At 72.4% G+C, this 57,671-nt stretch carries 42 protein-coding genes and 1 riboswitch (2 of these 43 cut by a window edge); of the genes, 11 read left to right on the forward strand and 31 right to left on the reverse strand.

What is annotated here, in order from left to right:
• From IF88_RS0110380 to IF88_RS0110390, 3 genes are all read right to left on the reverse strand, one after another.
• Positions 1–15, reverse strand: partial view of a M23 family metallopeptidase gene (locus IF88_RS0110380; RefSeq protein ID WP_030709563.1) — the 5' end (the start) only. The gene continues 786 nt to the left of window position 1, outside the view; only the first 15 of its 801 coding nucleotides appear in the window; its start codon is at positions 13–15; its stop codon lies off the left edge, out of view.
• A gap of 12 nt (positions 16–27) precedes the next feature.
• Positions 28–187, reverse strand: a riboswitch (cyclic di-AMP (ydaO/yuaA leader).
• 217 nt (positions 188–404) lie between these two features.
• Positions 405–1,772, reverse strand: a complete 1,368-nt coding sequence (locus IF88_RS0110385) for a M16 family metallopeptidase (RefSeq protein ID WP_030709565.1) — start codon at positions 1,770–1,772, stop codon at positions 405–407.
• A 20-nt stretch (positions 1,773–1,792) separates the two neighbouring features.
• Positions 1,793–3,142: a M16 family metallopeptidase gene (locus tag IF88_RS0110390; protein ID WP_030709571.1), complete on the reverse strand. Its 1,350-nt coding sequence runs from the start codon at positions 3,140–3,142 to the stop codon at positions 1,793–1,795.
• 254 nt (positions 3,143–3,396) lie between these two features.
• Between IF88_RS0110390 and IF88_RS0110395 the strand changes: the two genes are divergently transcribed.
• From IF88_RS0110395 to IF88_RS0110405, 3 genes are all read left to right on the forward strand, one after another.
• A complete protein-coding gene (locus tag IF88_RS0110395; RefSeq protein ID WP_030709574.1) occupies positions 3,397–5,853 on the forward strand; it encodes a DNA gyrase/topoisomerase IV subunit A in 2,457 nt (818 codons plus the stop codon).
• Between the two features lie 100 nt (positions 5,854–5,953).
• Entirely contained in the window at positions 5,954–8,029 is a 2,076-nt protein-coding gene (locus tag IF88_RS0110400; protein WP_234323477.1) for a restriction endonuclease, read from the forward strand.
• A gap of 64 nt (positions 8,030–8,093) precedes the next feature.
• On the forward strand, positions 8,094–8,858 hold the full coding sequence (locus tag IF88_RS0110405) for an alpha/beta fold hydrolase (RefSeq protein ID WP_030709578.1): 765 nt from the start codon (positions 8,094–8,096) through the stop codon (positions 8,856–8,858).
• 45 nt (positions 8,859–8,903) lie between these two features.
• Here the strand turns inward: IF88_RS0110405 and IF88_RS0110410 are convergent, their stop codons facing one another.
• Together IF88_RS0110410 and IF88_RS0110415 are read right to left on the reverse strand one after the other, a co-directional pair.
• Positions 8,904–10,049, reverse strand: a complete 1,146-nt coding sequence (locus IF88_RS0110410; RefSeq protein WP_030709580.1) for a CobW family GTP-binding protein — start codon at positions 10,047–10,049, stop codon at positions 8,904–8,906.
• Between the two features lie 64 nt (positions 10,050–10,113).
• Positions 10,114–11,274 carry a citrate synthase/methylcitrate synthase gene (locus tag IF88_RS0110415; protein ID WP_030709582.1) on the reverse strand — a complete coding sequence of 387 codons (1,161 nt, stop codon included), beginning with the start codon at positions 11,272–11,274 and terminating at the stop codon, positions 10,114–10,116.
• Between the two features lie 80 nt (positions 11,275–11,354).
• Between IF88_RS0110415 and IF88_RS0110420 the strand changes: the two genes are divergently transcribed.
• The 3 genes from IF88_RS0110420 to IF88_RS0110430 all read left to right on the forward strand — a co-directional run bounded on the left by IF88_RS0110420 (position 11,355) and on the right by IF88_RS0110430 (position 15,070).
• A complete protein-coding gene (locus tag IF88_RS0110420; protein ID WP_030709584.1) occupies positions 11,355–12,590 on the forward strand; it encodes a citrate synthase in 1,236 nt (411 codons plus the stop codon).
• A 132-nt stretch (positions 12,591–12,722) separates the two neighbouring features.
• Positions 12,723–14,324 carry a sensor histidine kinase gene (locus IF88_RS0110425; RefSeq protein WP_234323478.1) on the forward strand — a complete coding sequence of 534 codons (1,602 nt, stop codon included), beginning with the start codon at positions 12,723–12,725 and terminating at the stop codon, positions 14,322–14,324.
• A complete protein-coding gene (locus IF88_RS0110430; protein WP_078892816.1) occupies positions 14,321–15,070 on the forward strand; it encodes a response regulator in 750 nt (249 codons plus the stop codon). The genes IF88_RS0110425 and IF88_RS0110430 overlap by 4 nt, the downstream gene beginning before the upstream one ends.
• 6 nt (positions 15,071–15,076) lie before the next feature.
• Here IF88_RS0110430 and IF88_RS0110435 read toward each other — a convergent pair whose 3' ends face one another.
• The 3 genes from IF88_RS0110435 to IF88_RS0110445 all read right to left on the reverse strand — a co-directional run bounded on the left by IF88_RS0110435 (position 15,077) and on the right by IF88_RS0110445 (position 19,457).
• Positions 15,077–16,669 carry a cation acetate symporter gene (locus IF88_RS0110435; protein WP_030709588.1) on the reverse strand — a complete coding sequence of 531 codons (1,593 nt, stop codon included), beginning with the start codon at positions 16,667–16,669 and terminating at the stop codon, positions 15,077–15,079.
• On the reverse strand, positions 16,666–17,151 hold the full coding sequence (locus IF88_RS0110440) for a DUF485 domain-containing protein (protein WP_030709589.1): 486 nt from the start codon (positions 17,149–17,151) through the stop codon (positions 16,666–16,668). Before IF88_RS0110440 ends, IF88_RS0110435 begins: the two co-directional genes overlap by 4 nt.
• A gap of 185 nt (positions 17,152–17,336) precedes the next feature.
• Positions 17,337–19,457, reverse strand: a complete 2,121-nt coding sequence (locus IF88_RS0110445) for a DNA gyrase/topoisomerase IV subunit B (RefSeq protein ID WP_030709590.1) — start codon at positions 19,455–19,457, stop codon at positions 17,337–17,339.
• Between the two features lie 448 nt (positions 19,458–19,905).
• On the opposite strand from IF88_RS0110445, the gene IF88_RS0110450 reads away from it, so the two are divergent.
• Positions 19,906–20,139, forward strand: coding sequence for a DUF7455 domain-containing protein (locus IF88_RS0110450; protein ID WP_030016583.1), 234 nt, complete (start codon positions 19,906–19,908; stop codon positions 20,137–20,139).
• A 137-nt stretch (positions 20,140–20,276) separates the two neighbouring features.
• Here IF88_RS0110450 and IF88_RS0110455 read toward each other — a convergent pair whose 3' ends face one another.
• From IF88_RS0110455 to IF88_RS0110485, 7 genes are all read right to left on the reverse strand, one after another.
• Complete coding sequence (locus IF88_RS0110455; RefSeq protein WP_078892817.1) at positions 20,277–21,203, reverse strand: serine protease; 927 nt, start codon at positions 21,201–21,203, stop codon at positions 20,277–20,279.
• A 98-nt stretch (positions 21,204–21,301) separates the two neighbouring features.
• On the reverse strand, positions 21,302–22,894 hold the full coding sequence (locus IF88_RS0110460) for an RNA polymerase sigma factor (protein WP_030709594.1): 1,593 nt from the start codon (positions 22,892–22,894) through the stop codon (positions 21,302–21,304).
• A 374-nt stretch (positions 22,895–23,268) separates the two neighbouring features.
• Positions 23,269–24,210, reverse strand: coding sequence for a FadR/GntR family transcriptional regulator (locus IF88_RS0110465; RefSeq protein ID WP_324617191.1), 942 nt, complete (start codon positions 24,208–24,210; stop codon positions 23,269–23,271).
• Between the two features lie 137 nt (positions 24,211–24,347).
• A complete protein-coding gene (locus tag IF88_RS0110470) occupies positions 24,348–26,144 on the reverse strand; it encodes an ABC transporter ATP-binding protein (protein WP_030709598.1) in 1,797 nt (598 codons plus the stop codon).
• A gap of 188 nt (positions 26,145–26,332) precedes the next feature.
• Positions 26,333–27,079: an NUDIX hydrolase gene (locus IF88_RS0110475; protein WP_030709600.1), complete on the reverse strand. Its 747-nt coding sequence runs from the start codon at positions 27,077–27,079 to the stop codon at positions 26,333–26,335.
• Positions 27,080–27,196: 117 nt separating this feature from the next.
• On the reverse strand, positions 27,197–29,185 hold the full coding sequence (locus IF88_RS0110480) for a glycogen debranching N-terminal domain-containing protein (protein ID WP_051836713.1): 1,989 nt from the start codon (positions 29,183–29,185) through the stop codon (positions 27,197–27,199).
• A gap of 275 nt (positions 29,186–29,460) precedes the next feature.
• On the reverse strand, positions 29,461–30,726 hold the full coding sequence (locus tag IF88_RS0110485) for a DUF4192 domain-containing protein (protein ID WP_063754779.1): 1,266 nt from the start codon (positions 30,724–30,726) through the stop codon (positions 29,461–29,463).
• 123 nt (positions 30,727–30,849) lie between these two features.
• Between IF88_RS0110485 and IF88_RS0110490 the strand changes: the two genes are divergently transcribed.
• Together IF88_RS0110490 and IF88_RS0110495 are read left to right on the forward strand one after the other, a co-directional pair.
• Positions 30,850–33,009 (forward strand): RecQ family ATP-dependent DNA helicase, encoded by a 2,160-nt coding sequence (locus IF88_RS0110490; protein WP_030709605.1) that lies wholly within the window; start codon positions 30,850–30,852, stop codon positions 33,007–33,009.
• A gap of 215 nt (positions 33,010–33,224) precedes the next feature.
• The gene (locus tag IF88_RS0110495) at positions 33,225–33,854 is read left to right on the forward strand and encodes a hypothetical protein (RefSeq protein ID WP_030709607.1); all 630 of its coding nucleotides are present in this window, start codon (positions 33,225–33,227) and stop codon (positions 33,852–33,854) included.
• Positions 33,855–34,150: 296 nt separating this feature from the next.
• Here IF88_RS0110495 and IF88_RS0110500 read toward each other — a convergent pair whose 3' ends face one another.
• The 3 genes from IF88_RS0110500 to IF88_RS0110510 form a co-directional block, all read right to left on the reverse strand.
• The gene (locus tag IF88_RS0110500; protein ID WP_030709609.1) at positions 34,151–34,795 is read right to left on the reverse strand and encodes a hypothetical protein; all 645 of its coding nucleotides are present in this window, start codon (positions 34,793–34,795) and stop codon (positions 34,151–34,153) included.
• Positions 34,796–34,854: 59 nt separating this feature from the next.
• A complete protein-coding gene (locus IF88_RS0110505; protein WP_030709611.1) occupies positions 34,855–35,565 on the reverse strand; it encodes a ribonuclease HII in 711 nt (236 codons plus the stop codon).
• A gap of 115 nt (positions 35,566–35,680) precedes the next feature.
• Positions 35,681–36,283 carry a TetR/AcrR family transcriptional regulator gene (locus IF88_RS0110510; RefSeq protein WP_030709613.1) on the reverse strand — a complete coding sequence of 201 codons (603 nt, stop codon included), beginning with the start codon at positions 36,281–36,283 and terminating at the stop codon, positions 35,681–35,683.
• A 141-nt stretch (positions 36,284–36,424) separates the two neighbouring features.
• Here IF88_RS0110510 and IF88_RS0110515 point away from each other — a divergent pair, with 141 nt between their 5' ends.
• Positions 36,425–37,978 carry an MFS transporter gene (locus IF88_RS0110515; RefSeq protein ID WP_030709615.1) on the forward strand — a complete coding sequence of 518 codons (1,554 nt, stop codon included), beginning with the start codon at positions 36,425–36,427 and terminating at the stop codon, positions 37,976–37,978.
• 77 nt (positions 37,979–38,055) lie between these two features.
• Here the strand turns inward: IF88_RS0110515 and IF88_RS0110520 are convergent, their stop codons facing one another.
• From IF88_RS0110520 to nrdR, 8 genes are all read right to left on the reverse strand, one after another.
• Complete coding sequence (locus tag IF88_RS0110520; RefSeq protein ID WP_078892819.1) at positions 38,056–39,918, reverse strand: DUF4153 domain-containing protein; 1,863 nt, start codon at positions 39,916–39,918, stop codon at positions 38,056–38,058.
• Positions 39,919–40,083: 165 nt separating this feature from the next.
• A complete protein-coding gene (locus tag IF88_RS0110525) occupies positions 40,084–41,001 on the reverse strand; it encodes an ADP-ribosylglycohydrolase family protein (RefSeq protein ID WP_030709619.1) in 918 nt (305 codons plus the stop codon).
• An 11-nt stretch (positions 41,002–41,012) separates the two neighbouring features.
• Positions 41,013–41,672, reverse strand: a complete 660-nt coding sequence (locus tag IF88_RS0110530) for a histidine phosphatase family protein (RefSeq protein ID WP_030709621.1) — start codon at positions 41,670–41,672, stop codon at positions 41,013–41,015.
• Positions 41,673–41,745: 73 nt separating this feature from the next.
• Complete coding sequence (locus IF88_RS0110535; RefSeq protein ID WP_030709623.1) at positions 41,746–42,351, reverse strand: YdbC family protein; 606 nt, start codon at positions 42,349–42,351, stop codon at positions 41,746–41,748.
• Between the two features lie 32 nt (positions 42,352–42,383).
• Positions 42,384–43,223: an arylamine N-acetyltransferase family protein gene (locus IF88_RS0110540; protein ID WP_030709625.1), complete on the reverse strand. Its 840-nt coding sequence runs from the start codon at positions 43,221–43,223 to the stop codon at positions 42,384–42,386.
• 383 nt (positions 43,224–43,606) lie between these two features.
• The gene (locus IF88_RS0110545) at positions 43,607–44,347 is read right to left on the reverse strand and encodes a class I SAM-dependent methyltransferase (protein ID WP_030709630.1); all 741 of its coding nucleotides are present in this window, start codon (positions 44,345–44,347) and stop codon (positions 43,607–43,609) included.
• 296 nt (positions 44,348–44,643) lie between these two features.
• Positions 44,644–47,532 carry a vitamin B12-dependent ribonucleotide reductase gene (locus tag IF88_RS0110550; RefSeq protein WP_030709632.1) on the reverse strand — a complete coding sequence of 963 codons (2,889 nt, stop codon included), beginning with the start codon at positions 47,530–47,532 and terminating at the stop codon, positions 44,644–44,646.
• A gap of 144 nt (positions 47,533–47,676) precedes the next feature.
• Positions 47,677–48,189 carry a transcriptional regulator NrdR gene (nrdR, locus tag IF88_RS0110555; RefSeq protein WP_030709634.1) on the reverse strand — a complete coding sequence of 171 codons (513 nt, stop codon included), beginning with the start codon at positions 48,187–48,189 and terminating at the stop codon, positions 47,677–47,679.
• A gap of 468 nt (positions 48,190–48,657) precedes the next feature.
• Between nrdR and lexA the strand changes: the two genes are divergently transcribed.
• Positions 48,658–49,452 (forward strand): transcriptional repressor LexA, encoded by a 795-nt coding sequence (lexA, locus tag IF88_RS0110560; protein ID WP_030709636.1) that lies wholly within the window; start codon positions 48,658–48,660, stop codon positions 49,450–49,452.
• Positions 49,453–49,512: 60 nt separating this feature from the next.
• Here lexA and IF88_RS0110565 read toward each other — a convergent pair whose 3' ends face one another.
• The 5 genes from IF88_RS0110565 to IF88_RS0110585 form a co-directional block, all read right to left on the reverse strand.
• Positions 49,513–51,483: an ATP-dependent DNA helicase gene (locus tag IF88_RS0110565; protein ID WP_030709638.1), complete on the reverse strand. Its 1,971-nt coding sequence runs from the start codon at positions 51,481–51,483 to the stop codon at positions 49,513–49,515.
• A gap of 52 nt (positions 51,484–51,535) precedes the next feature.
• Positions 51,536–53,410: an IucA/IucC family protein gene (locus IF88_RS0110570; RefSeq protein WP_030709640.1), complete on the reverse strand. Its 1,875-nt coding sequence runs from the start codon at positions 53,408–53,410 to the stop codon at positions 51,536–51,538.
• Positions 53,411–53,508: 98 nt separating this feature from the next.
• Positions 53,509–54,204 (reverse strand): GNAT family N-acetyltransferase, encoded by a 696-nt coding sequence (locus IF88_RS0110575; RefSeq protein WP_030709642.1) that lies wholly within the window; start codon positions 54,202–54,204, stop codon positions 53,509–53,511.
• A 32-nt stretch (positions 54,205–54,236) separates the two neighbouring features.
• Entirely contained in the window at positions 54,237–56,363 is a 2,127-nt protein-coding gene (locus IF88_RS0110580) for an IucA/IucC family protein (RefSeq protein ID WP_420710935.1), read from the reverse strand.
• A 732-nt stretch (positions 56,364–57,095) separates the two neighbouring features.
• Positions 57,096–57,671, reverse strand: the 3' portion of a protein-coding gene (locus tag IF88_RS0110585; RefSeq protein ID WP_051836697.1) for a diaminobutyrate--2-oxoglutarate transaminase family protein. It continues 768 nt past the right edge of the window; 576 of the gene's 1,344 nt are visible here — the last part of the coding sequence; its start codon lies beyond the right edge, outside the window; its stop codon occupies positions 57,096–57,098.

Raw genomic sequence — 57,671 nt, forward strand, 5'->3', positions numbered from 1 at the left:
ACTGCCAAACGCCATGAAGGGTTTGATCCTTTCCTTCCTTCTCGCCTACCGGGTTAGCTGACGGGTTCGGAGCAGGAAGGTCTCCTACGGGCCTCCTCTTGCGAGGGGGTCCGATTCACCCCAGGGACTCATGTGGGTCCCCGGCTCCCCAGGCTCGCGCCTGACGGGGACTCGGCGATCGCTGTCCGGTGCCGCGGTTGCGGCGGGCACAACTGACGGACAGCACGGCCGACGCTAGGCGGATCATCAGTCAATCGCCAAACAGACGCGCCTTTTTGTTGCGTACGCCACACCCCATACGAGCAACCTAGCCGCCAAACGGACAAAAGGGGCTCCGGCGGATAAGCCCGCCAGAGCCCCTGCGCGATCCGTCGGTCGACCGTCAGCCGGCCGTCACCGACAGGTCAGTTGGTGACGACCGAGACGTCCCCGATCCCGAGGGCGCGCACCGGCTCCTCGATCACTGCGGCGTCGCCCACCAGGACCGTGACCAGGCGGTCCGCCGGGAAGGCCTTCACGACCGCCGAAGTCGCCTCCACGGTGCCCGTTTCGGCCAGCCGGGCGTACAACTGCGCCTGGTAGTCGTCCGGCAGCTCCTGCTCGACCTGGTCGGCGAGGGTGCCGGCGACCGAGGCCGCCGTCTCGAACTTCAGCGGGGCCACGCCCACCAAGTTCTGTACCGCCACATCGCGTTCGGCGTCGGTCAGACCGCCCTCCGCGAGGGTGCGCAGCACCTTCCAGAGGTCCTCCAGCGCAGGACCGGTGTTCGGGGTGTCCACCGAGCCGCTGATGGCCAGCATCGAGGCGCCCTTGCCGTCCGCGGTGGAGCGCAGCACCTGGCCGAAGGCGCGCACGCCGTAGGTGTACCCCTTCTCCTCGCGCAGCACCTTGTCCAGGCGGGAGGTGAGGGTGCCGCCCAGGCAGTAGGTGCCCAGCACCTGGGCCGCCCAGACCTGGTCGTGGCGGTCCGGGCCGATCCGGCCGATCAGCAGCTGCGTCTGGACCGCGCCGGGCCGGTCCACGATGACCACGCGGCCGGTGTCGTCGGCGGTCACCGGCGGCACCGGAAGGGCCGCGGCGGTGTTGCCCGTCCACGCGCCCAGGGTGTCCGCCAGCACGGCGTCCAGGTCGATGCCGGTCAGGTCGCCGACGACCACCGCGGTGGCGGTGGCGGGGCGTACGTGGGCCTCGTAGAAGGCGCGTACGGCGGCGGAGTCGATCCGGGCGACGGTCTCCTCGGTGCCCTGGCGCGGCCGGGACATCCGCAGGGAGGCCGGGAACAGCTCCTTGGAGAGCTCCTTGGCGGCACGGCGCTGGGGGTTGGCCAGCTCGTGCGGGATCTCGTCGAGCCGGTTGCGGACCAGGCGGTCCACCTCGGCGTCGGCGAAGGCGGGGGCGCGCAGCGCCTCGGCGAGCAGGCCCAGCGCCTTGGCCAGCCGGGAGGCCGGGACCTCCAGGGAGACCCGGATGCCCGGGTGGTCGGCGTGCGCGTCGAGGGTGGCGCCGCAGCGCTCCAGCTCGGCCGCGAACTCCTCGGCGGAGTGCTTGTCGGTGCCCTCGGAGAGCGCCCGCGCCATGATGGTCGCCACGCCGTCCAGGCCCTCGGGCTCGGCGTCGAGCGGGGCGGCGAGATTGACCTCGACCGCGATCACCTGCTGGCCCGGCCGGTGGCAGCGCAGCAGGGTCAGCCCGTTGGACAGCTCCCCGCGGTCGGGGGCCGGGAAGGCCCACGGCTGCGGCTCGCCGGCCTGCGGGCGCGGGTGGAAGGTCATCGTGACGGCTGCGGTGTCGCTCACTGCTCCGCCCCCTCGTTCTCGTCGGACTCGTCGTTCTCGTCGTCGTCTGCCGCGATCGGCTCGTAGACGAGCACCGCGCGGTTGTCCGGGCGCAGTCGGGCCGCGGCCACGGCCTGCACCTCCTCGGCGGTGATGTCGAGGACGCGCTGGACGGCGGTCAGCGCCAGCTGCGGGTCGCCGAAGAGCACCGCGAAGCGGCACAGTTCGTCGGCGCGGCCGGCCACCGTGCTCAGCCGGTCCAGCCACTCGCGCTCCAGCTGCGCCTGGGCCCGCTCCATCTCCTCGGCCGTCGGGCCCTCGGCGGCGAACCGCGCGAGCTCCTCGTCCACGGCCGCCTCGATGGCGGGGATCTCCACGCCGCTGGAGGTCTTGACGTCCAGCCAGCCCAGCGAGGGCGCGCCGGCCAGGCGCAGCATGCCGAAGCCGGCCGCGACGGCCGTCTGGTCACGGCGTACCAGCCGGTTGTGCAGCAGGGAGGACTCCCCGCCGCCGAGGATCGTCAGCGCCACGTCGGCGGCGTCGCACTCGCGGGTGCCGTCGTGCGGCAGCCGGTAGGCGGCCATGAGCGCCCGCGCCGGCACCTCCTCGACGATCTCCTCGCGCAGCTGCTCCCCGATGATGTCGGGCAGCGAGCCGTCGCGGGGCGGCTGCTTGCCGTCGTGCGCGGGGATGGTGCCGAAGTACTTCTCGACCCAGGCGAGCGTCTGCTCGGGGTCGATGTCACCGACGACCGAGAGCACCGCGTTGTTGGGCGCGTAGTACGTACGGAAGAAGGTGCGCGCGTCCTCCAGGGAGGCGGCGTCCAGGTCGGCCATGGAGCCGATGGGGGTGTGGTGGTACGGGTGGCCCTCGGGGTACGCCAGGGCCGTCAGCTTCTCGAAGGCCGTGCCGTACGGGACGTTGTCGTACCGCTGGCGGCGCTCGTTCTTGACGACGTCACGCTGGTTCTCCATGGACTCGTCGTCCAGGGCGGCCAGCAGGGACCCCATCCGGTCCGCCTCCAGCCAGAGCGCGAGCTCCAGCTGGTGGGTCGGCATCGTCTCGAAGTAGTTGGTGCGCTCGAAGCTGGTGGTGCCGTTGAGGGAGCCGCCGGCTCCCTGGACCAGCTCGAAGTGGCCGTTGCCCGGGACGCTCGCCGAACCCTGGAACATCAGGTGCTCGAAGAGGTGAGCAAGGCCGGTACGCCCCTTGACTTCGTGGCGCGAACCGACGTCGTACCAGAGGCAGACCGCGGCGACCGGGGTCAGGTGGTCCTCCGAGAGCACCACGCGCAGGCCGTTGGCCAGCCGGTGCTCGGTCGCTGTCAGGCCGCCGGAGCCGGCCTGGGCTGTGGCCGTGTGACCCATGGGCATGTGGTCCCTTCGATCGCGATGCAGAGATTTCTGTCAGACCTGCCACTGTATGCAAGCGCGTCGGCCGCCGGATAAGTTCCCGGGTCACTCCCCCGGGGTCGGAGTCGGCGTTGTCGGTGCCTCGGGCCACAATGGTCCGCGTCGTACCCCGTCCGGACACCCGCCCACCCCGGCAAGACCGGCCAGACCCCAGCAGTCCCGCCAGACACCCCAGCACAACCCATTCTTGGTTAAGGAGCCGCGCAGCGATGGCCCGCCGCAGCACGAAGACCCCGCCGCCGGAGGATTTCGAGGAGAAGATCCTCGACATCGACGTCGTCGACGAAATGCAGGGCTCCTTCCTCGAGTACGCGTACTCGGTGATCTACTCCCGCGCCCTGCCCGACGCCCGGGACGGCATGAAGCCGGTGCACCGCCGCATCGTCTACCAGATGAACGAGATGGGGCTGCGGCCCGACCGCGGCTACGTGAAGTGCGCCCGTGTCGTGGGCGAGGTCATGGGCAAGCTCCACCCGCACGGTGACGCCTCGATCTACGACGCGCTCGTCCGCATGGCCCAGCCCTTCTCCATGCGGCTGCCGCTGGTCGACGGCCACGGCAACTTCGGCTCGCTCGGCAACGACGACCCGCCGGCCGCCATGCGGTACACCGAGTGCAAGATGGCCGACGCCACGTCGCTGATGACGGAGTCGATCGACGAGGACACCGTCGACTTCACCGCCAACTACGACGGGCAGGAGCGGGAGCCGGTCGCGCTTCCCGCCGCCTACCCGAACCTGCTGGTCAACGGCGCGTCCGGGATCGCGGTCGGCATGGCCACCAACATGCCGCCGCACAACCTCGGCGAGGTCATCGCGGCCGCCCGGCACCTGATCCGCCACCCGCAGGCGGACCTGGAGGCGCTGATGCGCTTCGTGCCGGGTCCCGACCTGCCCACCGGCGGCCGGATCGTCGGCCTGTCCGGGATCAAGGACGCCTACGAGAACGGCCGCGGCACCTTCAAGATCCGCGCGACGGTGGCCGTGGAGAACGTGACGGCGCGCCGCAAGGGCCTGGTCGTCACGGAACTGCCCTTCACGGTCGGCCCCGAGAAGGTCATCGCGAAGATCAAGGACCTGGTCGGCTCGAAGAAGCTCCAGGGCATCGCCGACGTCAAGGACCTCACCGACCGCGCGCACGGTCTGCGCCTGGTCATCGAGATCAAGAACGGCTTCCACCCGGAGGCCGTGCTGGAGCAGCTCTACAAGCTGACGCCGATGGAGGAGTCCTTCGGCATCAACAACGTGGCGCTGGTGGACGGCCAGCCGCTGACACTGGGCCTCAAGGAGCTGCTGGAGGTCTACCTCGACCACCGCTTCGAGGTCGTCCGGCGGCGCAGCGAGTTCCGCCGCACCAAGCGCCGGGACCGGCTGCACCTGGTCGAGGGCCTGCTGGTGGCGCTCATCGACATCGACGAGGTCATCCGGCTCATCCGGGACAGCGAGAACTCCGCGCAGGCCAAGGCCCGGCTGATCGAGCGGTTCTCGCTGAGCGAGATCCAGACGCAGTACATCCTGGACACCCCGCTGCGCCGGCTCACCAAGTTCGACCGGCTGGAGCTGGAGTCCGAGCGCGACCGGCTGACCGGCGAGATCGACGAGCTCACCGGGATCCTGGACTCCGACACGGAGCTGCGCAAGCTCGTGTCCACGGAGCTGGCGGCGGTCGCGAAGAAGTTCGGCACCGAGCGCCGTACGGTGCTGCTGGAGTCGGCGGGCACCGCCGTGGCGGCCGTTCCGCTGGAGGTCGCCGACGACCCGTGCCGCGTGCTGCTGTCCTCGACGGGCCTGCTGGCGCGCACGGCGAACGGCGAGCCCCTGCCCGAGGAGGAGGGCGGCGCCCGCGCCAAGCACGACCTGATCGTCTCGCAGGTCGCGGCCACCGCCCGGGCCGACGTCGGCGCGGTCACCTCGTACGGGCGCCTGCTGCGGCTGTCGGTGATCGACCTGCCGCAGCTGCCGGACACGCACGCGGCGCCGAACCTGGCGGGCGGCGCCCCCGTCTCGGAGTTCCTTTCCGGGCTGGAGGCGGACGAGAAGGTGATCTGCCTGACCTCGCTGGACGAGTCCTCGCAGGGCCTGGCGCTGGGCACCGAGCAGGGCGTGGTCAAGCGCGTCGTGCCGGACTACCCGGCCAACAAGGACGAGCTGGAGGTCATCACCCTCAAGGACGGTGACCAGATCATCGGCGCGGTGGAACTGCGTACGGGCGAGGAGGACCTGGTCTTCATCACCGACGACGCCCAGCTGCTGCGCTACCCGGCGGGCCAGGTGCGCCCGCAGGGCCGTCCGGCGGGCGGCATGGCGGGCATCAAGCTCGCCGAGAACGCCAAGGTGATCCACTTCTCGGCCGTCGACCCCGGCCGGGACGCCGTGGTCTTCACGGTGGCGGGCTCGCACGGCACGCTGGACGACTCGGTGACGTCCGGGAAGCTGACCCCCTTCGACCAGTACCCGCGCAAGGGCCGGGCCACCGGTGGTGTGCGCTGCCAGCGGTTCCTGAAGGGCGAGGACGTGCTCGTGCTGGCCTGGGCGGGCGGCTCCCCCGTCCGCGCGGCGACGGCGAACGGCACTCCGGCGGAGCTGCCGGCCGTGGACCCGCGCCGGGACGGCTCGGGCGCGGCGCTGCCCGCGTCGGTCGCGGCGCTGGCGGGTGCCGCGCTGTAGGAAGTACGCGGTATTCGGGTGGTACGTCCGGGGGACGTACCACCCGAATGGCGACTAGTGTTTTCCCGTTGGTGCTTGTGGTGGGGGCGGGGGAAAACTGATGAGCCGTCAGTCGAGCGGGATGATCGGAGACTGGGCTGAGGCTCAGCGCAGGCAGCAGCGGACGCAGGTGATCCAGCAGCGCGAGGCGGAGCGCCGCCGACGCGCATGGGACCGGGACGTGGCCCGGGGCGAGCGCGAGCAGCAGGCCGCGTACCGACAGCATCGCGAGGTCGAGGCGCGGCGTCGCACGGAGGGCATCGAGGCCGAGGTCTCGGCACTGCGGAACCTCTTGGTCACGGGCTGCCGGGCGACGGCCTTCCGGATGGCCTCGCTGGTGCAGGGCGAGGAGCTCGAACCGTTCCGTCCGGGGCCCTTGGCGCATCCGGTGGCGATACCCCTCATCGAGCAGTTCCAACAGCAGAGCAGCGGCATAGCGCTGGGTTCCTACCGGCGGGCCCAGGCGGAGCGCGAGGCGCACGCCCAGTACACCCGGGCCTTCCAGAAGGCACAAGCCGCAGAGACCCGGCGTCGGCAACAGCTCGCCGAAAACCGGCAGCAGTACGACCGGTGGGCGGCCGAAAAGCTCGCCGCGATCCGTGCGCACAACCGCGGACTGCGCGAACTGGCCGGAAGGCTGCGCGCGGGTGAGGCAGAGGCCGTCGTCGAGTACTTCTCCGCGGCCCTGTACGCCTCGACGGCCTGGCCCGAGGAACTGCCGAGGCAGGTGTCGGCCGCGTACGACCAGGCGGCACGCCAGTTGGTGCTCGACTGGGAGCTGCCCCGCTACGGAGTCGTTCCGGAGACCAAGTCGGTGCGGTACATGCCGAGTACGGACCAGGACAAGGAGACGGCCCGCCCGGCGGCGCAGCGACGGGCGCTTTACCGGGACCTGCTGGCCCAGTGCGTGCTGCTGGTGGTGCGGGACCTGTACGCCGCGGACGAGTTCGGCGCCCTGGACACGGTGGTGGTCAACGGCTTCGTGGACGACCACGATCCGGTGACGGGCCGAGAGGCACAGATCGTGCTCGCCACTGTCTCGGCGGAGCGGACCGCCTTCGCGGGACTGCGACTGGAACAAGTCAGCGCAGTGGACTGCCTGGTGGAGGGGCTGCGCGGGCAGCTGTCGGCGCGACCAGACCAGCGGACCGGGGTCCGTGCAGGCCGCAGACCTGGTGAGGTCGGCGGCGTCGTCAGCCACGGCGGGCAATCCGGCAACGGGGAGGACGAGCCGGACCTCTTCGAGATGGACCCGATCGCCTTCGAGAACCTGGTGGCGGAGCTCTTCCGGGCGATGGGCATGGAGGCGGTGACCACTCAGCGGTCGGGCGACGGCGGGGTGGACGTCGAGGCGCTGGACCCGGCCCCGATCCGGGGTGGACGGATCGTGGTGCAGGTCAAGCGCTACCGGAACACGGTGCCGCCGACGGCGGTGCGGGACCTGTACGGCACGGTCCAGGACGCGGGGGCGAACAAGGGGGTGCTCGTCACCACCTCGTCCTTCGGGCCGACGTCGTACACCTTTGCCAACGGCAAGCCGCTGGAGTTGGTTCCCGGGACCGAACTTGTGGAGCTGCTGCACCAGTACGGTCTGCGCGGCCGCCTCGGCGGTGGTCAGGCGTCGCAGCGCACGGCCGAGCCCGCCCCTTCGGCGGATCACAACGTGCTCGGCATGTCCTGGTCGGGCCGGATCGCGCTGGACGTGTGCGCGCTCGTCTGCACGGGCAACCGGGTACTGAGCGAGGACCACTTCGTGTTCTTCAACAACCCGCGGACCCCGGACGGTTCGGTACGGGCCCGCGCGCACGCGGAGCCCGACAAGGCGGCCCTGGAGGTCGCCTTCGACTCCCTGCCGCGCGAGGCCGACCGGCTGGTCCTGGTGGCCGCCGTCGACCCGGAGGTCGACCCGCACGCCGACCTGGCCGGCTTCACCGATGCCCGGATCCGGCTCCTCGAGCCGTCCGGCGCGGAGGCCGGCCGGCTGGAGGTCTCCGACGGACGGGCCGGCGAGACCGCGCTGGTGCTCGGCTCGTTCCGGCGCCGGGCCAACGGCGACTGGGACTTCGTGATCGGCGGCAAGGGCTACCGGGGCGGCCTGGAGGACCTGCTGCGCGAGTACGGCGTCGAGGTCGCCTAGGGGTGTCTTGTCGATGGGACCGCGAGCCCGGCACGATCGGCAAGACACCCCCTAAGGTCGACGCATGACTCTTGCCTACGACGCAGCCGGAGACGGCCCTGCGGTGGTGCTGCTGCACTCCGCCGTTTGTGACCGAAGGATGTGGGACCCGCAGTGGCCGGCCCTGGTCGATGCCGGATACCGGGTGGTGCGTTGCGACTTCCGGGGCTTCGGCCAGAGCCTCTTGCCGGACCGGCGTCACAACGACGCGGAGGACGTACTGGACCTGCTGGACTCCCTCGGCGTCGAGCAGGCGGCGCTCATCGCCTCCTCGTACGGCGGACGTGTTGCCTTGGAGATCGCCGCACGACGTCCGGACCGGGTGTCCGCCATGGCGCTGTTGTGCTCCGGGCTGCCCGGGCACGAACCGAGCGATGAGCTGCGCGCGTTCGGCGAGCGGGAGGACGCGCTGATCGAGGCGGGTGACATCGCGGGGGCCGTGGAGCTGAACGTGGACACCTTCCTGGGGCCGGACGCCGGGGAAGCGGTCCGGGACGAGGTGCGCACGATGCAGCGACGTGCCTTCGAGGTGCAACTGGCCGCTCCCGAGGGGGCCGGGCGGAAGAACGTGGACATCGACCTGTCGGCGGTCAAGGCCCCCGGTCTGGCGCTTTCGGGCGGCCTCGACCTTGCGGACTTCCGGCAGATCGCGGCCCGGCTGCCGGGCCTGCTCGGCGACACCCGGCACGTCGAACTGCCCTGGGCCGGCCATCTCCCCAGCCTGGAGCGGCCCGCCGCGGTGACGGACCTGCTGATCGGCTTCCTGGGCGAGACGGTTCCCGCGGGCTGAGCGGGACGGGCCCGGCGACCCGGTGCCCCCACTGTCCCGGTCAGGTCACCAGGTGGCCCGGGCCTCGGCGCCGCGTCCGGACTCCGGCTCTGCTTCGACGTCGGCTTCGGCCTCGGCCTCGGCGTCGGCCTCGGCTTCCGGACCGGCCGCGGGCCGGGGCTCGGCGACGTACCGCAGCACGCCCCACATGCTTTCGGGCGACGCGTCCTGAGGGGCCTCCTCCCGGCAGGCCTCCAACTCCCGTACCAGTGTCGGGCGGTCGGTGCCGGCGCCGATCAGGACCAGCTGCGTCAGCCTGGCTTCGCCCCGCCCCCAGGGCTGCGGGGCGAAGCGGAGGAACCGGCCGACCGCGTGGACCTCGTACTTCTCCTCGTGGCCGGGGATCCCGAACCACACGAAGCCCTTGATCCGGTAGAGCCCGGCCGGCCGCCGGTCGAGGAAGTCGATGAACCGGCGCGGGGAGAGCGCCTGGTCGGAGGTGAACTCCGTGCTCTCGTAGGCGGCGTGCGCGTGGGCGCAGTGGTCGTGGCCCTCGGCCTCCGCGAGGAGGTCCTCGAAGGAGAGCTGGCCCCGCGTCTCGGTCCAGGGGCGCCGGTCGAAGAGCAGTTCCGGGTCGATCCGCCCGTGGTCGGCGCCCACGACCGGGGTGCCTGGGGCGCAGAGCGCGTCGAGTTCCCTCTCGATCCGGGCCCGTTCGCCGACGTCGACGCGGTCGGTCTTGTTGAGCACCACCAGGTCCGCGACGGCGAGGTGGCGGTCGGTCTCCGGGTGCGTGTCCCGCGTCGCGTCGAATTCGGCCGCGTCCACGACCTGTACCAGCCCGCCGTAGCGGATGGCGGGGTTCTCGCTGGCCATGAGCATCCGGATCATCTCCTGGGGCTCGGCCAGCCCGCTCGCCTCGATGACGATGACGTCGATGCGGTGGACGGGGGCGGAGAGCTTCTCCAGGTACGCGTCCAGCTCGCTGCCGTCGACGGCGCAGCACAGGCAGCCGCCGCCGAGGGAGACCATCGAGTCCCCGACCTGTCCGGCCACCGACATCGCGTCGATCTCGATCGATCCGAAGTCGTTGACGACGACCCCGATCCGGGTGCCCCCGCGGCCGGCGAGGAGGTGGTTCAGCACGGTGGTCTTACCGGATCCGAGGAAACCGGCGAGGACGATGACGGGGATGGGCTGCCTGCTGTTCACCCTGTCGATCGTAGCCAGGCTCCGTCGGGCGATCGGTCGATCGGTCGATCGGTCGATCAGGCGATCAGGCGATCAGCGGCACCGGCTGGGGCGGGGTGGGGCCGCTGTACCGGGCGGCAGGGCGGATGATCTTCGAATCGGCGGCCTGTTCCAGGATGTTCGCACTCCAGCCGACCACGCGGGCCGCGCAGAAGGTAGGAGTGAACATCTCGCGCGGCAGCCCGCACAGCTCCATGACCACGCCCGCGTAGAACTCCACGTTGGTGTGCAGCTCCCGGCCCGGCTTGAGCTCGGCGAGGATCTCCTCGACCTGACGCTCGACCTCGACGGCGAAGTCCACGAGGGGCCCGCCGAACTGGAGGGCGATCTCGCGCAGCATGCGCGAGCGGGGGTCCTCGGTGCGGTAGACGGGGTGACCGAAGCCCATGATCCGGTCGCCCGCCAGGACCCGTTCGCGGATCCACGGCCCGATCCGGTCCACGGTGCCGATGGCGTCGAGGGTGTCGAGGGCGCGGCTGGGTGCGCCGCCGTGCAGCGGGCCGGAGAGCGCGCCGATCGCCCCGGTGAGGCAGGCGGCGACGTCGGCTCCGGTCGAGGCGATGACGCGGGCGGTGAAGGTCGAGGCGTTGAAGCCGTGGTCGACGGTGGATATCAGGTACCGCTCGACCGCGCGGGTCTCGACCGGGCCGGGCTCCCGTCCGGTCAGCATGTAGAGGTAGTTGGCGGCGTACGGGAGGTCCTCGCGCGGCTCGACGGGCTCCAGCCCCTGCCCGAGCCGGTGCAGGGCGGTCAGCAGGGTCGGCACGGCGGCGCAGGCGACCAGCGCGTCGGCGGCCCGGCGGGCGGGGTCGAGGTCGTACACCGGGCGGAAGCCGGCCGAGGCGCCGAGCAATGAGAGGGCGGTGCGCAGTCCGGCGAGCGGGCCGGAGAGCCGGGTGGCCCGGGCCAGACCGGGCAGGGCGTCCCGTACCTCCTCGGGCAGCCGGCGCAGTGCGGCGGTCTCGGCGGCGAAGGCGGCCCGCTCAGCGGCGTCGACGGGCAGGGTGCCGCGGAACATCAGGTGCCAGACGTCCTCGAAGCCGCGGTGGGCGGCGAGCTCGACGGCCGAGTACTGGCGGTAGTGGTAGAAGCCCTCGCGGCCCCGCACGTCGCCCAGCTCGGTTTCGGTGACCACGACCCCGGCGAGGCCGCGCGGTCCTTCGATGGTGCTGTCGGTGGTGTTCATGGATCGACCATCCATGATGGATTGAATCCTTGTCAATATTGATTGAATCAATGTACCCATCCATCTGTAGGGTGTCCGTCATGAGCGACGAGAGAGACGGCGGGCGCAGGCTCAGCACGCAGGAGGCGGCGCGGGTACTCGGCGTGAAACCGGCGACGGTGTACGCGTACGTCAGCCGGGGCCAGCTCAGCAGCCGCCGCGACCCGGCCGGGCGGGGCAGCAGCTTCGACGCGGCCGAGGTGGAGGCGCTGGCCCGGCGGAGCCGGCGCGAGGCGGCGGCTCCCGCCGGGGAGCTCTCCGTCCGTACGGCACTCACCCTCATCGAGCCGGACCGGTACTACTTCCGAGGCGTGGACGCCGTGGCGCTGGCCTCGGAGTACCGCTACGAGGAGGTCGCCGAGTGGCTCTGGACCGGGACCGTCGCGCGGGGGGCACGGTTCACGGCTCCCCCGGAGGCACTGGCGGCGGCCCGGCGTGCCGTGGCCGCGCTGCCGGCCCATGGCGGCCCCATCGACCGGTTGCGGGTGGCGGTGGCCGCCGCGGCGGTGGCGGACCCGCTGCGCTTCGACCTGTCCGAGGAGGCGGTACTCGGCTCCGCTCGCTGCCTGATTCCCACACTGGTCGGCGCGCTCCCCGCGGTGGGCGCGGCCCCGTGGGCCGGTGACGGCCGGATCGCCCGGCAGCTGTGGTCCCGGCTGACGGCCGAGGAGCCGGACCCGGACGCCCTGGCCGTGCTCGATCTGGCGCTCGCGCTGCTGGTCGACCACGACCTGGCCGCCTCGACCCTGGCCGTACGGGTGGCCGCCTCGGCGCGGGCCCATCCGTACGCGGCGGTGTCCGCCGGGCTCGGCGCGCTCGAAGGGCCCCTGCACGGCGCGGCCGGGCGGCTCGCCCACCGGATGCTGGTGGAGGTGCTGGAACAGGGCGGGGCGGCGCCGGTGGTGGCGGAGTACCTGAGGGCCGGGCGCCGGGTCCCCGGGCTCGGACACCGCCTGTACCGGGGCGAGGACCCCCGCGCGCGGGCGTTGTTCGCCCGGCTGGAGGGGCTGGAACAGGCCGCTCCCGCGCTGGGCGCGGCGCGCGAGGTGGCCGCGGTGATGGCCCGGCAGGGGGGGCTGCACGCCAATGTGGACCTGGCGCTGGCGGTGCTGACCGTGTCGTGCGGGATGCCCGCGGAGGCCGGGGAGACGGTCTTCGCCGTGGCCCGTACGGCGGGCTGGATGGCACACGCGCTGGAGGAGTACCAGGAGCGGCCGCTGCGGATGCGGCCGAGCGGGCAGTACCACGGGCCCCGCCCGCCCCAGCCGATGCCGTGAGGCCACCTCACCCGCAGTGAGCCGCGCACCACGGCCCGAACATGACAGAAGTGGCGAACCCGACAAGCTCGGCGCAGGCGTTCCGCTCCTGCCGGGCCGGACCTACCGTTGCTGCCCATGCGGTTCCCCCTCATGAGCGCTCGGCGCCTCGGGCTGCCCAGACGGGCCGTCTCCCAGATCCTGCTGACCCAGCTGGCCATCGCCGCCGGGGTCGCCGTCCTGGCGACCGGACTCTTCCTGGCGCCGCTGAGCGCTCAGCTCGACGACCAGGCCATGCGGCGCGCCCTGGCGATCGCGCAGAGCGCCGCGGCCGACCCCTCGCTGGCCGCCGACCTCCTGGACTCCGGAGCCTCGCCGGACAGCCCCGTGCAGGCCTCGGCCGAGCGGATCCGCCGGGCCACCGGGGCCGAGTACGTGGTCGTCCTCGACCTGGACGGCATCCGCCGCTCGCACCCGAGCGCCGACCGGATCGGGCTGCCCGTCTCCACCGACCCGAGCGACGCGCTGGCGGGCCGCGAGGTCATGGAGATCGACGACGGCACCCTGGGGCGTTCCGCGCGCGGCAAGGTCCCGCTGGTCGCCGCCGACGGCGAGATCGTCGGCGCCGTCTCGGTGGGCATCGCCTACGACAGCGTCCGGAACCGGCTGCTCGGCGCCATCCCGGGCCTGCTCGCCTACGCGGGCGGCGCACTGGCCGCGGGCGCCCTGGCCGCCTATCTGCTTTCCCGCCGGATCCAGCGCCAGACCCGGGACCTGGCCTTCTCCGACATCTCCGGCCTGCTCGCCGAGCGCGAGGCGATGCTGCACTCCATCCGTGAGGGCGTCATCGCCCTCGACCGCGAGGGCCGGGTCCGGCTCGTGAACGACGAGGCCGCCCGGCTGCTGGGCCTCGCCCCGGACTCCGCCGGCACCCTGGCGGGTCGTCCACTGGACGACGTACTCGGCGGCGGCCGCACCGCCGACGTGCTGTCGGGCCGCGTCACCGGCCGGGACCTGCTCACCGTCCAGGGCCCCCGAGTGCTGGTCGCCAACCGCATGCCCACCGAGGACGGCGGCGCCGTCGCCACCCTGCGCGACCGCACCGAGCTGGAACGCCTGGGCCGCGAACTCGACTCCACCCGGGGCCTCATCGACGCCTTGCGCGCCCAGGACCACGAGCACGCCAACCGCCTCCACACCCTCCTCGGTCTGCTGGAACTGGGCCTGCACGAGGAGGCGGTGGAGTTCGTCACCGAAGTCGCCGACGTGCACCGCACGACCGCCGAACAGGTCACCGAGAAGGTCCACGACCCGCTGCTGGCCGCCCTTCTCGTGGGCAAGGCGACCGTCGCGGCCGAACGCGGCGTCCCCCTGCGGCTGGCCGAGACCACCCTCCTCCCCGACCGCCTGGTGGACCCGGGCGGCCTCGTCACGATCGTGGGCAACCTCGTGGACAACGCCCTGGACGCCGCCGCCGGTTCGACGGCGCCCCTGGTCGAGGTGGAACTGCGCGCGGAGGGCCGTACCGCCGTGCTCCGGGTGCGCGACAGCGGCCCCGGAGTGCCCGCCGCGCGCCGCGAGGAGATCTTCACCGAAGGCTGGTCGACCAAGCAGCCCAGCGCCCACCGCGAGCGGGGGCTGGGCCTCGCCCTCGTACGCCGCCTCGCGGAGCGGCAGGGCGGCAGCGCCCGGGCCGGTGGAGCAGCGGACGGAGGGGCGGAATTCTCCGTCGTACTCCCGGAGGCCCTGCGATGAACGAGGCGGTGAACGAGGTAGTGAACGAGGTAGTGAACGAAGCGGTGAGCGGGTCCCCGATCCACGTATTGGTCGTCGACGACGACATGCGTGTTGCCCGGATCAACGCGGCGTACGTGGCGAAGGTTCCCGGTTTCCGGGTGACGGCGCAGGCGCATTCGGCGGCCGAGGCCCTGGAGTTCCTCACCTCGCGGGCGGTGGACCTGGTCCTCCTGGACCACTACCTCCCCGACGAGAACGGCCTGGACCTGGTCCGGCGCCTGCGCCAGCTCGGCCACCACACCGACGTGATCATGGTCACGGCCGCCCGTGACCTCGCCACCGTGCAGGCCGCGATGCGCCTCGGCGCCCTCCAGTACCTGGTCAAACCCTTCACCTTCGCTGGGCTGCGCACCCGGCTCGAGGCGTACGGGGCCCTGCACCGCACCCTGGAGACGGGCGGCGAGGCCGAACAGGCCGAGGTGGACCGGATCTTCGGCGCCCTCGCCGCCGCGGGGCCCGCGAACGAGCTCCCCAAGGGCCACTCCCCGACCACCGCGGAACTGGTCCGCCAGGTCCTGCGCTCCGCGGAGGGCCCGCTGTCCACCCAGCAGATCGCCGACCGTGCGGGCATCAGCCGCCAGACCGCCCAGCGCTACGTGAAGCTGCTCGAACGCACCGCCCGCGTGACCCTGGCCCTGCGCTACGGCGAGACCGGCCGCCCGGAGCACCGCTACACCTGGCTCCCGTCGGAGGGGCCGGCCTGACGGCCCTCAGACCGCTCCGGCGCCGGTCAGCGAGCGGACCTCCGTCTGCGCGTGCTTCGCCTCGTCCGGCTCCTCGCCCGAGGTGACCGTGCCCAGCCAGCCCGCCAGGAATCCGAGCGGGATCGAGACGATCCCCGGGTTCTGCAGCGGGAAGTACTGGAAGTCCACGCCCGGGAAGAGGGATTCCGGACTGCCCGACACCACCGGCGAGACCAGTACCAGCAGCACCGCCGGGACCAAGCCCCCGTACACCGACCAGACGGCTCCGCGCGTGGTGAAGCCGCGCCAGAAGAGCGAGTACAGGAGCACCGGCAGGTTCGCCGAGGCCGCCACCGCGAAGGCGAGCCCCACCAGGAACGCCACGTTGAGGTCCTGGGCGAGCAGTCCGAGGGCGATCGCCACCGCCCCGATGCCGACGGCCGCGACCCGGGCCACCGCGACCTCACTGCGCTGCCTGGCGTGGCGCCGCTTGAGGGAGGCGTACAGGTCGTGGGCGACGGAGGCCGAGGAGGCCAGGGTGATGCCGGCCACCACGGCCAGGATGGTGGCGAAGGCGATGGCCGCCACGAAGGCGAACAGCACCGCGCCACCGGTGGATCCGGCGCCCCCGCCGAGGAAGGCCGCGAGCAGCGGAACGGCCGTGTTCCCGGAGGCGTTGGAGGCCCGCACCTCGTCCGGGCCCACCAGCGCCGCCGCCCCGAAGCCGAGCACGATGGTCATCAGGTAGAAGCCGCCGATGAGCGCGATCGCCCACACCACCGAGCGGCGCGCCGCCCGCGCGGTGGGCACCGTGTAGAAGCGCGACAGGATGTGCGGCAGCCCGGCGGTCCCGAGGACCAGCGCGAGGCCCAGGCTCATGAAGTCGACGCGGGCGGTCCAGTCCCCGCCGTACTTGAGGCCGGGCCCGAGGAACCTGGACCCGTGCCCGCTGCGGTCGGCGGCGCTGGTGAGCAGCTGGTCGAAGTCCCCGTGGAAGCGCAGCAGGACGAGCACGGTCAGCGTGATCGCCCCGCCCATCAGCAGGACGGCCTTCACGATCTGGATCCAGGTGGTGGCCCGCATCCCGCCGAAGGACACGTAGACCACCATCAGCGCGCCCACCCCGATCACGGTCAGGGTCCGGGCCGCCGCGCTCGAACTGCCGAGCAGCAGGCCGACCAGGCTGCCCGCGCCGACCATCTGCGCGACCAGGTACAACACGGAGACGACGACGGAGGAGGTGCCGGCCGCGATCCGCACCGGGCGCTCGCTCATCCGGGCGGCGACCACGTCGGCGAGGGTGAAGCGCCCGCAGTTGCGGACCAGTTCGGCGACCAGGAACAGCACCACCAGCCAGGCGACGAGGAATCCCACCGAGTAGAGCATGCCGTCGTAGCCGTACAGGGCGATCAGGCCCGAGATGCCGAGGAAGGAGGCGGCGGACATGTAGTCGCCGGCGATGGCGAAACCGTTCTCCATCGGTGAGAACAACCGGCCGCCCGCGTAGAACTCCTCGGCCGATCCGTGCCTGTTCCGGCTGACCCAGGTGGTGATGCCCAGGGTCACCGCGATGAAGACGCTGAACAGGATCAGCGCGAGGGTCTGGTGTTCGGTGGTCACCGGCCGGCCCCCCTCGACCGGGTCCGCTCCTGGTCGCGTTCCTGCTCGAAGACGGTCCAGCGCAGGTCGAGCGCGGCCCGGTCCCTGCGCAGTCGCGCGTGCCGGGCGTAGGCCCAGGTCAGCAGGAAGGTGGTGAGGAACTGGCCGAGTCCCGCCAGCATGGCCACGTTGACCGCGCCCACCACGGGCCGGGCCATCACCCCGGGCGCGGCGGTGGCGGCGACCACGTAGGCGACGTACCAGAGGAAGAAGCCGGCGGTCGCGGGGACGACGAACCCGCGGTAGCGGCTGCGGACCTCCTGGAAGGCGGCGCTGCGCTGCACTTCGAGGTAGATGTCGGATGCGCCGTGCGCGGGGCTGCCGCCGGGGGCCGGGCGCGGCGGGGACGCTTCCTCGCCTTCGCCCCAGCCGACGGCCAGCGCGTCGTACCAGGGGTCGTCCAGCCGGATCGTTCCGGCATCACGACCTTCGTGCTTGTCCACCGAACTCTCCTTGTCCGCCGCCGCATTGGCTGCGCGTCCACAAGGATGTGCTCAATAGTCGCTTTCCGGACTGGTGTACCGGCGCTCTTCACTCCAACAGGTGAGGGAGGGAAGAGCGCCGGTGTGCCGTGACGCCTTTCGGAGCCGTTGGCGGCGGCCTCCGCCGGCCGGCGGCTCCGGCCGGGTCAGGCGTCGATGCGCGAGCGGTCGAGGGTCGCCGCGGAGCTCGTGATGAACTCCTTGCGCGGTGCCACCTCGTTGCCCATGAGCAGGTCGAAGACCTGCTCGGCCGACTCCAGGTCGCCGATGTTGATCCGGCGCAGGGTGCGGAAGCGGGGGTCCATGGTCGTCTCCGCCAGCTGGTCCGCGTCCATCTCGCCCAGACCCTTGTAGCGCTGGATCGAGTCCTTGTACCGGATGTTCTTGCGCTGGTACTCCAGCAGGGTCTGGCGCAGCTCGTTGTCCGAGTACGTGTAGACGTACTTGTCCTGGCCCTTCTTCGGCTGGACCAGCTCGATCCGGTGCAGCGGCGGCACCGCCGCGAAGACCCGGCCGGCCTCGACCATCGGCCGCATGTACCGCTGGAAGAGCGTGAGCAGCAGGCAGCGGATGTGCGCGCCGTCCACATCGGCGTCGACGAGCAGCACGATCTTGCCGTAGCGGGCCGCGTCGATGTCGAAGGTCCGGCCCGAGCCGGCTCCTATGACCTGGATGATCGCCCCGCACTCGGCGTTCTTGAGCATGTCCGAGATCGAGGACTTCTGGACGTTGAGGATCTTGCCGCGGATGGGCAGGAGTGCCTGGAACTCCGAATTCCGGGCGAGCTTCGCCGTACCGAGGGCCGAGTCGCCCTCGACGATGAAGAGCTCGCTGCGCTCCACGTCGTCGCTGCGGCAGTCGGCCAGCTTGGCGGGGAGCGAGGAGGTCTCCAGCGCGGTCTTGCGGCGCTGCGCCTCCTTGTGCTGCCGGGCGGCGATCCGGGTCCGGGCGGCCGCGACGATCTTCTCCATCACGGCGCGGGCCTGCTGCTTGTCGTCGCGCTTGGTGGAGGTCAGGAAGGCCTTGAGCTCCTTGGCGACCACGGCGGCGACGATCCGGGTGGCCGCGGAGGTGCCGAGCACCTCCTTGGTCTGGCCCTCGAACTGCGGCTCGGCGAGGCGGACGGTGACGACGGCGGTCATGCCCTCCATCGCGTCGTCCTTGACCACGTCGTCCTCGGCGACGCGCAGCAGCTTGGCCGAGCGGAGCACCTCGTTCACGGTCTTGGCGACCGAGCGCTCGAAGCCGGTGATGTGGGTGCCGCCCTTGGGCGTGGCGATGATGTTGACGAAGGACTTGACCTGGGTCTCGTACCCGGTGCCCCAGCGCAGGGCGATGTCGACGCCGAGCTCGCGGGTGACCTCGGTGGGAGTCATGTGGCCGCGCTCGTCGAGGACGGGGACGGTCTCCTTGAAGGTGCCCTGACCGGTCAGGCGCAGCACGTCGCAGACGGCCTTGTCCTGCGCGAGGTACTCGCAGAACTCGCTGATGCCCCCGTCGAAGCGGAAAATCTCCTCCGTCTTGCCGGCGCCGTCGATGCCGCGCTCGTCGCGCACGACGATGGTCAGGCCCGGGACGAGGAAGGCGGTCTGGCGGGCGCGCTGGTAGAGCGTGTCCAGGGTGAGCCGGGCGTCCTTGAGGAAGATCTGCCGGTCGGCCCAGTAGCGGATCCGGGTGCCGGTCTTGCCCTTGGTGATCCGCTTGATCTTGCGCAGGCCGTTGGCGGGGTCGAACGGGCTGTCGGGGCCCTGCTCGGTGAACATGCCGGGGACACCGCGCCGGAAGCTGATCCCGTGGGTGGAGCTGCCCCGGTCCACCTCGACGTCGAGCCGGGCCGAGAGGGCGTTGACCACGGAGGCGCCGACGCCGTGCAGGCCGCCGGAGGCCGCGTACGAGCCGCCGCCGAACTTGCCGCCGGCGTGCAGCTTGGTCATGACGACCTCGACGCCGGACAGCCCGGTCTTGGGCTCGACGTCGACGGGGATGCCGCGGCCGTTGTCCCGGACCTCGACCGAGGCGTCCTCGTGGAGGATCACCTCGATGTGGTCGCAGTAGCCGCCCAGGGCCTCGTCGACGGAATTGTCGATGATCTCCCACAGGCAGTGCATCAGGCCACGACTGTCGGTCGAGCCGATGTACATGCCGGGGCGCTTGCGGACGGCCTCCAGCCCTTCGAGGACGAGCAGGTGCCGCGCGGTGTAGTTGGAACCGTCCCGGTCTGCTCCGGACAGCAGCGCGCTGGAAGGCACGGACGTGTCGGCGGTCACGCAGTTCGCTCCTCGCTGAATTTCTTTTCTGGCCCAGTCGGGCGCAGGGATGGCTCGGCTGCCGCTCGAAGGGTACCGAGGCCAGGTAGAGCCGATGCAACGCCACCCTCGCGCGGTCCTCACCCTAGTCCAGATCCGCACGAACGTTCGATCCCCCGGCCGGGTGAAGGAAACATCACGTTCCCTTCCGCGCATGAACCATTTAGGGTTCGGGCACGTCCTCATGAACAACCTGGCACTCACGCCGGGGGAGGATGGAACTGCAACAAGCGCACGACTGACAACGCGAAACCGTAAAGCAACGCAATACGGCTCCTTCGCCGCCAACCGGCAACAGCCGGCCAGCTTCGGAAGGAAGTTTCGAGGAAAAGCCGCGAGCGGGAACGTTTTCGGCCTGGTTGGATGTTGACCCTGGTACGACAGCTCGTCGAGCTAGAGAAGAGGCGACGTGACTACTGTTCTGACACCCGCGACCCCGCTGACGGCCGCTGACCGATGCGACCGTTGCGGCGCCCAGGCATATCTGCGCGTCGTCCTGCTGAGCGGCGGTGAACTGCTCTTCTGCGCCCACCACGGGCGCAAGTTCGAGCCGGAACTCAAGAAGATCGCCGCGGAAATACAGGATGAGACCGAGCGGCTTACGTCCGCTCCGGCTGCCAATGCCGAACCCGAGGACCGCTGACACAAGGCCTACACCTCGCATCCGACGAGCCAGGACCGGCGATGCCGGTCGACGGGCGGCACCCCTGAGACCCAGGGGTGCCGCCCGTCCTCACATCCACGGCCGCCCGCGCTCGGGGGCGGGCGGCCGTACGGTCGCTAACCCGTGCGGTGCCCCTGTACGGGCCCTGCGCCTGGTACGGAGCGCCTGCGGGCCTCCCACGGGGCGTCCTGGACCCCGCCGGGCTGCGCGCCCGTCTCCGGGGCCGTCACGAAACCGGTGAGGGGAGCGATGCGCGTGTACACCCCCGGGCTGTCCGCGCGCCCGCAGCCGCGGCCCCACGAGACCAGCCCGATGAGCCGCCCCTGCGCGACCAGCGGGCCGCCGCTGTCGCCCTGGCAGGCGTCCTTGCCGCCGCCGCTGTCCCCCGCGCACACCATGGATTCGGCGCGGTACTGCCCGTCGGCGTCCCCGGGGTAGGCCCGCCCGCACACCTCGTCCGCCAGCACCGTCACCCGCGCGGCCCGGAGCGCGTACGCGTAGTCACCGAAGCCGCTCGTGTCGCCCCAGCCGTAGACGGCCGCCTCGGTCCCCGCCTCGTACGCGGAATGCCCCGCCTCCGCGATGGGGAGCACGTGGAGGGCCGGCACGGCCTCGGCCAGTTCCAGGACGGCGAGGTCCCCCGCGTTGCTCTGCGGGTCGTAGCCCGGGTTCACCCGGGCCCCGCGCACCGGGATCTCCCGGCCGTCGGTCGCCGTCAGCTCCGTACGCCCGACGATCACCCGGAAGTCGGGCACGGATTCGACCGGGCCGCCCAGCACCTGGCGCCCCAGGCAGTGGGCCGCGGTCACCACCCGGGTCGGAGCCACGACGACTCCCCCGCAGAACTGCCCGCCCCGCGTACCCCCGAACCGGTCACGGCTGGCCAGCGCCACGACCCAGGGGCTGTCGGCCGCCCTGACCGGCTTCCCGCCGATCACCACGCTGTCCGCGGCCGCCTGCGGCACCTGGGCCAGCGGCGCCGCGGCCGCTCCCGCCGCCAGGGTCAGCGCTCCCGCCAGAGCACGGGCAAAGGGACGACGCATGAGGCCTCCTGACTCCGAGTGTGCATGACTCCACCCAGAGTGGGATGCCCGGTGGCCGAGCGCACCCGCGCGGCCACCCGCCGTCGTGCCCGTACCGGTCAGTCCAGGTAGTCGCGCAGCACCTGGGAACGGGACGGGTGCCGCAGCTTCGACATCGTCTTCGACTCGATCTGGCGGATCCGCTCACGCGTGACCCCGTAGACCTTGCCGATCTCGTCGAGGGTCTTGGGCTGGCCGTCCGTGAGGCCGAAGCGCATCGAGACCACGCCGGCCTCGCGCTCGCTCAGCGTGTCGAGCACCGAGTGCAGCTGCTCCTGCAGGAGCGTGAAGCTCACGGCGTCGGCCGGGACGACCGCCTCGGAGTCCTCGATGAGGTCACCGAACTCGCTGTCGCCGTCCTCGCCGAGCGGCGTGTGCAGGGAGATCGGCTCGCGGCCGTACTTCTGGACCTCGATGACCTTCTCGGGGGTCATGTCGAGTTCCTTGGCCAGCTCCTCCGGGGTGGGCTCGCGGCCCAGGTCCTGGAGCATCTGGCGCTGCACGCGGGCGAGCTTGTTGATGACCTCGACCATGTGCACCGGGATGCGGATGGTGCGGGCCTGGTCGGCCATGGCGCGCGTGATCGCCTGCCGGATCCACCAGGTCGCGTACGTGGAGAACTTGTAACCCTTGGTGTAGTCGAACTTCTCGACCGCGCGGATGAGGCCCAGGTTGCCCTCCTGGATCAGGTCCAGGAAGAGCATGCCGCGGCCCGTGTAGCGCTTGGCGAGGGAGACCACGAGGCGGAGGTTGGCCTCCAGCAGGTGGTTCTTCGCCCGACGGCCGTCCTCGGCGATGATCTCCAGCTCGCGCTTGAGCTTGGGCGCCAGCTTGTCGGAGTTCGCCAGCTTGTCCTCGGCGAACAGGCCGGCCTCGATGCGCTTGGCGAGCTCCACCTCCTGCTCGGCGTTGAGGAGGGGGACCTTGCCGATCTGCTTGAGGTAGTCCTTGACCGGGTCGGCGGTGGCGCCGGCGACCACGACCTGCTGGGCGGGGGCGTCGTCCTCGTCATCGGAGATGACGAAGCCCTTGTTCTCGCCGCCCTCCTCCTCTTCGTCGGCCTCGGCCTTGGCGGCGTCGGGACCCTCGTCGGGGGTCTCGTCCTCGCCGCCCTCGTCGGCGTCCTTCTTGGCCGCGGTCTTCTTCGCCGCCGTCTTCTTGGCGGCGGTCTTCTTGGCGGGCGCGGCCTTCTTCGCGGCGGTCTTCTTCGCCGCCGTCTTCTTGGCCGCGGGCTCGGTTCCCGGCTCCTCCGCGAGGACGTCCGCGATCTCCGGGTCCGCCGTCCCGGCTGCCGGGGCCGCGGCGGGCGCGGTGGCCGCGGGCTGCGCTGCCGTCGTCCTGGCCGCGGTCTTCCTGACGGGCTCGGTGGCCGTCCGCTTGGCCGGGCTCTTCGCTGCGACGCTCTTGCGGGTGGCGCGCTTGGGCGACTCCGCGGCACTGACCATCAGCGTCACACCCTCTTCCTCGAGGATCTGGTTGAGGCTGCGCAGAACATTCTTCCACTGGGTCGCAGGAATCTGGTCAGCCTCGAAGGCCCGACGCACGTCATCGCCGGCGATCTGCCCCTCGGCCTTGCCCCGCTCGATGAGCGCCATCACAGACTCGGAATCGGCGATCTCCGGCGGGAGCGTACGGGATGTGCTGGCCGACACGAACAACCTCTCGGAACGATGGGAACGGCTTCCGACGCCGGGCCTGGTGGTGCTGGACCGGAGCCGACGACCACTGACCGGGGATGGGCCGGCGGCGCGGGCAGGGGCCGGGGAGCTGCACAGCACCCCCAAGGGCTGCTGTCTTCCCTCCGTCGGCCATCACCTCTTAGGTCATCGCGTGACCTCGCAGAGTGTTACGCCCAATCTTCGTGGCCCGAGTCACACCCCGTACGGCCGGGCACCGCTCAGGGGGTCGTCACGGCGGTCAGGAGGGGGCCGGACCGCCGTGACGGAGCGCCCCACACGGGTGTCGCCGGACCCGACCGGGCCCGGCGACACGTCCTGCTCACCCCCACACCCCGCGCGTCCGCCCGTCAGTGCTCGCGCGGGGCGGGGACCACGCGCTCTACCTCCGGATGCACCGTCAGGAGCTGACGCATGGCGTTCTCGGCGCCGAGCGCGTCACCTGCGGCGAGGGCCTCGACCATCCGCGCGTGGTGGGCGACACAGGTCTCGCTCGGCCTGTCGCAGGCGGTGATCGGGCTGCCGGAGACCTGGAGGGCGGCGGAGACGATGCCGGAGAGGTGCTCCAGCATGCGGTTGCCCGCGACCTGGATGAGGAGCGCGTGGAACTCGTTGTCGGCGCGCGCGAAGGTGATCGAGTCACCCTGGCCGAGGGCGTGGCCCATGATCTCGACCATGTCGGCGAGGCGCTGCTGGATGTCCGGCCGGCCGTGGCCGGCGGCGAGGCGGGCGGCGAGCGGCTCGATGGTCCAGCGGAGCTCGCCCAGCTCGCGGCGCTGGTCGTCGCGCTGGGGACCGAAGGCCCGCCACTCGATGATGTCGGGGTCGAGCAGGTTCCAGTCCGCGACGGGGCGGACCCGGGTGCCGACGTTGGGGCGGGCGCTGACGAGGCCCTTGGCCTCCAGGACCCGCAGCGATTCGCGGACGACCGTACGGGAGACCTCGAAGCGCTGGCCGATCTCCTCGGGGACCAGGGGGCGGTCCGCTCCGAGGTCACCGGAGACGATCATCTGGCCGAGCTGCTGGACGAGTTGGCCGTGCAGTCCGCGGCCGCGGCTGCCTGCCGCGCGGCGGCCGACCCGGCTCAACTCGACGTCGGCGCCGTCCCAGTGGGGCGCTCCGACGCGGTCGGACCCGGGGGCCTCCGCGTAGGGGTAGCGGTCGAGTTCGCCCGGGCCGGCGAGGCCGGAGTCGGCGTGGCGGGCGGCGGTCATCATGGCGTGCGCAAGGGTACTCACGAATCCTTTGTCGGCCGTGCCTCCATGACCCTTGAGGTCTTTGGTGAAAAGCACACGAAAGGGTGATCGGTGCCACCTACGCAATTGACGACTTATCGTAAAGAACCAGACCTTTTGCGGGGAGTTGCGGTCCGGTTGACGCGACACGGACGGCAACGGTCCCGTCCGCGACTTCTCCGGCACCGGAACGATCACCAACGGACCCTGCTGCGCAGTCCGGTGAACCCATAGGCGCACAACAGGACCATCAGCGACAACACCAGCGCGGTCCCGACGGGTTGGGCCATCACCCGCAGGGCGCCCGCGAGCAGCCGGTCCACCTCCGGCGGCCACTGCACCCAGGTCAGGCCCCGCAGCCGGGGCCCGAGTCCGGTGACCGGGTACGCGGACGAACCCTCCAGGGCCTTGCGCACCAGCGGCACCACCATCACCGGTACGGCGAGCACCGCGGCCAGCCCGGCGGTGGCGGACCGGAAGGCACCGGAGGCCAGTACGCCGGCCCACGCGCAGCCGGCGAGCAGCCCGGCCCAACTCACGGCCGGGGACAGCCACTCCACCGGGGTGCGCAGCGGGCCGCTGTCGAAGACGAGCGCGAGGGCGGCGGCGTCGGCCGCCACGGCCAGGGCGCCCAGCAGCAGGGCGAGGACCGCGCAGACGCCGAGCTTGGCGATGAGCAGCCCCATCCGGCGGGGCACGGTGCCGCGGTCGGCGGCGAGTGCGGGGTAGCGGTACTCCTCACCGAAGGCCAGCGCGCCGAGCAGTCCCGCGCCGAGGGCGGCGGGCGGCAGCGGCAGCAGCTCGGGCCAGGCGGCGAGCAGCCTGTTCTGCGGGGTCTGCCCGGCCCGGGCCAGCACCAGGGAGGTGAGGACGGAGACGGCGACGACGAGGGCGGCGGTGAGGACGGGCGTAGCGGTGCCGAAGACCCGCAGCAGCTCGTAGCGCAGCGGCCGCAGCGGCCCGCCCACGCGGCGCACGGCCGAGGCGGGCCGCCGGGGACGGTCCTGCCGCGGGCGCCGTCCGGAGTCCCCGTTTCCGGCCTCCGCGGGCTCCGGCGGGCTCGCGGAGGCGGAGGCCGAGGCGGAGGCACGGGCGTGCGGGACCGGCGCCGTCGGCGAGCCGGCGTCACCCGTCTCGTCGGCGAGCTGGTGGACGAGCACGCCGTGTCGGAACGCGGCCTCGCCGACCTCGGCGCAGTTGCTGCCGTACACCGAGAGGCGGGTGCCGCTCTCCTCGACGATCTCCACCGAGCGCTGTGCGGCTCGGGCCTCCCGGCCCAGTACGTCGGCCAGCCGGGCGGCGTGCGGGGTGCGCACGGCGACCCGCGGCCGCAGCCTGGTCCGGGCGAACTCGGCGGCATCCTGGTCGGCGACGAGCCGGCCCGCCTCGATGCTGACGACCCGGTCGGCGCTGCGGGCGGCCTCCTTCGCGTCGTCGGTGGTGAAGAGCACCGCCCCGCCGAGGGAGGCGTGGCCGCGCAGCAGCCCGTGCAGCCAGCCGCGCTCACGGGGGGAGAGTCCGGCGCCGGGCTCGTCCAGGAGCAGGGTGCACGGATCGGCGAGCAGCGCCGAGGCCAGCGCGACCCGGCGCTCCATGCCGAGCGAGAGCGAACCGAGCCGCTGGTCCCGGAGGCCGCTGATGCCGACGACCTCCAGCATGGTGTCGGCCCGGGAGGCGGGCACCCCGGCGGCGGCGCAGAGCATCCGCAGCTGGTTGCGGACGGTCCGTGCGGGGTTGCCGGGAACGTCGCCCAGCAGCACGCCGACCTCACGGCCGGGGTACGGGAGCCGGTGCAGCGGGCGGCCGCGGAAGTAGGTGACACCGCGACCCGGTTCGAGTTCGAGCATGAGCCGCAGCGCGGTGGTCTTGCCCGATCCCGGCTCTCCGAGCAGGGCGGTCACGTGCCCCGGGCGGGCCTCGAAGGTGAGGTCGTCCACGAGGGGCGGGGCGTCGGGGCGGTGTTTGCTGGTGAGTCCGATGGCCTGGAGCATCGCTTCTCTCGCGGGGGGTGAGACCGCTCTGCGGCAGGGTGAGTACCCCAAGCAAGATAACGCGATATGTCCGATTTTCTGCGCAACCGGTCCGATGGGGTGCCGGTATCGCCGTCAGACTCGGTACGGCTGCCGGGCCCGGTCCCCGCGCCGCCCGCCCCGCCACGGCCGCCGCATGGGGCGCGGTGTCAGACTTCGGGGCGCAGCATCGGCGGGTTGAGCAGCGTGGCCCCGCCGGCACGGAACAGCTGCGCCGGGCGCCCGCCCTGACGGGTCGTCGTCCCTCCGGACGGCACCAGGAACCCGGGGGTCCCGGTGACCTTGCGGTGGAAGTTGCGCGGGTCCAGGGCCACGCCCCAGACGGCCTCGTAGACCCGGCGCAGCTCGCCGACGGTGAACTCGGGCGGGCAGAAGGCGGTGGCCAGCGAGGAGTACTCGATCTTCGAGCGGGCCCGCTCCACGCCGTCCGCGAGGATCCGGGCGTGGTCGAACGCGAGCTCCGTGGCCGCCTCGTCATGGGAGGCCAGCAGCTCGTCCACGGGGGCCCAGCGCGCGCTGTTGGCGTCTCCCCCGGCGCGCGGCGCCGGAAGGTCCGGAGCCAGTACCAGGTGCGCCACGCTGACGACACGCATCCGCGGATCCCGCTTCGGATCGCCGTACGTGGCGAGCTGTTCGAGGTGTGCCCCGTTGCCCGCGCCGGGCAGGGCGGGATCGTGGGCGCACAGGCCGGTCTCCTCGGAGAGCTCCCGCGCGGCGGCACCGGCCAGGTCCTCGTCCTCGCGGACGAATCCGCCGGGCAGCGCCCAGCGCCCCTGGAACGGCTGCTCACCCCGGCGGACGACCAGCGCGCAGAGCGCGTGGCGCCGTACGGTGAGCACGACCAGGTCGACGGTGACGGCAAAGGGCGGGAAGGCCGACGGGTCGTAGGGCGACATGCCGCGATCATAGTCGTCTGCCTGACGATAAACAGCTCTTTGGTGACCTCGAAGACACTGTTCCGGAGGCGGCAGGGCGGCGGCCCGTCCTGCTGCCCGCCGCGATCGGCAACGGCACTAGCCGCCCAGCTGGAGCCCATCGGCGGCCTCCTCCACCATGCCGAGGCCGAGCCGGCTGATCCGCACGGCGAAGGGCTCGCCCGACACCCGCAGGCCCGAGAGCCGCAGCGCGCCGAGGGGAGCGCCGGAGAGCGGGGCGAGGGCGACCGTGCCCGCGGGGGCGTCGGGGCGGATCCCGGCGAGGGCGGTCAGCACGTGGATCCCGGCCGCAGCGGCCACGGCGGCCGGGCGGCAGGCCGCCGGGTGCGGGACGGGGGCGCTGCCGGCGGTGCGCTGTTCGGCCGCGAACATCTCCGGCAGCCGGTACCCGAACGCTTCCGCCGCGTCCAGCAGGCCCCGCAGCAGGCCCGCGGCCTCCTTCTCGAAGCCGGCCTGGGCCAGGCCCGCCACGGCCACGGCGCTCTCGTAGGCCCGCACCGCGCCCGAGCGGTGGCCGAACGGGTTGTGCCCCGGCTCCCTGGTGGCCATGCTCCGCAGTCCCCATCCGGAATCCATGGCGGGGGCTCCGAGCAGCCGGGCGAGCTGCTCCGAGCGCACCCGGTCCAGGAGACCCGGGGCCGGCCGGCCACGGCCGAGCAGTCCGGTGTCGAGCAAGTGGGCCGCGGCTCCCGTGAGCCGTGGCAGTGGCCGTCCGTCGGGATGCAGGGCCGAAGCCGGCCGGCCGCCGTCCGGGCCGTCGATCCAGAACCCTGCCCGGAACCGCTCCCGCAGCTCGGCGGCCCGCTCCAGCCACTCCTCGGCGCCGGGCCGCCCGCATCCGGCGAGGAGGTCCGCGCCGAGCACGGCGGCCCGGTGGGCGTGGGCCTGGGTCTCGCAGCGCCGCGGGCCGGGGTCGGGATCGGCGAGGAGGCCGTCCTCCTCCAGGGCCCCGCGCAGCCAGTCGAGGCACCGCTCGGCCGCCGGGAGCAGCCGGGCCACCTCGTCTTCCGGCATGCCCCAGAGCCGGGCTTCGGCCAGCACCGCGGGGAAGGCCAGGGTCGCCTCCGTGCCGGTGCACCCGGGCGGCAGCTGCGGGCCCGCTCCGCGCAGCGGCCCCGGGATCTTCCCGGCGTCGGGTCCGCGTCCTTCGGTCTGGGTCCGGGCCAGGATGCGCAGGGTGGCCGCCGCCAGCCCGGTCCCGAGGGGCAGCGCCATCCGAGCGGCCCACAGTGACTCGGCCGGGGCCAGGCCCAGCCGCCAGGGTGCCCCGGCCGCCGCGAAGGCGTCGCCGGGCGCCTCGGGGTCCCTCAGGAGGAGCGCGCCCAGATCCTCGACGCTGCTGCGGAACCACGCCTCGACCCTCGGGTCGTCCCCTTCGGCCCGGGCGTCGGCCAGCGGGTTGGCCACCTGCCCGGCGGGGGCCCGCGCGGTTCGGTCCTGAGTGGTGCGCAGTTCGATGGTGCGGGATTCACCCGGACCCAGTTCGAGCTGCCAGCGCAGCAGCCCCGCCGAGGCCAGCGCGTCGTCCGGCGGCGGCTCGGCAGCGGTGACCGCCTGCGCCTCGCCGGTGCTCCAGCGCAGCCCGGCGGCGTGCACCCCGGCGGGCAGCTCCGGCCCGGCCCGGCCGGCTGCCACGGCGGCGAGCTCCGCCAAGTCGGTGCCGAGCAGGACCTCCACGGGCAGGCGTACCGGCCGGGCCGTGAAGCTGCGCAGGGTGATCCGCTCGGTGCCGTCCGCGTGCCTGACCCGTTCCACACCGATGTCCGGGTCGGGGCCGGGCTCGGCACCGGTGCGGACGGTCGCCGTGAAGGCGGCCCGGTCGGCGCCGAGGCTGCGCCCTTGGACGGCGACCGGGTCCCGGCCGCCGACCCGCAGCACGCAACGGGAGAGCAGCCTGCGCCCGGAGCGGTAGATCCCGTCGATCCCCCGCCCGGTCAGCTGGCCGTGCTCCGGCGAGATGACCAGACAGGGTGCGGCGACGCAGATGACGGCGCCGTGCACGGGCGGCAGTTCGGGCCCGCGGGCGGCGGGCACGCCGGATGGGCGGGGAGGTGCGGGGTGAGACATGTGTCGCCTTGTCTGCGCTCCGGTCGGTCCAGCTGGGCGGCGGCGTGGCCGGGCCCCCACCACCCCACATCTGAACGCCCCCACCCCCGGCCGGGTCACGGTCCCCACCCCCGTCCGGGTCACGGTCCTCTGCCCCGCCCCGGGCACGGCCCCCGGCCGCGAGGGGGTCAACGGCCCCGGCCGCGCACGCCCGGGACGGAGCCTGCGCCGCCCGGTCAGGCCCAGGGCACTCCGGAGCAGCCCCACCGGACCACCGCCCCAGGGCCGGCGCCCCTTCACTGCTCGCTCCCCGCGGTGCGGCGGGACCCGCGCCGGGGCGTGGTCCGCCCCCGTCGGCCGGGAGGACGCGTACCGGCCGAGGAACGCGCCCGCCGGGGCTCGCGCCGGCGGCGCTCCTCCCGCAGGCACTCCCGCAGGCCCTCGGGATCGATCCCCTCGTTGCACGCGTGGTGGAGCAGCTGGGCGAAGCGGTACTCGGCGTCCGCCCGTAGGGCCAGGCCGAAGGCGATCCGGGCCGTCGGCTCGTCCCCGGTGGACCAGGAGACCCAGCCGGCGAGGGTGAGCGGGGCCGCGGCGTGCTCGCCGTAGGCCCCGACGCAGCGCCGGGCGAGGGCCCGCCACAGCCGCAGGGCGGGGGCGGCCTCCTCGTCCTCCATCCACTCGGCCGCGATGTCCCGGATCTCGCGGTCCTGGAGACCCAGGATCAGCGAGGCGGCCTCGTCGTGGCCGAGCAGGGCGTCGTCCCAGTCGTCGGCGTGGGTGCCGCCCTCGACCGGCGGGGCCAGCGTCATGCGCCGCATCAGGTCCCGCGCGAGTGAGATCGTCTCGGCGCCGACCTCCTCCCGGGTGGCCCCGTCGAGGATCCTCGGCATCAGGGCCGCGGCCGCCCGGTCCAGGGCCCTCTCCGCCTCCGCGGCCACGGCCCCGCGCAGCGGTGCGAGCCGGCCCTCGATCTCCTTGAGCGAGCCCCGGACCTGAAGCCCGGCGAAGGTGGCCGCCGCGGCCATCACCGAGGTGCCGACCGCGGCCAGCCGGGTGCCCTCGGCCGGGCAGCACCGCTCGTCCGGGCAGACGTAGGACCAGAACCGGCCCTCAGCGAGGCACAGGGCCTCCAGCACCGGCACGTCCAGGGCGCCGCAGGCCAGCCGGATCCGCTGGGCGAGCGGCCCCAGCCGGGTCATCACCCCCCGGCCGCCCTCCTCCCCACGCGGTTCCTGGCAGAGGTAGACGACGATGCCGTCGGGCTTGCCGCCGCGCCGTTCGCTGCCCCGGATCAGGCAGTCGGCGACCTGCCGGGCGGTGTCCTCCCATTCCGCCGGCGCGGTGGGGATGCCGACCCGGAGCCGGCCGCCGAAGCGCCCGCCCTCCCCGTGCACGGCGACCAGGACGAGGGAGTCGCTCGGGTGGAACCCGAGCATGTAGGGCAACGCGTCGGCCAGTTCGGCCGGGCTGCGCAGGGTGATCTGGGGGCCGGTGGCTGCTCCGGCAGGGCTGAAGGAGGGCCTGTCGGACGGGCTGCGTGATTCGTGGTTGTTCGTCATGGCACGAAGGTCCCGTGCGTGATCCGATCCGGAAAGCCCTGTGGATAACTGTTGACGCTTCAATTTCCACAGGTCACAGAGCGGCATTGGCGCGATGTCACAGGCATCGGGTTGCATGGGGGCATGAACGCAGACCTGAGGTCCTCGGCCGACTCCGTACTAGCCCGTCTCGTGGGCGACCCCACGGGCACCGCCCGGCTGCGTGAGGACCAGTGGCGGGCGATCGAGGCCCTCGTCGCGCACAAGCGACGGGCGCTGGTGGTCCAGCGCACGGGCTGGGGCAAGTCCGCGGTGTACTTCGTCGCCACCTCGCTGCTGCGGGCGAGCGGCGCCGGACCGACCGTGATCGTCTCCCCGCTCCTCGCGCTGATGCGCAATCAGGTCGAAGCCGCGGCCCGGGCCGGGATCCGCGCCCGCACCATCAATTCCGCCAACCCCGAGGAGTGGGAGGGCATCCAGGCGGAGGTCGCCGCCGGCGAGGTCGACGTGCTGCTGGTGAGCCCGGAGCGGCTGAACAACCCCGACTTCCGCGACCAGGTCCTCCCCAAGCTCTCCGCCGCGACAGGTCTGCTCGTGGTGGACGAGGCCCACTGCATCTCCGACTGGGGACACGACTTCCGCCCCGACTACCGCCGGCTGCGCACCATGCTGGCCGACCTTCCGCCCGGCGTCCCCGTCCTCGCCACCACCGCCACGGCCAACGCCCGCGTGACCGCGGATGTCGCCGAACAGCTGGGCACCGGGGCGGGCACGGACGCGCTGGTCCTGCGCGGCCCGCTGGACCGCGAGAGCCTGAGCCTGGCGGTGCTGACCCTGCCCGACGCGGCGCACCGGCTGGCCTGGCTCGCCGACCACCTCGGCGACCTGCCCGGCTCCGGGATCATCTACACGCTGACCGTGGCCGCGGCCGAGGAGGTCACCGCGTACCTCCGCCACCGCGGGCACACGGTGGCCTCGTACACCGGCAAGACGGAGAACGCGGACCGCCAGCAGGCCGAGGACGACCTCCAGGCGAACCGGGTCAAGGCACTCGTGGCCACCTCCGCCCTCGGCATGGGCTTCGACAAGCCGGACCTGGGCTTCGTCGTGCACCTCGGCTCGCCCTCCTCCCCCATCGCCTACTACCAGCAGGTCGGCCGCGCCGGCCGTGGCGTGGAGCACGCCGAGGTGCTGCTGCTCCCCGGCCGCGAGGACGAGGCGATCTGGCAGTACTTCGCCTCGGTGGCCTTCCCGCCGGAGGAGCAGGTGCGCCGCACGCTCGACGTCCTGGCCCAGGCCAGCCGGCCGCTGTCGCTGCCCGCCCTGGAACCTCTGGTGGACCTGCGTCGCACCCGGCTGGAGACCATGCTCAAGGTCCTCGACGTCGACGGCGCCGTGCACCGCGTCAAGGGCGGCTGGACCTCGACGGGCGAGCCGTGGACCTACGACGCCGAGCGCTACGCCTGGGTGGCCCGGCAGCGGGCGGCCGAGCAGCAGGCCATGCGCGACTACGCGGCGGCCACGGAGTGCCGGATGGAGTTCCTGCGCCGCCAGCTCGACGACGAGGAGGCCGCGCCCTGCGGCCGCTGCGACAACTGCGCCGGTGCCCGGTTCACCGCCGAGGTCTCCACCACCGCGCTGGACACCGCCCGCGGCGAACTCGGCCGCCCGGGAGTGGAGCTGGAGCCGCGCAAGATGTGGCCGACCGGGCTCGCGGCGGTCGGCGTCGACCTCAAGGGGCGCATCCCCGCCGGGGAGCAGGCCTCCACGGGCCGGGCGCTGGGCCGGCTGTCCGACATCGGCTGGGGCAACCGGCTGCGCCCGATGCTCGCCCCGCAGGCTCCGGACCAGCCGGTCCCGGACGACGTGGCGCAGGCCGTGGTCGCGGTGCTCGCCGACTGGGCCCGGGGCCCCGGCGGCTGGGCATCCGGGGCGCCGGACGCCCCGGCCCGGCCGGTGGGCGTGGTCGCCCTGCCCTCGCGCAGCCGACCCCAGCTGGTCGGTTCGCTGGCCGCGCGGATCGCGGAGGTCGGCCGGATGCCCCTCCTCGGTACGGTCGCCTACACGGATCAGGCTCCGGAGTTCGGGGTGGCGGTCTCGAACAGCGCCCAGCGGGTGCGGGGGCTCCACCAGGCCCTGACCGTGCCCCCGGAACTGGCCGCGGCACTCGCGGAAGCCTCGGGTCCGGTGCTCCTCGTGGACGACCGCTCGGAGAGCGGGTGGACCCTCGCGGTGGCCGCCCGGCTGCTTCGACGAGCAGGCGCGAAAGCGGTGTTCCCGCTGGTGCTGGCGCTCCAGGGATAGCCGAATGCGTCATCTTCGGCGTGGCGGGGCAAGGATATGAACGGCATACCGGCGAATTCCGGTCGGCGGCGCCAATTGCTCGTTGCCGCATGCTCCGGAGCCACGCGAGAATTGGAGTGCTCCCGCTCGGCGCCTCGGCACTCTCCTGGGCCGCGCCGCGGCGCGCCCTGACTCCAGCCGTGCCCGTCCGCGGGCGTGTACCCGAAGGGAGGACCGTGACCTTCGGATTCGCGCCGCCCTCGACCACGTCCCTGACATCGGCCACCGGCGCCGCCAGCCGGCACGGCAGGCTGCTGGAACCGTCCGAGTGGACGGCGGCGGGCATTCCCCTCCTCCGCAATCCCCGAGAGGTCGTCAGCGGCCTGCACTCCCGCCACAGTCCGGTGCCCTCGACCGCGGTGATCGCCGTCCTCGGCCCGGAGGAGCGGCTCGTGGCGAGTGCCTCCTTCGTCCAGCGGTCGGCTTCGGCGGACGGCTGGGAGTACCGCAACGCCCTGCTGTCCCAGCTGCGCCGGGTCCTCCCGCACGACCTGCGGCGACGGACCCCGGTGCGGACGGCGGTCCTGCTCTACTGCCGCGAGGGCGACGAGCGGTGGACCGAGGAGGACGGCGCGTGGATGTGGGGGCTGCGGGACGCCTGCACCCTGCACGGGCTGCGCTGCGGCGCGTACATCACGCTGACCCGCGGCGGCTGGCAGGTGCTGGGCGAGGGCCGTGGCGGCCGTCAACCCAGCTCGGACTCGCGGCCCCAGCACCTCGGCGACACCGTGGCCGAGTTCGCCCCGCTCGCCCTGCACACCGGCGGCGGCGCGGCCGAGGCCCTGCGCCGGACCGCCGCGCGCTGACCCTCGTACAGGCGACTGGCAGCAGGCGACTGGCAGCAGGCAGCAGGCAGCAGGCAGCAGGCGACGGACCATCGGTGTACGGCCTCCGCGAACGGACCGGAGGCAACACGGGCAGGCCGCACGGCCGTACACCCGCAACCGGGCGTACGGCGGATCAGGCCTCGGACCACAGCCCGGGCTTCGGCTCGGCCCTCACGACGGACACCGCACGGGCTTCGGCCCAGGCCTCGGCCCGGGCTTCAGCGGGGCCGGCCCGAGGCCCGCCCCGCCCCTCGCCCGTGCCGGGGTACAGGGCGTCAGACGCCCGCACCCAGAACGGAGTTGATCTGCTGCGCGTCACCGCACACGATCAGCAGCGCACCGGCCCGGGTGAGCGCGACCGGCAGGGCGCCGGCAACGCTCTCGACCGCTCCGCCGTTGACCGCGAAGACCACGACGGGACGGCCCGCGGCGCGCTGGACCTGCGCCGCGTCCGCGTAGAAGACGTCGTCCCCGGCGTCGTGCAGGGCCCAGTACGCGGCCTCGCCGAAGGACAGTTCGTGAGCGGCCCACGGGTGCGGGTCGCCGGTGGTGAGCACCAGGATGTCGCCGGGCGCGCGCCCGGTGTCGAGCAGCAGGTCGACGGCCTCTTCGGCCGCGTCCAGCGCACCCTCGGCGGAAGCCGGGATCAGCTGGATCTGGGGGACCGCCGCGGAGACCGACGGTGCGGTGGGGGCAGCGGCAGGGGCTGCGGGAACAGGTCCGGGGGTGGCCTGCGGCGCACGCTGCGCGGGCGGTGCGGGCCGGGCGGGACCGGGGCGACCGGGCCGCGGTACGGCGGCGGGACGCGGACCAGGTACAGGGCGGGGGGTCTGCGCGGTGCGGCTCGCGGCCGGCGTGACGCGGGGACCCTGGGCACTCTCGTGAATCTGAGGCTCCTCGATGGCGGGGGTGAGAGGCATGAGTTGATGTCTATCAAACACCGGTACGAAACGTACCGGCCGGTGGCACATGGGTGCGATCAGAAATCGAAGCCGAGTTGGCCTCCGTTTTCCAGCTCCATCGATTCCTCGCTGCGGCGCACCTTCTTGAGGTGGCGCCACCGGGGCAGCCCGTCGAGGTACGACCACGAGAGCCGGTGGTAGGGGGTGGGCCCCAGTTCCTCCAGCGCCGCCCGGTGCACGGGCGAGGGGTATCCGGCGTTGGCGGCGAAGGCGAAGTCCTGGATTCCGCCGCCTTGTTCGCCCAGTTCGGCCATCATCCGGTCGCGCGTGACCTTCGCTATGACCGAGGCCGCGGCGACGGCGACGCAGGACTGGTCGCCCTTGATCACCGTACGGACCCGCCAGGGTTCGCCGAGGTAGTCGTGCTTGCCGTCGAGGATCACCGCGTCGGGCCGCACCGGCAGCGCCCCCAGGGCGCGCTCCGCGGCGAGTCTGAGGGCGGCCGTCATCCCGAGCTCGTCGATCTCCTCGGGGGAGGCGTGCCCGAGGGCGTGCGCGGTGACCCAGCGCTCCAGGACGTCGCGCAGGGCGTCGCGTCGCCTGGCGGTGAGCAGTTTGGAGTCGGTGAGCCCGGCGGGCGGCCGACGCAGGCCGGTGATCGCCGCGCACACGGTGACGGGACCGGCCCAGGCCCCTCGTCCGACTTCGTCGACCCCGGCGATGACCTTGGCGCCGGTGGTTGCACGGAGGGAGCGTTCGACGGTGTGGGTGGGTGCTTCGTACGGCATGGCGCCAGCAAGGGTACGCCGCCCCGAGCCGACTGCACACCCCCGCCCGGGTCCGACGCCCGTCCGATCCGGCACGGACACCGTTCCTCACACCCCGCCCCGCGGCCGCCGCGCCTCACGCCCGGAGCAGCGGCACCATCACCTCGTCGATCAGCTCCGCGATCTCCGCATCTCCCCATTCGCTACCGCACATCTTGGTGCGGTACATCAGCATCGCCGGAATGACATCCACGACAAACGGACCCGTCGCGTCCGGCCGCACGTCACCCCGCAGGATTCCCCGCCGCACAAGCTCCCTGATCAGCCGCTGGGCCGGCTCGTGCAGCCCCGACCAGATGACCCCGCGGAACCGGTCTGCATGCCTGTGATCGCATTCGTGAAGCACGGACCGCAGGGCCTGCCCGGCGCGGGAGTGCATGACGTCCCGCGTGCGCACGCACAGCAGGTGGAGGTCCTCGCGGATCGACCCGCCGTCGGGAATCTCTCCTATCTGCGGCAGACCGCTCCGCAGCGCGTCGGCCACCAGGTCCGCCTTCGACGGCCAGCGCCGGTAGAGCGAGGCCTTGCCGGTGTGCGCGCCGGCCGCGACACCCTCCATGGTGAGCGCGTTCCAGCCGACCGTACTCAGCTGCTCCAACGCGGCGTCGAGAATCGCCCGTTCGAGTTCGGGACCCCGCCTGCGCCCCGGCGACGCCGCCGACCAGCGCGAACCCGCCATCTCTCCACCTCCCGACCGGCCCCCGCGCCCGACGTACGCATTTTCGGCCTTAGAGAACGCTTGCGTTCCCTAAGGATCGGCTCCTACCGTAGCCCCGTAGTGAACGAATACGTTCACTATTTCACTTTGGGGGGATCCTCAGTGACAAGCTCTCAACTGGCCACACCCCGGATACCGGGGGCGGCGCGCCGCGAGGGGCGCCCCGGAGTGGCACTCACCGTCATCGCCGCCTGCCAGCTCATGGTGGTCCTCGACGCGACGATCGTGAACATCGCGCTCCCGCACATCCAGGACGCCCTCAGCTTCAGCACCACCGACCTCTCCTGGGTGCTCAGCGCCTACACCCTCACCTTCGGCGGCCTGCTGCTGCTCGGCGGCCGGGCCGGAGACATCCTGGGCCGGCGCCGCGTGTTCCTGACCGGCATCCTGCTCTTCACGCTGGCCTCCCTCCTCGGCGGATTCGCCCAGGAGCCCTGGCAGCTGCTCGCGGCCCGCGCCCTGCAAGGAGTGGGCGGCGCGATCGCCTCCCCGACCTCGCTCGCCCTGATCACCACGACCTTCCCCGAAGGCCCCGAACGGAACCGGGCCTTCGGCGTGTTCGCGGCCGTCTCCGCGGGCGGCGGCGCCATCGGCCTGCTGGCCGGCGGCATGCTGACCGAGTGGCTCGACTGGCGCTGGGTGCTCTTCGTCAACGTCCCGATCGGCGTGCTGATCGCGGTCCTCACCCCGCTCTACATCACCGAGTCCGAGCGCCACCCCGGCCGCTTCGACATCGCCGGAGCCCTCACCTCCACGGGCGGCATGGCCTCGCTCGTCTACGGGTTCATCCGCGCCTCGGAGGACGGCTGGCGCGACTCGCTCACCATCGGCTCCTTCACCGCGGCCCTCGTCCTGCTCGCGCTCTTCGTCGTCATCGAGTCACGGGCCCGCGAGCCGATCATCCCGCTGCGCATGTTCGCCGACCGCAACCGCACCGGCACCTACGTGATCATGCTCGGCCTCGCGGCCGCGATGTTCGGGATGTTCTTCTTCATCGTCCAGTTCGTACAGAACGTGCTGGGCTTCTCCCCGATCCAGTCCGGGCTCGGCTTCCTGCCCGTGACCGTCGCCATCGTCACCGCCGCCGGTCTCTCGCAGCGGTTCCTGCCGCGCTTCGGCCCCAAGCCCTTCATGGTCATCGGGTCCGCGCTCACCGGAACCGGGCTGACCTGGCTGACCTTCCTCCGCACCGACAGCTCGTACCTCTCCGGTGTGCTCGGCCCGATGCTGCTCTTCGGCTTCGGCATGGGCCTCAACTTCGTGACCCTCACCCTCACCGCCGTCTCCGGGGTGGCACCGAGGGAGGCGGGCGCGGCCTCCGGGCTGCTCAACGCCAGCCAGCAGGTGGGCGGCTCGCTGGGCCTGTCCATCCTGGTCACCGTCTTCGGCACGGCCAGCCGCGGCGAGGCCGAGAAGCAGGTCCCGGCCTTCATGGCGCAGGCGAATCCCGACCAGCTGGCCGCCTTCCAGGAGACCCGCCGGCTGCCCGACCCCTGGGGGGACCTCGTCCTCGCGCAGGGCATCTCCACCGCGTTCTTCGCCGCCGTGGCGATGGCGGGGCTCGCCCTGGCCACCGCCCTGCTGGTGATCCGGGTACGCAAGAGCGACCTGGAGGCCCTGGCCGGCGCGGCCGCGCCGGGCGGCCCGGCCGCCTGAGCTCCTCCTGTACGAGGGCCCGGGTGCGGGGAACGGTCCCCCGCACCCGGGCCCTCGCAGTCCTCCCGGCGGCGCGCCTAGTACTCGATGCGGCTGCCGAAGGTGCCCAGGCGCGAGCAGACCTCGTACGAGGCCGTCACCGGGCGCTCGCGCAGGAGCTGCCGGGCCCGGTACTCGCCCAGGCTCATGGCGTACCACGGGACTTCTCCGGCCCTGGACATCTCGTCGTTGATCCCGCGCAGGGCGCAGGACCTCTGGGGCTCGGGCAACCGGTCCAGGGCGGGTGCGGCGTCCGCCGACAGGGACTGGAAGTAGGCCAGGTCGATCTTCTGAGTGGTCTCGAAGCGGGCGACGTTGCTCTCGGCGACCATCCCGTCCGGGGACAGCAGGCCGAAGGCCAGGACGGCGGCCGCCGCGCTGCCCGCGACCGCGCGCGGCAGCCAGCGCGCGCCGAACACCCCGGCCGCCATGATCAGTACGATGACCAGCCCGAGCCACAGCTCCATCGCGGCGACCGACACGCGCAGTGTGGTCAGCCCGTACGCGTCCACGTAGAGGTCCATCCGGCGCAGCGCGGCGGCGACAACGACCAGGGTCAGCGTGCACAGCACGCCGAGGACGATGCGGACGAAGCGGCGGTCGCCCGCCCCGGAACGCGGGGCCCAGCGCAGGGCGAGCGCGATCACGACGAGGGTGAACAGGGTGGCCCAGAGCAGCTGCCAGAAGCCCTGTCGGGCGTATTCGGCATGGCTGAGACCGGTGCTCTCCAGGACCTTGTCGTAGCCGCCGAACAGGACGGCCAGCTGGACGGCGTTGAAGACGGCGAAGAGCAGGTTGAGCACGACGAGCGGAAGGGCCCATTCGACCCGGGAGCGCGGCTTGCCCGGGGCCACCTTGATCCGGTCCCAGCGCAGCGGGGCCGCGGCGGTGCGGGCGGCGGCGAGCGCGAGGAGCGTGCCGAGGAGGAAGAGCAAAAACCGGATGGGCCCGTTCTCGGTCGACACGTCGGGGATCAGTCCGCCGAGGAGGTCGGCGAACGCGGCGTCGGCGGAGGCGAACAGCCCGCCGAAGACAACCAGCAGGGCCACGGCCACGCCGGTCGCCTTGGCGACGGGCAGCCAGCGGTCCTTGCCGACCCCGCCTCGTGAGCGCAGTCCGACCAGGGCCCAGGCGAGCCCGGACACGGCGGAGTCGAAGAAGCCGAGCGGGCTGAGCAGGACGCCGGGCCAGCTGCGGCTGCCGTGCAGGGCCAGTGCCCCCAGCAGGACGGCGGACAGGATCGCGAGCGTGGACGGCCAGGCGGAGTCGCGCAGAGCGGGCACGGCGAGGAGGGCGAGGCAGCCGAGCGCCCAGACCACCGTCCAGGGACGGGCGGTACGCCGCGCCGTGCGGGCGGCGACGTACGCGGCGGCGACGGCGGGCACCACCGCGAGCAGCAGGCCGGGGCCCATGCCGTCGCCGAGGAGCAGCGCGGCGGCGAGGCCGGTGGCGAGGGCGGCGAGCAGGGTCGCGGTCGCGATGGGGGCGGCCTCGGCGGGGCGCACCAGCGTGACCCACGAGGGCGACGCGGACTTCGCGTGGGCGGCGGCCCAGGGGCGCTGCTGGTGCTGGTGCGCCTGCCAGGCCTGCCACGCGGCGGCGTCGGCGGGCCCCGCCGGCGGTGGCCCGGCCGGGCCGGTGGGCGTGCCCCCGGCCGGAGCGGCCGGAGCGGCCGGAGCGGCCGGAGCGGCCGGAGCGGCCGGAGCGGCCGGAGCGGCCGGCGCTGCCGGAGCGGCCGGCGCTGCCGCGGCCGCCGGAGGCGCTGCGTCCGAAGCCGGACTCACGGACGGGTCCCCGGCCGCGGCTCCTGCGTTGACCGTGCCCTTGGGGTCCTTCGCGGCTCCTGGGTCCTGCGGGTCCTCGGACCGGGCTGCGTCCGCCCCGCCGGTGTTCTCTGACATCGGGTTCCCTCCCCTGTCGGCCGCCCCGTCGTTCCGGGGGGCGGCGCAGCGGACAGAGTAGGCCGGTGGCAGACGGTTTTGAACAGGATCAAAAGAGCCTGTGGCAGGACCGTGACAATCGGAAGTGCTCGTTTCACCTGCGCCGGAGCCCGGCCCGGCGATCCGTCAGCGCGCCGCCGTCTCCGGCAGCCAGGCCGGCAGGGCCTCGGTGCGCGCCAGCCACGCGGCCGGCAGCACCGCGTCCCCGCGGGACCCCAGCACCCCGCCGACGATCGCGCAGGTCGTATCGACGTCCCCGCCCACCTGCGCGGTGGTCCAGAAGGCCCGCTCGTAGTCGTCCAGCGCACGCGCTGCGGACCACAGGGCGAACGGCACCGTGTCATGGGCGCTCGTGCGCCGCCCGCAGCCCAGGACCGCCGCGACCGTGGTCGCGTCGCCGTAGTCCAGCATGTCCCGCGCCCGCCGCAGCCCGGCGCCCACGGCGCTGCGCGGCACCAGCGCGATCACCCCGTCCAGCAGGTCGGAGGCCTTCGGCGGACCGGCGGGCGCGGCGGCCAGGGCGGCCGCCGCGGCGACGGCCATCGCCCCGCACACGGCCTCGCGGTGCTGGTGGGTGGTGTAGGCGGAGATCTCCGCCTGGTGGGTGGCCTGTTCCGGGTCGTCGGCGTACCAGGCGCCCAGCGGCGCGATCCGCATGGCGGCGCCGTTGCCCCACGAGCCCTGCCCGTTGAACAGTTCCGCGGCCAGCGTGCGCCAGTCCTCACCCTCCCGCACCAGCCGCAGCATGCGGTTCACCGCGGGCCCGTAGCCCCGGTCGAAGTCGTGGTGGTGGGCGAAGGAGAGCGCGAGCGCGTCCTGGTCGATCCGTCCGTGCTCGGCCAGCACCGCCACGACCGAGCAGGCCATCTCGGTGTCGTCGGTCCACTGCCACGTCCCGGTGCCGGAGGGCAGCTCGCGTCGTTTGAGCAGCGGGTAGTTCACGGGGACGAAGTACTGGGAGCCCAGGGCGTCACCCAGGGCCAGCCCGCGGAGGCTGGACATGGCGCGTGCGTAGCGCCGTTCGGGAGTGGAATCAGGCGTCATCGCGGGTCACTCTAGCCGTCCAGGTCATAAGGCTCGGGTGTGGTCCACCGCTCAAACGGGCGGTCCATCCGGTACCGGCCGTCAGGGCCCCTCAGGAGCACCCGGAATTCGCCGTTGCCGGGATTGGACAGGGCCTCGAATTCGGACACCGACCAGTGGAACCAGCGCATGCAGAACAGCCGCATCGTCAGCCCGTGCGTCACCAGCAGGACGTTCTCGGGGTGGTCCGGGGCCTCGAAGCTGCGGTAGAGGCTTTCCAGGAAGGACCCGACCCGGTCGTACACGTCGGCCCCGGACTCGCCCTGCGCGAACCGGTAGAAGAAGTGCCCGTACGCGTCCCGGTACGCCTTCTGCAGCCGTACGTCGGCCCGGTCCTGCCAGTTCCCCCAGTCCTGCTCGCGCAGTCTCGGCTCCTCGCGCATCCGGACCCGCGTCGGGTCCAGCCGCAGTTCGCGGAAGGTCTGCAGCGTCCGGCGGTACGGGGAGACGTACGCGCTGATCGTCTCCTCGCCGAAGAGCTCGCGCAGCCGCAGCCCGGCCGCCGCAGCCTGCTCACGCCCCTTCCGGGTCAGCCGCAGGGCATGGTCGGGCTCGCGTTCGTACACCGAGTCGTCGGCGTTCCCCTCCGATTCCCCGTGCCGGACAAGGACGATGCGCCGTGGTCGAGCCATCCCACGACCCTATTCGGCCATCGCCCGACCAGCGCACCGGGCACGCCGATCGGCCCGGCGGGCAGTCGTACGGTCATACCGTCCAGGACGGTTCGAGATCCACGACATCACCGGTGAGCGCCTCGACATCGGCCTGGATCTGGGCGCGCAGGGAGAGCCGCTCGACCCGCTCCTGCCGGTACTTGCCGTGCTCGGCGGCGGCGTGCCACATCGACAGCACCAGGAACTCCCGCCCCGGGGCCTCCCCGAAGAGGCCGCGGACCATCCCGGGCGAGCCCGCCATGGCCGGGTTCCACACCTTCTCCTGCATGAGGGCGAAGTGGTCGACCCGGCCCTCACGGACGCGGGTGTGCGCGACCCGCACCACGTCGGCGTCCGTGAAGCGCGGCTCGAAGCCGGTCTTCACGTCGAAGCGGTGATCGAAGAGGGTGACCCGCAGATCGGTGTAGGTGCCGTTCTGCGCGGCGGCCAGCCTGTCGTGCGAGCGGGCCATGAAGGAGTCGTAGAAGGACCGGCTCTCCCAGAACGCGAAGACATGCGCGACCCCCTGCCGGCCCCGGCTCCAGCCGCCGCCCTGCCCCCGGAAACCCGGCTCGCCCGGCAGCCCCGCCCATTTTCGCTGCCCGCGCTCGAACCCGCGTCGGTCCGTCACCGTGCAGCGAATCCACTTGACCAGCACTGCGCCATCGTACGGGCCCGGCGCGGCCCGGGTCAGTCCTCGGCGCGGTTGATCCGCACCAGTTCCGCCGCATCCCGCTCGGGCAGGCGAATCCCGAACTCCCGGTCGAGGAGGGCGAGCAGCTCCTCCGGGCCGACGTCCCGCCGTTCGGTCCGCCCGTCGGGATACAGCAGGGTGAACTCCCGCCCGACGAGCGCCCTGCGGACGGCGTCCCCCGGGTAGTGGACGACGAGCCGCCCCACGAAGGAGGAGCTGGGGTGGCCGGAGCTGTAGTGGTTGAGCAGGACGTAGTCGACGGGGTGGTAGCGCTGCGGGGAGAAGGCGTACAGGTCCCGCCAGGTCCCGCCGCGCAGGAGGCACAGCACGAGGATGCCGTCCTCCTCCTCGCGGACGCGGTACGTCCACTCCCCCTGCTCCAGCTCGACGCCGGGGCGCCCCAGCGGGACCGGCTCACGGGGGCCCTGGTGGCCGAACCCCACGTCGCACAGCCACGGTTCGCCCTCGACCGTGACGACGAGGACGGCGTGCGTCACGGGCATCAGGGAGTCCCCGCGGGTGCGGTTGCGGGCACCGCGCCCGGAGACCTCGAAGCCGAGCCGCTCCAGGGCAGCGGCCAGCAGCGAGTTCTGCTCGTAGCAGTAGCCGCCGCGGTCGGCGTGCACGAGCTTGTCCTCGATCGACTTGACGTCCAGCGCGACGGGGCGGCCGAGCAGGACGTCCAGGCTCTCGAACGGGATGGCCGCGGTGTGGGCCCGGTGCACTGCGTACAACGTGGCGAGGTCCGGCCGGAGTTCCCGGCCGTCCCCCGCGTTCTCCTGAAGTCCGATCCTCGCCAGGTACGCGTCCAGATCCAGCTCTTCACCGCTCCACATGACTCCCCGCTTCCCCGTTCCCCCCGTGCCGTCGGCATCGCACCGCCGTGCCGACGGCATCGCACCGCCGTGAATCACCGGGCCCCCGTTCGCCGGACCCCGCACAATGATCGCCATGACGGCCCTCCACACCAACCCGCTTTTCGCCCGCCTCGCCGAGGGCCGCCCCTCGACGGCGGTACGGACATCCCGATGCGGGGTGACGAAGCCGGCCTCCGTCCGGGACGTGGAGTTCACCACCCGCACCCGGGGCAACGAGCTCTTCGTGAACCCGCTGATGTCTCTGTGGTTCGCCTTCGACCTGCCGGGACTGGCCGCGCACTGTCTCTACCTGGACCGCATCGAGGACCCACCTGATGCGGCAGGTCCACTCCCGTCGGCCGTCAGGCGCGGCAGCGCAGCATCTCCAGCGGCGGGTTCGCCCGGAAGTCCGCCCAGAAGTCCTCACCGAACTCGCGCACCCCGGCGTCGGACACCTCGAACGGGACCCAGGTCAGCTCGCTGAACCCGGCCGCGGGGAGGCACTTCTCGTAGATCTCTCGGCGCGGGAGGTTGGCGACGAACGAGACCGGCGGGTCGAGCAGCGCCGTGGTCCGGACTTGCGGCCCGGTCTCGCCCTGCTCGCCGGTGAGCACGCTGCGGAAGCCGTACCGTTCGGGGGTGGGCCCGTCGAAGCGGAAGTCGGGCGACTGGTTGAGCAGGAAGAACTCTCCGCCGGGCTTCAGGCTCCGGTGCACGTTGCGGCACATCCGCTCCGTGGTGGCGACGTCCTGCGCGTAGTTGAGCAGCTGGACCCCCAGCGCGATGTCGAAGGTCCGCGCGAGGGGCGGCAGTTCGGCCACGTCGCCCACCTCGTAGCGCACCCCCAGCGGATCGCCCTCCTCCAGCTGCTGTGCCACGGCGACCATCTCACCGGAGATGTCGATTCCGAGCACGTCCGAGGCTCCGCGCCGCCTGAACTCCCTGCTGTAGAAACCGGTGCCGGAGGCCAGGTCGAGGAGCGACTTGCCCCGTACGTCCCCGACCAGGGCCAGGAAGCCCGGCACCACCACGTACTGCTCCAGCGGCAGGGACTTGAAACCCTCGTACGCTTCACCGATCTCGTCGTACTGCTGCGTGCTCACAGTTCTCCCATCCCCATGCCTCATGCCTCATGCCTCATCAGCTCCTCGCCGCCGGAACGCCCCTGCCCCGGGGTGCGCCACGGCCTCTGGCGGGCAGTCTCTCCCAAGCTGACGGGCCGTTGTACTTGGCAGAACCAACGAAAAACCGGCCCCCGTCCCGGCTCGCCGTACGGGCGGGCGTACGGGACGGCGGCGACGGGAAGGGCGCAGGCACGACGAAGGGGACCGGCCTGAGGCCGGTCCCCTTCATGCGTGGTGAGCCGCTGGTCAGCTACCCGTGCGGGCTACGCCCGGCGTCAGCTGCAGCCGCTGGTGGAGCCGCAGCCCTCGCAGATGTAGCAGGAGCCGGCGCGCTGCATCTTCGTACCGCAGGAGAAGCAGAGCGGGGCGTCGGCGGAGACCCCGAGCTGCATCTCGACCAGTTCGGCGCTGCTGTGCGCCGTCTTGGGGGACGGGACAGAGGCGGTGACGGCCGGCTTCGGCGCCGACGGCACCGCGGTCAGCGGGACCGACTGGGTCAGCGACTCGGTGTCCAGCTCGTCCTCGAGGGGCTCGTAGGAGCCGGTGTCGAGGTGGCGCTGGCGCTCCTCGGCGGTGTGGATGCCGAGGGCCGAGCGGGTCTCGAAGGGCAGGAAGTCGAGCGCCAGGCGACGGAAGATGTAGTCGACGATCGACTGCGCCATCCGCACGTCCGGGTCGTCCGTCATGCCGGCCGGCTCGAAGCGCATGTTGGTGAACTTCGAGACGTAGGTCTCCAGCGGCACGCCGTACTGCAGACCGACCGAGACGGCGATGGAGAAGGCGTCCATCATGCCCGCGAGGGTCGAGCCCTGCTTGGACATCTTCAGGAAGACCTCGCCCAGGCCGTCGTCCGGGTAGGAGTTCGCCGTCATGTAGCCCTCGGCGCCACCGACCGTGAAGGAGGTGGTGATGCCCGGGCGGCCCTTGGGGAGGCGCTTGCGGACGGGGCGGTACTCGATGACCTTCTCGACGGTCGCGCGGATGGTCTCCTCCGCCTTGGCGGTGACCTCCTCCTTCTCCTCTTCCTTCTTCTTCGCGGAGAGGGGCTGGCCGACCTTGCAGTTGTCGCGGTAGATCGCGAGCGCCTTGACGCCCATCTTCCACGCCTCGAAGTAGATCTCCTCGATCTCCTCGACGGTCGCCGTCTCCGGCATGTTGACCGTCTTGGAGATCGCGCCGGAGATCCAGGGCTGGATCGCGGCCATCATGCGGACGTGGCCCATCGCGGAGATGGAGCGCTCGCCCATGGCGCAGTCGAACACCGAGTAGTGCTCGGCCTTCAGGCCCGGGGCGTCGACGACCACGCCGTGCTCGGCGATGTGGGAGACGATCGCCTCGATCTGCTCCTCCTGGTAACCCAGGCGGCGCAGGGCCTGCGGGACGGTGCCGTTGACGATCTGCATCGAGCCGCCGCCGACGAGCTTCTTGAACTTGACCAGGGCCAGGTCCGGCTCGACACCGGTGGTGTCGCAGGACATCGCGAGACCGATGGTGCCGGTCGGCGCGAGGACGGAGGCCTGGGAGTTGCGGAAGCCGTTCTGCTCGCCGAGGCGCAGGACGTCCTGCCAGGCCTCGGTGGCCGCGGCCCAGATGACGTTGTCGAGGTCCTCGGTGCGCGGGGCGACGGCGTTGGCGTCGGCGTGCTGCTTCATGACGCGCTTGTGGGCGTCGGCGTTGCGGGCGTAGCCGTCGTACGGGCCGACGATCGCGGCCAGCTCGGCGGAGCGCTTGTACGCCGTACCGGTCATCAGCGAGGTGATCGACGCGGCGAGGGTGCGGCCGCCGTCCGAGTCGTACGCGTGGCCGGTGGCCATCAGCAGGGCGCCGAGGTTGGCGTAGCCGATGCCCAGCTGGCGGAAGGCGCGGGTGTTCTCGCCGATCTTCTGCGTCGGGAAGTCCGCGAAGCAGATGGAGATGTCCATCGCGGTGATGACGAGCTCGACGACCTTGGCGAAGCGCTCGGCGTCGAACGACTGGTCGCCCTTGCCGTCGTCGTTGAGGAACTTCATCAGGTTGAGCGAGGCGAGGTTGCAGGACGTGTTGTCCAGGTGCATGTACTCGCTGCAGGGGTTGGACGCGGTGATGCGGCCGGACTCGGGGCAGGTGTGCCAGTTGTTGATCACACCGTCGTACTGGATGCCCGGGTCGGCGCAGGCCCACGCGGCCTCGGCGAGCTTGCGGAAGAGCGCCTTGGCGTCGACCTTCTCGATGACCTCGCCGGTCATGCGGGCACGCAGGGCGAACTCGGTGCCGTTCTCGACTGCCGTCATGAACTCGTCGTTCACGCGGACGGAGTTGTTGGCGTTCTGGTACTGGACGGACGTGATGTCGTCGCCGCCCAGGTCCATGTCGAAGCCCGCGTCGCGCAGGGCGCGGATCTTCTCCTCTTCCTTCACCTTGGTCTCGATGAAGGCCTCGACGTCCGGGTGGTCCACGTCCAGGACGACCATCTTGGCCGCGCGGCGGGTGGCGCCGCCCGACTTGATCGTTCCTGCGGACGCGTCGGCGCCGCGCATGAAGGAGACCGGACCGGAGGCGTTGCCGCCGGAGGAGAGGAGCTCCTTGGAGGAGCGGATGCGGGAGAGGTTCAGGCCGGCGCCGGAGCCACCCTTGAAGATCATGCCTTCTTCCTTGTACCAGTCGAGGATCGACTCCATGGAGTCGTCGACGGACAGGATGAAGCAGGCGGAGACCTGCTGCGGCTGGGCCGTTCCGACGTTGAACCACACCGGCGAGTTGAAGCTGAAGATCTGGTGCAGGAGGGCGTAGGTCAGCTCGTGCTCGAAGATCTCCACGTCGGCGGGCGACGCGAAGTAGCCGAAGTCCTCGCCGGCCTTCGTGTAGGTCTTCACGATCCGGTCGATCAGCTGCTTCAGACCGGTCTCGCGCTGCGGGGTGCCGACCGCGCCGCGGAAGTACTTGCTGGTGACGATGTTGACCGCGTTCACCGACCAGAAATCGGGGAACTCGACGCCACGCTGCTCGAAGTTGACCGAGCCGTCGCGCCAGTTGGTCATGACGACGTCACGGCGCTCCCAGCTCACCTCGTCGTACGGGTGCACGCCGGGGGTGGTGTGGATGCGCTCGATACGCAGGCCGCCCTTGGCGGCCTTGGTCCCCTTGGCGCGGGAACCACGTGCCGAGCTGCTCGCCGTCTCTGTCATGCCAGGCCTCCCATATGCGGGCAAAAACGCCCTAAAGTGCCAGCGTTATTCCGCGGCACGGTGCTGTGTCTCTGTATCTACGTCTCTTCGCACGACCCACCGGCCTCCCCGCGGCGCGCGAGCGTCGCGGCGAGGGCCGTCCGGTCAGTCGGCGGCGGAGGCGGGCACGGGGACCGGAGCGGTCCCTCCGTGCTCGCACTCATCAGGGTGAGGCCGCGGCTCGCGCAGTTCCGCGATGGCGGTCTCGAAGTCCTCAAGGGTGTCGAACGCTTTGTAGACGGACGCGAAGCGCAGGTAGGCGACCAGGTCGAGCTCCTGCAACGGGCCGAGAATGGCCAGACCCACGTCATGGGTGGTCAGCTCGGCACTCCCGGTGGCGCGCACCGCCTCCTCGACCCGCTGGCCGAGCTTGGCGAGGGCGTCCTCGGTGACCGGTCGCCCCTGGCACGCCTTGCGCACGCCGGAGATGACCTTGGTACGGCTGAAGGGTTCCGTCACCCCGCTGCGCTTGATCACCATCAGCGAGGCCGTCTCCACCGTCGTGAAACGACGGGAGCAGTCGGGGCACTGACGGCGCCTGCGGATCGACGTGCCGTCGTCCGTGGTGCGGCTGTCGACGACACGGCTGTCGGGGTGCCTGCAGAAGGGGCAGTGCACGGTTCCCTCACCCTCCCTCTTGGCACGACAGAATCACCCCACACGCCCCTCAACGACGGAGAAGAACTCTGCCGGGGGCTCGTGGAGCAGCCACCAGCATATGCGATCCCAGGAGCCTCAGCAGACTCCAGGACCACTACTTCTGGGTGGCAGCGCTCATCCAACCACTAGATCTTGGGTTGGAGTGGATTTTCGTGGCTCTGCGTGTCGCGGCGTCCGCCAGGCGGTCACGAGGCCCGTCGATGCCACACTGGGCACAGGCCCGGACGGCGGCGATCCGACCGGGAAGGGTACCGTAAGCAGCGGACGTCGGATCGAACCCGCGTTCGGTGGACCGATCGTCCATACACCCCTTGATATACCCACGCCGGACGATCCGCGATTTTTCACTCGAACGTGTGTTTGGCGCAACCTTTCGAAAGCTACTACCGTTGTCCAGCTAGGGAGAACATTTCGAGAGGGGCCGACGTGACCACCACCGCAGACAGTGCCACCATCACTGCCCAGAACCGCTCCCAGAGCCGACTCGAGCCGGTGCATGCCATGAACGACGCAAACCTGAACCCGGATGCGGAGCCCGTAGTACGCCCCGCACGCTCGCTGCCAGGTCGACCTCCAGGCATCCGCGCCGACAGCTCCGGGCTCACGGACCGGCAGCGGAGGGTCATCGAGGTCATTCGCGACTCCGTGCAGCGCCGGGGTTACCCGCCGTCCATGCGGGAGATCGGTCAGGCGGTGGGCCTGTCCAGCACGTCGTCGGTCGCCCACCAGCTGATGGCCCTGGAGCGCAAGGGCTTCCTGCGCCGCGACCCGCACCGCCCCCGTGCCTATGAGGTGCGCGGATCCGACCAGCCCAGCTCGCAGCCCACGGACACCACCGGCAAGCCCGCCGCCTCCTACGTTCCCCTGGTCGGCCGGATCGCGGCCGGCGGCCCGATCCTCGCCGAGGAGTCGGTTGAGGACGTGTTCCCGCTCCCCCGCCAGCTCGTCGGCGACGGCGAGCTCTTCGTCCTCAAGGTCGTCGGTGACTCGATGATCGAGGCCGCCATCTGCGACGGTGACTGGGTCACGGTCCGTCGCCAGCCCGTCGCGGAGAACGGCGACATCGTCGCCGCGATGCTCGACGGCGAGGCCACCGTCAAGCGCTTCAAGCGCGAGGACGGCCATGTCTGGCTCCTCCCGCACAACGCCGCCTACCAGCCGATTCCCGGCGACGACGCGACCATCCTGGGCAAGGTCGTCGCGGTACTGCGTCGGGTCTGACCCCCGCCGCCTCATCCGGCCCCCGGGATCCACTGCGCCGGTCCCGGGGGCTTTCGCCTGTTACTTGCCGTCGGCCTTGGCCGTCGCGTCGATCGCGGCGAGGGAGCGGCGGGCCTGGTTGCGGTCCGTGGTGTACCAGAAGTCCGGCAGCGTGGCCCGCAGGAAGCTCCCGTACCGGGCCGTGGCCAGCCGGGGGTCGAGCACCGCGACGACGCCCCGGTCTCCCGTGGCCCGTACGAGACGACCCGCGCCCTGCGCCATCAGCAGGGCGGCATGCGTGGCGGCGACGGCCATGAAGCCGTTGCCGCCGTGCTCCTCCACCGACTTCTGGCGGGCGCTCATCAGCGGGTCGTCGGGACGCGGGAAGGGGATCCGGTCCATGACCACGAGCTGGCAGCTGGGGCCCGGCACGTCCACGCCCTGCCAGAGCGAGAGCGTCCCGAACAGGCAGGTCTTCGGGTCCGCGGCGAAAGCCTTGATCAGCTCGCCGAGCGTCTCCTCGCCCTGGAGCAGGATCGGGTTGTCGAGCCGGCCGCGCAGCTCCTCGGCCGCCGCCTTGGCGCCGCGCATGGAGGAGAAGAGGCCGAGGGTCCGCCCGCCGGCCGCCTCGATCAACTCGGCGAGCTCGTCCATCATGTCGCCGCGGGTCCCCTCACGGCCCGGCGTGGCCAGGTGCTTGGCGACGTAGAGGATGCCCTGCTTCGGGTAGTCGAAGGGCGAGCCGACGTCGAGGCCGCGCCAGGCGGGGACATCGTCGCCCTCGACGCCCTCGGGAGACAGGCCCAAGGAGGCCGCGACGCCGTTGAAGTCGCCGCCCAGCTTGAGGGTGGCCGAGGTCAGGACCACCGAGCGGTCCTCGAACAGCTTCTCCCGCAGCAGGCCGGACACCGACAACGGGGCGACCCGGAGCGTGGCGCCGAAGCGGTCGTGGCGCTCGTACCAGACGACGTCGTACTCGGAGCCGGTGGTGATCCGCTCCGCCACCCCGTGGACGCTCTCCACCGCGGCCAGGGCCTGCTTGCGGACCGCGTCCTCGTCGTGGACGGACTTGTCGCGGGTCGCGCCGATCGCGGAGATCACGTTGCGCGCGGCGTCGCGCAGGGACATCAGCGCGTAGCCGAGATCCTCGGGGAGCACCTCCAGGCGGCCTGGGAGCGCCAGCTCCATGACCCGCTCGAAGGACTCGGACGCGGTCTGCAGGGAGTCGGCGGTCTTCTCGTCGACCAGCTTGGCCGCACGCGTCACAGCCCGGTTGACCTGCCCGGGAGTGAGCTCGCCGGTGGCGACACCGGTGACGCGGGAGACCAGCTCATGGGCCTCGTCCACGATCAGCACCTCGTGCTGCGGCAGCACCGGGGCGCCTTCGATGGCGTCGATGGCGAGCAGCGCGTGGTTGGTGACGACCACGTCCGCGAGCTTGGCCCGCTCGCGGGCGGCCTCCGCGAAGCACTCGGCGCCGTACGCGCACTTCGTCGCGCCCAGGCATTCGCGCGAGGAGACCGAGATCTGCGACCAGGCCTTGTCCGAGACGCCCGGGGTCAGGTCGTCGCGGTCGCCGGTCTCCGTCTCGTCCGCCCAGTCGCGCAGGCGCAGCAGGTCCTTGCCGAGCTTGCTGGTGGGGGTGGCCGCCTCGAACTGGTCGAAGAGGCCCTCCTCCTCGTCCTGCGGAGCGCCCTCGTGCAGGCGGTGCAGGCACAGATAGTTGGACCGGCCCTTGAGCATGGCGAACTGCGGGCGGCGGCGCAGCTGCGGATGCAGCGCCTCCACCGTCCGGGGCAGGTCGCGCTCGACGAGCTGCCGCTGGAGGGCGAGGGTCGCGGTGGCCACGACCACGCGCTCGCCGTGGGCGAGGGCCGGCACCAGGTAGCCGAGGGACTTGCCGGTGCCGGTACCGGCCTGGATGAGCCGGTGGGAGTTGTCGTCGATCGCTTCGGCGACGGCTTCGGCCATGGCCACCTGGCCGGGGCGCTCCGTGCCGCCGACGGCGGAGACGGCGGCGTGCAGCAGGTCGGGGAGGGAGGGCTTCGTCATAGCACTGCCAACCCTACGGGGCCCCACCGACAGCGAGCGCACCGACGAGGAATCATGGCCGGTACAAGGGGTTGGGTACGGTGCCGTGCTGCACGGCGTGCGGGCGGTCGGGGCGGTCGCGGTAGCCGTCCTCGTAGAGCCGGTTCCGGTTGAGGCAGAGCCGGCCGATGCGCTCGCCGAGCAGGTCAAAGAGCTCGTACCGGTCCTTGAGCTCCGGGAAACGGGCCTGGTGGCGCAGGATCTCCGCCCGTACGAGGGACCAGAAATCGTCCTCCGGGACGCCGAGACGCTCCTCGCACAGGGCCGAGAGGTAGCGGAAGACACCGACGAACAGCCCGGAGTGGATGAACTGGGGCAGGAAGTCGGCGGGCTCGGTGAGCAGGGCCGCCCGGACCTCGTCGGGCAGGGCGGCCAGCTCGGGCAGGGGCTCGTCGCTGATGTTGATGTCGTCCACGAAGTCCTTGACCCCGAGCCGCACCGGGACGTCGTGCTCGTCGAAGATCACGATGGCGTTCTCGCCGTGCGGGGAGAAGACGGTGCCGTAGCGGTAGAGGAAGTGCAGCAGCGGGGGCAGGAGGGCGGCGAAGAGGCGCTGCAGCCAGACGGTGGGGGTGAGCCCGGACCGGGCCACGAGCTCGGCGGTGAAGGACCGGCCGCGCGGGTCGGTGTGGAGGAGTGAGGCGAGGGTGCGGGCGCGCTCGCCGGGGGCGAGGAGCCCGGTGAGGGGCTCGCGCCAGATCGCGCCGAGGAGCTCCTTGTACTGGTACGGGACCTCGGGGAGCTCTTCGTAGACCGGGTGGCGGACGGTGACGGAGGCTACTTCGCCGAGCAGGACGACCCGGCACTCGTCGCGCAGGAAGGGGTCGGTGTCGCGGAGGGAGTGGATCCAGGCGGTGACGGCGGGTGCGGCGAGGGCGAGGTCGGAGGGCAGGCCGCGCCAGACCATGGTGTTGAAGACGGACAGCGGGAGTTTGACGCTGTGCCGGTCGGGGCGGCTGAGGTTGAGGAAGGTGCGGATCGACTGCTGGGGCAGGCGCAGGTCGGGATCGGCCGGGAGCGGCACGAGGGTGCCGGAGGCGAGCGCCGGGGCGAAGAGAGGGAGGACGACCTCGTCCCACTGCCAGGGGTGGAGCGGCAGGTAGAGGTAGTGGAGCGGGTCGAGGCCGCGGTCGCGCAGGGTCTGGTCGAAGGCGGCGCGGGTGACGGGGTCGAGCTCCGCGGAGTAGAGGCGGGCGGGGTCCTCCAGCCCGGCGGTACCGCGGTAGGCGGCGAGCGAGGTGTGGGCGGCGAGCCAGGGCAGGCGCTGGCGGGTCCGGGCCTCGGGGGCCCAGGCGGCGGTGTCGGAGGCGGAGAGTCCGATCCGGCCCTTGTTGAGGACGAGCCAGGGGTGGCCGGTCTGGTGCCCTTCGAGGGCGGCGTAGTCGAGGTCGGCGAGGACATCGGCGGTGAGGGCGGTGTGGTCGATCCGGGCGTCGGCGGTGAGGGTGGCGCTGAGCTCGCGGACGAGGTGGCCGAGGGTGGGGCCGTCGAGGCCGAGGAGGGTGCGGGCGCGGATGAGGAAGTCGTACGGGTCCCCGAAGGCGGTCGGGTTCCCGGAGGGGGTCGGTGTCTGGGGGGAGGCCGGCGGCGGGGTGAGGGTGATGGTGTCGGGGGCTACGTGCCAGCTGCCGTACGCGCGGCGGCGGGCCCGGAACCCGAGGCTGCTGCCGTCGTCGAGGGTCAGGCTCCATGCGTCGCCGGCGGCCGACGGGGCGGCGACGGGGCTGATGATCTCCTCGTAGGCGAACTCGGCGAGCATCTTGGCGAGCAGCCGGCGGGCGGCGAAGTCCCAGGTCGAACGGTTGAGTTCGGGTGGTGTGCAGGGGTGCTGGGGCGGCGGTGGCACGGTGGGTTCGGCCGCGTCGGGGGCTGCGTGGAAGTTCGGCACGGGACTCCTCGAAGATCGGGAACTTTGCTGCGCGACGCAGAGTTTTCTAAGGGAGAGGTGCGAAGCGGCGACGACGGTCAGGGCTTGCGGGGCGGCACTCAGAGGAGATTGCGCAGCGCCCGCTCCCGGATCATCAGGGCGGCGCGCTTCTCGGGAAGGTCGATTTCCGCGGAGCAGCGGAAACCGGAGTTCAGGAAGGCAGATACGGAGGGGGTGTTGCGGATGTCCGGTTCCGCGATCACGCGAGTGCAGCGGGGGCGGTTGCCGAGGACCATGTCGGCGACGGCGCGCAGCAGGGTCGTGCCCAGGCCGCGGCCGCGGTTCGTGCCGTCTCCGATGAGCAGGTGGATACCGGTGTCGTGGGGGCGCGCCGGGTAGTGGCGGGAGAGCGGGTCGAGGTCGGCCCGGTAGATCTCCCAGTAGCTCATCGGCGTGCCGTCGAGGAGGCCGAGGCAGGGGATGCTGCGGCCGTCGCCGTCGAGCTGGGCACGTAGGTGGGCCGCGGTGACGGCGGCGGGGCCGGCGAGTTCCCAGTAGGCGGCCACCTCGGGGTCGTTCATCCAGCCTGTGAGGAGCTCCAGGTCCCGGCCCGGCCGTACGGGTTCGAGGCGGAAGGCTCCGGCGGGTGTGGCGGCGCTGCCCCAGATGGCCGGTGAGTCGAGCAGGTCGGCTTCGGCGAGCAACGGCAACAGGTTGGCCTTGAGCCGGGCTTCGACGGTGTGCTCCACCACCTCGGTGGCGCCGAGGCCGTCGGTGGCGGATCCGGCGGGGGCGGGTGTGTCGGTGGAGCGCATCGGGGGCTCTTCTCCGCGTCGGCGCCGACGCGTCAATCGTGAAGGGGGTTGGTGATGGTGACGTAGACGGACTGGGTGTCGACGGGGCCGACGAGCTCGTCGAGACCTCCCAGGCGGGTGAGCAGATTCGCCTTGCAGCGCAGGGTGGGCGAGTCGAGCAGCCGTGTGGGGAGCGGGCCGAGGCCCGCGGCCTTGGCGAGGAAGCGGCGGAAGGCGGCGAGGAGCACGCGCTCGTCGGCGAGCCGCTGGGATCCGAAGGCGCCGATGAGTCCGAGCACGTTGTTGATGCCGAGGTAGTAGGCGAAGCGTTCGTCGGTGACGGCGTCGGAGACGAAGGTGTCGCTGGCGCTGCCGATGCCGGGCAGCCGTTGCTCCAGTTCCGCGCGGCGGGATGCGCGGAAGTAGTAGCCCTGGTTGTCGCGGTAGCGGCCGCCGGCCGGCCAGCCGGCGGCGTCGAGGAGCACCAGGGTGTTCTGCTGGTGCGCTTCGAGGGCGATGCCGGCGAGCGCGTCGAAGGCGAGGACCGGCAGGACCACGTGGTCGAGGTAGCGCAGGAACCACTCGGCGGCGACGGCGGACGTGCTGCGTCCGGTGGCGGCGGCGAGGCGGGAGACGAGTTCGGCGAGACGGGAGCTCATGGTGGGCCGGCCGGGCCATGGGCGGGGAGAGGTCAGTGCGGCGATGCAGACGGCGTCGTCGCCCGAGCGGAAGGGGTTGTGGCGCAGCAGGGCGTCGAGTCCGGGAACGGGGGTTCCGTCCGGGGCGTCCACGGCGACCCAGGCGGGGTCGCGGACGATGTCGAAGCGGGGGTGGCCCGCCTGCCACTGCTCGGCGAGGCCGGTGCGGAGCAGCCGGTGGACCTCGACGCCTCGGTGCAGTTCCTTGCGGAGGTTCTCGCGGCGGGAGTTGGTGATGCGCAGGCCCAGGGAGAGCTTGAGCATCGCGGGCTCGCCGGGACGGTGGACGGTGCGGACGGAGGAGGTGGGGTGCCAGGGCTCGCCGTGCGGGCCCAGGTCGTGCAGAAGCCCTGCGTCGCGGAGGGCGGTGACGGCGGGGCGCTGGAGCAGGTCGCGGGCCTGCCAGGGGTGCAGGGGAAGGGGGGTGGCGCCGTCGGGCAGCGGGAGGCCGGGGGCGAGTCGGCCGAGGAGCTGGGGCGCGGAGACGGGGCGGCCTCGCTCGGTCCAGGCGGATTCGGTGGCGAGGACGGAGGAGTCGACCGCGAACCAGTGCAGGGGGAAGGAGCCGTGGAGTTCGGGTGAGTAGTGACGTGCCTCGGCCTCGGAGAGTCCTTCGCGGCTCTTCGGGTCGGGTTGGAGGGGGTGACCGAGGAGGAGTGACTGTTCGGCTGTGAGGAAGCGGTCCCCGCCCACGGGGGCCGGGGCGGTGGGGCGTTCTCGCCTGTCGGCGATGAACTCGGTGGTACGGCGCACCGAGTCGGCGACCCGGCCGACGAGGTCGGCGCTGCCGCGGCCGCCGCCGGTGCCCTCACGGGCGATGAGGGAGGCGAAGGTGACGGCGTCCAGGCAGGGGGCGCCGACGGGGGTGCCTTCGAGCCGGGCCGGACCGAATCGGTGCCAGCCGGTCTGGGACCAGTAGCGGACGGCGACGAGCGCGGCGGTGCCCGAGGCGGGGAGGGGAATGCGGAGGGGGGTTCCGACGGGGCCGTCGGGGCGGCCGATCCCGGCCTCGCGGACCCAGCACCGGAGCAGGTTCTCCACTGCCGCGGCCTCGGCTGCGACGGCCGGCTCCGGGTGGTTCAGGAGGTCGGGCAGCGCGGCCGGCTCCGGCCAGACGGGGCTCGACCAGCCGGAGCGGGCCCTGGGCGTGCCGTCCTTCTGCCGCGGCACGGTGGCCGCCGCCCCGGCGGCGGTCGCGGGGAGCGGCCCTCCCTCGCCCTCCCGCGGGGCGGCCGACGTGGCCGTCGGGCCCTCGCCCGGGCGCTCCGGCGCGACCTCGCCGGGCTGGTCCGACGCACCGGAGCGGGGCCAGGCGGCCGGGTCGCCGGCAGTCCCCTCCGGTCTACCGTCCACGGCCGCCTGCCCTTCGGCACCCAGCGGGGCGAGGGGGGAGACTGCCGCCGGGCCGCCGTCGGCGGAACCGGCCTGCGCCGAGGCCGACCCGGGGCCGGCGCCGGCGTCGGGAGACGCCACTGCCCCCACCCACGGCTGCCGGCCGTCGATCGAGCTCACGGACGGCCCCGGGCCAACGGCGTCGGGAGCCACCGCGGAGGGCGACGGAGAGTATCGGCCGTCGGTAGCGCTGGCCGACGGACTCACGCCCGGGCCCGGGGTAGCGGCGTCGGGAGACGCCACTACGGTCGGCCACGGCTGCCGGCCCTCCGTCGCGCCCGCCGACGAACTCCCGGCCGGGCCCGGGGTAGCGGCGTCGGGAGACGCCACTACGGTCGGCCACGGCTGCCGGCCCTCGGTCGCGCTGGCCGGCGGGCTCCCGGGGGGGCCGGGGGTAGCGGTGTCGGAAGACAGCACTGAAGCCGCCCACGGCTGCCGGTCTTCGACAGGACTGGCCGGGACGCTCACGGCCGGGCGTGGGGCAGCAGGGTCGGGGGCATCCGCGGAGGGCGGCCACGGCTGCCGGCCCTCGGTCGCGCTGGCCGGCGGGCTCCCGGCGGGGCCGGGGGTGGCGGTGTCGGGAGACAGCGCTGAAGCCGCCCACGGCTGGCTGTCGTCGGCAGGGTTGGCCGGCAGGCTCGCAGCGGCGTCGGGAGACGCTGCCGAGGGCGGCTGCGGCTGCCGGTGCTCGACTGGGCTCGGGGTCGGTGCTGCCGTTGGGGTTGGTGGCGTTGCGGGGGTGGGGTCCGTCAGCGAGGGCGGCTGGTGGGGGGTCGGGGTGGACTGGTGCGGGTCTGGCATCGCGGGTCCTCGGGGTGCGGGTCAGTGGGGGCGGCGGGCGGCAGCCGGGATGGCGTCGGCCAGGCGGTCCAGGACCGCTGCGGCCTGCTCGTCGGTCACGGTCAGCGGAGGGAGCAGGCGGACCACGGCGCCGTGGCGGCCACCGAGTTCGACGATCAGGCCGCGGTCGAGGCACTCCTGGCGGACGGCCGCGGCGAGGGCCGGTGCGGCGGCCCCCGTCTCGGGATCGACGAGTTCGACGCCGATCATCAGGCCGCGGCCCCGGACGTCCCCCATGCAAGGGTGGTCGGCGGCCAGCCCGCGCAGGGCCGACAGCATCCGCTCGCCGAGGACGGCGGCGCGCTCGGCGAGGCGGTTCTCGCGTACGAAGGCGAGCGTGGCGGTTCCGGCGGCCATGGCGAGCTGGTTGCCGCGGAAGGTTCCGGCATGGGCCCCGGGGGCCCAGACGTCCAGGCCGGACCGGTACACGATCACCGCGAGCGGCAAACTGCCCCCGATCGCCTTGGACAGGACCATCACGTCGGGGACCACCCCGGCGTGGTCGACGCCCCAGAATGCGCCGGTGCGGCCGACGCCCGTCTGCACCTCGTCGGCGAT

The sequence above is a fragment of the Streptomyces sp. NRRL F-2580 genome (genome assembly GCF_000720115.1).
GTDB lineage: Bacteria > Actinomycetota > Actinomycetes > Streptomycetales > Streptomycetaceae > Streptomyces.

Excerpts from the sequence above, each read along its gene's own strand:
- IF88_RS0110385 (WP_030709565.1), bottom strand. The coding sequence starts at position 1,772 with ATGACCTTCCACCCGCGCCCGCAGGCCGGCGAGCCGCAGCCGTGGGCC.
- IF88_RS0110390 (WP_030709571.1), bottom strand. The coding sequence starts at position 3,142 with ATGGGTCACACGGCCACAGCCCAGGCCGGCTCCGGCGGCCTGACAGCG.
- IF88_RS0110395 (WP_030709574.1), top strand. The coding sequence starts at position 3,397 with ATGGCCCGCCGCAGCACGAAGACCCCGCCGCCGGAGGATTTCGAGGAG.
- IF88_RS0110400 (WP_234323477.1), top strand. The coding sequence starts at position 5,954 with ATGAGCCGTCAGTCGAGCGGGATGATCGGAGACTGGGCTGAGGCTCAG.
- IF88_RS0110405 (WP_030709578.1), top strand. The coding sequence starts at position 8,094 with ATGACTCTTGCCTACGACGCAGCCGGAGACGGCCCTGCGGTGGTGCTG.
- IF88_RS0110415 (WP_030709582.1), bottom strand. The coding sequence starts at position 11,274 with ATGAACACCACCGACAGCACCATCGAAGGACCGCGCGGCCTCGCCGGG.
- IF88_RS0110420 (WP_030709584.1), top strand. The coding sequence starts at position 11,355 with ATGAGCGACGAGAGAGACGGCGGGCGCAGGCTCAGCACGCAGGAGGCG.
- IF88_RS0110425 (WP_234323478.1), top strand. The coding sequence starts at position 12,723 with ATGAGCGCTCGGCGCCTCGGGCTGCCCAGACGGGCCGTCTCCCAGATC.
- IF88_RS0110430 (WP_078892816.1), top strand. The coding sequence starts at position 14,321 with ATGAACGAGGCGGTGAACGAGGTAGTGAACGAGGTAGTGAACGAAGCG.
- IF88_RS0110455 (WP_078892817.1), bottom strand. The coding sequence starts at position 21,203 with ATGCGTCGTCCCTTTGCCCGTGCTCTGGCGGGAGCGCTGACCCTGGCG.
- IF88_RS0110470 (WP_030709598.1), bottom strand. The coding sequence starts at position 26,144 with ATGCTCCAGGCCATCGGACTCACCAGCAAACACCGCCCCGACGCCCCG.
- IF88_RS0110475 (WP_030709600.1), bottom strand. The coding sequence starts at position 27,079 with ATGTCGCCCTACGACCCGTCGGCCTTCCCGCCCTTTGCCGTCACCGTC.
- IF88_RS0110480 (WP_051836713.1), bottom strand. The coding sequence starts at position 29,185 with ATGTCTCACCCCGCACCTCCCCGCCCATCCGGCGTGCCCGCCGCCCGC.
- IF88_RS0110485 (WP_063754779.1), bottom strand. The coding sequence starts at position 30,726 with ATGACGAACAACCACGAATCACGCAGCCCGTCCGACAGGCCCTCCTTC.
- IF88_RS0110490 (WP_030709605.1), top strand. The coding sequence starts at position 30,850 with ATGAACGCAGACCTGAGGTCCTCGGCCGACTCCGTACTAGCCCGTCTC.
- IF88_RS0110500 (WP_030709609.1), bottom strand. The coding sequence starts at position 34,795 with ATGCCTCTCACCCCCGCCATCGAGGAGCCTCAGATTCACGAGAGTGCC.
- IF88_RS0110505 (WP_030709611.1), bottom strand. The coding sequence starts at position 35,565 with ATGCCGTACGAAGCACCCACCCACACCGTCGAACGCTCCCTCCGTGCA.
- IF88_RS0110510 (WP_030709613.1), bottom strand. The coding sequence starts at position 36,283 with ATGGCGGGTTCGCGCTGGTCGGCGGCGTCGCCGGGGCGCAGGCGGGGT.
- IF88_RS0110520 (WP_078892819.1), bottom strand. The coding sequence starts at position 39,918 with ATGTCAGAGAACACCGGCGGGGCGGACGCAGCCCGGTCCGAGGACCCG.
- IF88_RS0110525 (WP_030709619.1), bottom strand. The coding sequence starts at position 41,001 with ATGACGCCTGATTCCACTCCCGAACGGCGCTACGCACGCGCCATGTCC.
- IF88_RS0110530 (WP_030709621.1), bottom strand. The coding sequence starts at position 41,672 with ATGGCTCGACCACGGCGCATCGTCCTTGTCCGGCACGGGGAATCGGAG.
- IF88_RS0110540 (WP_030709625.1), bottom strand. The coding sequence starts at position 43,223 with ATGTGGAGCGGTGAAGAGCTGGATCTGGACGCGTACCTGGCGAGGATC.
- IF88_RS0110550 (WP_030709632.1), bottom strand. The coding sequence starts at position 47,532 with ATGACAGAGACGGCGAGCAGCTCGGCACGTGGTTCCCGCGCCAAGGGG.
- IF88_RS0110565 (WP_030709638.1), bottom strand. The coding sequence starts at position 51,483 with ATGACGAAGCCCTCCCTCCCCGACCTGCTGCACGCCGCCGTCTCCGCC.
- IF88_RS0110575 (WP_030709642.1), bottom strand. The coding sequence starts at position 54,204 with ATGCGCTCCACCGACACACCCGCCCCCGCCGGATCCGCCACCGACGGC.